Here is a 57,671-nt window from a genome sequence, read left to right as displayed (position 1 = left end):
TGGTAGCGGCCCGGCCGCTGCTGGGCCCGCTCCGCGATCTGGGCGGCGGCCTCGGCGTAGGTGTCGGCGTTGTTCGCCGCCAGCGAGGCCGGCAGGTACCCCCAGGCCCAGCCGTCACGGTAGGCGTAGTCCTTGACCGGGAAGATCGGGCTCTCCTCCAGCGCGTGCGACAGCTCGTGGAGCAGGGTGAGCGCCCGGCTGGTGAGCGAGCGCTGGTTCGGCTCGGCCAGCAGGCCCGGCCGCAACTGCAGCTGCTGCAACTCGACCTTGGCGCCCCGGGAGATGAGGGTGTTCGCCTCCATCAACGGGTCGAGGCCCTCCTCGACCCGTACCAGCTTGAGCGCCAGCAGCTCGGCCAGCCGACCGCCGAGGCGCTGGAAGCGGGCGTGGAAGACCGTGTAGTCCGGCGCCGGGTCCAGCCCGTCCAGCACGTCCGTCGAATCCAGCTCGGTCTTGGTGGCCAGGGCGACGATCCGGTCGATCTCGTGCTTCAGCTGCGCCAGGGTCTGGAACTCGGTGGCGGTGAGAACTCGGCTCAAGGTGGCCCCTCTGCACGTACGGTGACGGTCGGGGGCAGCATGGCGTGCACCGATGCACAGTGGATAAACAACCTGACGGACAGTCAGGCTCCGTATTCGGACCACTGTTTCATTCGAACCGGGCGGCGATGACCCGGGCGCCCGCCCGGGCCATCGCGGCGACGCCCGCGATCCAGGCGGCCTCCAGCTCCCGGAAGCCCGCCCCGACGGTGGCCTCCGATGCCCGACTTTCCGGAGCTGGAGCCGCCGTTGGGCACGATCGCCTGAGTCAAGGCTCCACGGTAGTCAGCTGATCATGGCCTCGAACATTCCGGGCCGGTAGGAGCCGCCGCGCTGGTGGGTGATCACCGCCATCCGGTTGGCCGCGTTGATCAGCGAGACGAGGCAGACCAGGGCCGCGAGTTGGTCGTCGTCGTAGTGGGTGCGGACGGCGGCCCAGGTCCCGTCCGAGACCCCCTGGTGGGCGTCGGCGAGGCGGGTGCCCTCCTCGGCGAAGGCCAGGGCGGCCTGTTCGGCCTCGGTGAAGACGGTGCTCTCGCGCCAGGCGGCGACCAGGTGCAGCCGGGTCGGGTCCTCCCCGGCGGCGGTGGCCTCCTTGGTGTGCAGGTCGATGCACCAGCCGCAGCCGTTGATCTGACTGGCCCGCAGCGAGACCAGCTCCTGGGTGCTCCTCGGCAGCGGCGACTGCGTGATGACCATCCCCGCATTGGCGAACCGCTTGCCGAACTTGAGGCCGAGTTCGTTGCTCATCAGGTCGAACCGGGAGTCCATGGTTCCTTCTTCCGTGGTGTCTCAGAGGGACGACCACAAGACCCCGCCGACCCTGATCCTGTGACACCCGCGCAGCTGTGACCCCGGTCACGACGAAGGGGCGCACCGGAAACCGGTGCGCCCCTTCGCAGAGTCCGTCAGGCCGAAGCCGGCGGGTAGAGCCCCGGGGGGATCTTCGCGGCGGCGCTGCGGTCGAGGAGCCAGAGGGTGCGGGCCTGGCCGCGGGCGCCGGAGGCCGGGGCCTGGAGCTCGCCGGGGCCGGAGAGGGCCAGGGCGACGGCGTCGGCCTTGTCCTCACCCGCGGCCAGCAGCCAGACCTCGCGGGCCGAGCGGATGGCCGGGAGGGTGAGGGAGATCCGGGTCGGCGGGGGCTTGGGGGCGCCACGGACGCCCACCACCGTCAGCTCGGTCTCCCGGACACCCGGGTGCTCGGGGAAGAGCGAGGCCACGTGCGTGTCGGGGCCGACCCCGAGCAGCAGCACGTCGAAGGTGGGCACGCCGGCGCGGTCCCCGGGGAGCGCGGCCTTGGCCAGCTCCTCGGCGTAGCGGGCGGCGGCCGCCTCCACGTCCGAGCCGTCCGGCCCGTCCGAGGCGGGCATGGGGTGCACGCGGGACGGGTCGAGCGGGACGGCGTCGAGCAGCTCGGCCCGGGCCTGGACGGCATTGCGCTCCCCGTCCTCGGCGGGGACGAAGCGCTCGTCGCCCCACCAGAGGTCGAGCTTCGCCCAGTCCACCGCGTCGCGCGCCGGGGAGGCGGCGATCGCGGCGAGCAGGGCGTTGCCGTTGCGCCCGCCCGTGAGCACCACCGAAGCGGTGCCCCGGGCGGCCTGGGCGTCCACGATCCGGGTGATCAGGCGGGCCGCGGCGGCCTGCGCCATCAGCTCCTTGTCCCGGTGGACGACCAGTTGGGGGGTCGCGGCCGTCACGAGCCGCTCCGCTTGCGGGCCGGAGCCTTCTTGGCCGGGGCGGCCTTCTTGGCGACAGCCTTCTTCGCAGCGGGGGCGGCCTTCTTGGCAGCGGCCTTCTTCGCAGCCGGGGCAGCCTTCTCGGCCGCGGCCGCCGGCACTTTGGCCGTCACCCGCGCCGGGGCGGCCACGGCCGCCTCGATCACCGGTGCGGCCTCAGCAGTGGCCTCGGTCTCGGAGGCCGGCTCGCGCAGGCGCTCCACCGGGGTGCGGACGGCGGCCGAGTAGATGTCGTCCGGGTCCAGCCGGCGCAGCTCCTCGGCGATCAGCTCCGAGGTCTCCCGCCGCTTGAGGGCGACCTGACGGTCCGGCGCCCCCGGCATCGCGAGGGTGCCCATCAGGCCGTCCGGGCGGTCCAGGGTGATGGAGCCGCCCTTGGCCCGCAGCGTCACGGAGGTGATGCCGGGGCCGGCCGTGACGACCCGCTCGACCGGGACGCGCAGTCGGGTCGTGAGCCACAGGCCGAGCAGCTCGACGCTGGGGTTGTACGACTCGCCCTCGACCACGGCCGAGGTGATCTTGGCCGGGTGCTGGTCGAGCGCGGCGGCCAGCATCGAGCGCCAGCCGGTGATCCGGGTCCAGGCCAGGTCGGTGTCGCCGGGGGTGTAGCTGGCGGCCCGCTGGGCGAGCTGCCCGACCGGGGACTCCGCCGTGACGGCGTCGGTGATCCGGCGCTGGGCCAGCGCGCCCAGGGGGTCCTGCGCGGGGTGCTGCGGGGCGTTGTCCGGCCACCAGACCACCACGGGGGCGTCGGGCAGCAGCAGCGGCAGGACCACCGACTGCGCGTGCGCGGCGAGCTCGCCGTGCATGCGCAGGATGACGGTCTCGCCGGAGCCCGCGTCGGAGCCGACCAGGATCTCGGCGTCCAGCCGCGTCTCGGCCCGGGCCCGGGGCGAGCGGCCCGCCCGCTTGATGACGGCCAGTATGCGCGAGGGGTGCTCGCGGGAGGCCTCGTTGGCAGCCTTCAGCGCGTCGTACGCGCTGCCCTCGTCGGTGACGATGACGAGGGTGAGCACCATGCCGGCAGCGGTGGAGCCGCTGGCCCGACGGGCGTCCATCAACGCGGCGTTGATCTTGCTGGACGTGGTGTTCATCAGGTCGATCTTCATGGCCGGCGCCAGCTCCTGCCGTCTCGTGCGAGCATCTCGTCCGCCTCGGCGGGCCCCCAGGTCCCGGCGGGGTACTGGGCGGGCTTGCCGTGGGTGTCCCAGTACTTCTCGATCGGGTCGAGGATCTCCCAGGAGAGCTCGACCTCCTGGTGCCGCGGGAAGAGGTTGGCGTCGCCGAGCAGCACGTCCAGGATGAGCCGCTCGTACGCCTCCGGGCTGGACTCGGTGAACGACTCGCCGTAGGCGAAGTCCATCGTGACGTCCCGGACCTCGAAGGAGGTGCCCGGCACCTTGGAGCCGAACCGCACAGTGACGCCCTCGTCCGGCTGCACCCGGATGACCAGGGCGTTCTGCCCCAGCTCCTCGGTGGCGTAGGAGTCGAACGGCAGGTACGGGGCGCGCTGGAAGACCACCGCGATCTCGGTGACCCGGCGGCCCAGGCGCTTGCCGGTGCGCAGGTAGAACGGCACGCCCGCCCAGCGGCGGTTGTTGATCTCCAGCTTGATGGCGGCGAAGGTGTCGGTCTTGGAGTTGGGGTCGATGCCGTCCTCGTCCAGGTACCCGAGCACCTCCTCGCCGCCCTGCCAGCCGGCGCTGTACTGGCCGCGCACGGTGTGCTTGCCGAGGTCCGCCGGGAGCTGCACGGCGCTCAGCACCTTGAGCTTCTCGGCCACCAGCGCCTTGGGGTGGAAGGAGGCCGGCTCCTCGATGGCGGTGAGGGCCATCAGCTGGAGCAGGTGGTTCTGGATGACGTCCCGGGCCGAGCCGATGCCGTCGTAGTAACCCGCGCGGCCGCCGATGCCGATGTCCTCGGCCATGGTGATCTGCACGTGGTCGACGTACGACCGGTTCCAGATCGGCTCGAACATCGTGTTGGCGAAGCGGAGCGCCAGGATGTTCTGGACGGTCTCCTTGCCCAGGTAGTGGTCGATCCGGAAGACCTCGTCCCGGGGGAAGACCTGGTGGACGATCTCGTTCAGCTCCTGGGCGCTCTCCAGGTCGTGGCCGAACGGCTTCTCGATCACCGCACGGCGCCAGGAGCCCTTCGGCGGGTCGGCCAGGCCGTGCTTCTTCAGCTGCTGGACCACGATCGGGAACGACTTCGGCGGCACCGAGAGGTAGAACGCGAAGTTGCCGCTGGTGCCCTGGGCACCGTCCAGCTCGGCGATGGTCGCGGCCAGGCGCTCGAAGGCGTCGTCGTCGTCGAAGGTGCCCTGGACGAAGCGCATGCCCATGGCGAGCTGCTCCCAGACCTCCTCACGGAAGGGGGTGCGGGCGTGCTCCTTGACGGCGTCGTGCACCTCCTTCGCGAAGTCCTCGTCCTCCCACTCGCGGCGCGCGAAGCCGACGAGCGAGAAGCCCGGCGGCAGCAGGCCGCGGTTGGCCAGGTCGTAGATGGCGGGCATCAGCTTCTTGCGCGACAGGTCGCCGGTGACGCCGAAGATCACCAGGCCGGAGGGCCCGGCGATGCGCGGGAGCCTGCGGTCGGCCGGATCGCGCAGCGGGTTGACGGGCGCGAGCGGGGGGTCTCCCTGCTCGACCTCGGGAAAGGCGTTGCTCACGGGGTGGGCTCCGTAGTTCTCGGTGTGAGCGGGTCGGTCACTTCTCGGCGGCGAAGCCGGCCAGCGAGGCGGTGACGGTGTCGAGCAGCTCGGTCCAGGACTGCTCGAACTTCTCGACGCCCTCGTCCTCGAGCAGCTGCACGACGTCGTCGTAGTCGACACCGGCGGCGGCGATGGCGTCCATCACGGCCTTGGCGTCGGCGTAGTTCGGGGTGATGGTGTCACCGGTGATCACGCCGTGGTCGTCCGTGGCGTCCAGGGTGGCCTCGGGCATGGTGTTGACGGTGCCGGGGGCGACCAGCTCGGTGACGTACAGGGTGTCCGGCAGGGCCGGGTCCTTGACGCCGGTCGAGGCCCAGAGCGGGCGCTGCGGCTTGGCACCGGCGGCCTCCAGGGCCTTCCAGCGGTCGCCCGAGAACACCTCCTCGTACGCCTGGTAGGCCAGACGGGCGTTGGCGAGGGCGGCCTTGGACTTGAGCTCCTTGGCCTCGCCGCCGATCTTCTCCAGGCGCTTGTCGATCTCGGTGTCCACGCGGGAGACGAAGAAGGAGGCGACCGACTCGATCTGGGAGAGGTCCAGGCCCGCGGCCTTGGCCTGCTCCAGGCCGGTCAGGTAGGCGTCCATGACCGCGCGGTAGCGCTCCAGGGAGAAGATCAGCGTGACGTTGACGCTGATGCCCTTGGCGAGCACGGCGGAGATGGCGGGCAGACCGGCCTTGGTGGCGGGGATCTTGATGAACACGTTCGGGCGGTCGACCAGCCACCACAGCTGCTTGGCCTCGGCCACGGTGGGCTCGGTCTGGTGGGCCAGCCGCGGGTCGACCTCGATCGAGACCCGGCCGTCGCGGCCGTTGGAGGCGTCGTAGACCGGGCGCAGCACGTCGGCCGCGTCGCGTACGTCCGAGGTCGTGATCATGCGGATCGCCTCGTCGGTGGTGACCTTGCGGACGGCGAGGTCGCGCAGCTGGCCGTCGTAGGAGCTGTGTCCGCCGCCGATCGCCTTCTGGAAGATGGTGGGGTTGGTGGTGACGCCGACCACGTGCTTGCTCTGGACCAGCTCGGCGAGGTTGCCGGAGTTCAGGCGCTCGCGGCTGAGGTCGTCCAGCCAGATGGCCACGCCTTCGTCGCTGAGGCGCTTCAGTGCGTCAGTCATGGTGCTTCATCCCTCTTCATCGGTGGTGCTGTGGGGAGAACGTCTAATGGGCCGCGTACCCGATGTGCGGTCGGGTACGCGGCCCAGCGGTGCCTAGCGGGAGACGGCCTCGACCGTGCGCAGCGAGGCGCGGGCGGCGCCCGCCACGGCCTCGGCGGTCAGGCCGAACTCCTGGAAGAGCACCTTGTAGTCGGCGGAGGCACCGAAGTGCTCCAGGCTGATGATCCGACCGGCGTCGCCGACCAGCTCGCGCCAGCCCTGGGCGATACCGGCCTCGACCGAGACGCGGGCCCGGACGTTCGGCGGCAGCACGCTGTCGCGGTACGCCTGGTCCTGCTCGTTGAACCACTCGATGGACGGCATCGAGACGACCCGGGTCGGGATGCCGTCGGCCTCGAGCGCCTCGCGGGCGGCGACGGCCAGCTGCACCTCGGAGCCGGTGCCGATCAGGATCACCTTGGGGGCGCTGCTGGACGCCTCGGCCAGCACGTAGCCGCCCTTGGCGGTGCCCTCGGCGGAGCCGAAGACCTCGCGGTCCCAGGTGGGCACGTTCTGGCGGGTGAGCGCCAGGCCGACCGGGCCGGGGTGGCTGGTCTGGCGCTCGATGACGGTGCGCCAGGCGACGGCGGTCTCGTTGGCGTCGGCCGGGCGGACCATGGCCAGGCCCGGGATGGCGCGCAGCGAGGCGAGGTGCTCGACCGGCTGGTGGGTCGGGCCGTCCTCGCCGAGGCCGATCGAGTCGTGCGTCCACACGTAGGTGACCGGCAGCTTCATCAGCGCGGCCAGGCGGACGGCCGGGCGCATGTAGTCGGCGAACACCAGGAAGGTGCCGCCGAAGACGCGGGTCCTGCCGTGCAGCGCGATGCCGTTCATGGTCGAGCCCATGGCGTGCTCGCGGATGCCGAAGTGGATGGTCCGCCCGTACGGGCTGGCCGACTTCAGCGGGTTGCCCTCGGGGAGGAAGGAGCTCTCCTCGTCGATGGTGGTGAGGTTGGACTCCGCGAGGTCGGCCGAGCCGCCCCACAGCTCCGGGATCACCGCGCCGATCGCCTTGAGGGTGTCGCCCGAGGCCTTGCGGGTGGCGACCTCCTTGCCGGCCGGGAAGACCGGGATCGCCTTCTCCCAGCCGTCGGGCAGCTCGCCGATCTGGATCCGGTCGAACTCGGCGGCCCGCTCCGGGTTGGCGGCGCGCCAGGCGTGGAAGCCCTGCTCCCACTCGGTGCGGGCGGCCTTGCCGCGCTGGACCACCAGGCGGGCGTGGTCGATCACGGCGTCCGTGACCTCGAAGGTCTTCTCCGGCGAGAAGCCGAGCACCTTCTTGGTCGCGGCGATCTCGGCGTCACCGAGGGCCGAACCGTGCGCCTTGGCGGTGTCCTGGGCGTTCGGCGCCGGCCAGGCGATGATGGTGCGCATCGCGATCATCGACGGGCGGGAGGTCTCCGCCTTGGCCGCGGCCAGCGCGGTGGCCAGCGCGTGCACGTCCACGTCGCCGTCGGCCTTCGGCGTGATCCGCTGGACGTGCCAGCCGTACGCCTCGTACCGGGCCAGGACGTCCTCGGAGAAGGCCGTCTCGGTGTCGCCCTCGATCGAGATGTGGTTGTCGTCGTACAGCGCGACCAGGTTGCCCAGCTTCTGGTGGCCGGCCAGCGAGGAGGCCTCGGCGGAGATGCCCTCCTCCAGGTCGCCGTCGGAGACGATGGCCCAGATGGTGTGGTCGAACGGCGACTCGCCCGCGGCGGCCTCCGGGTCGAACAGGCCGCGCTCGTAGCGGGCGGCCATCGCCATGCCCACCGCGTTGGCGATGCCCTGGCCCAGCGGGCCGGTGGTGGTCTCGACACCGGCGGTGTGGCCGTGCTCCGGGTGACCGGGGGTGCGGCTGCCCGCGACGCGGAAGGCCTTCAGGTCGTCCAGTGACAGACCGTAACCGGACAGGTAGAGCTGGGTGTAAAGAGTAAGCGAGGTGTGCCCCGGCGAGAGCACGAAGCGGTCACGGCCGACCCAGCTCGGGTCGGTCGGGTCGTGGCGCAGGAAGCGCTGGAAGATCACGTAGGCGGCGGGGGCCAGCGACATCGCCGTCCCGGGGTGCCCGTTGCCGACCTTCTGGACTGCGTCCATGGCCAGGACACGCGCGGTGTCCACCGTCCGCTGGTCCAGCTCGGTCCACTCGAATGCGTTCGTCGGCGTGGTGCTCACCCTGTCTCAGGGCTCCTTCCGTAAATGAAGAGTGACCCCGTGATGGACCGGGTCTGCCACGTCGCTGTGGACCAGACTGAGGAGTGGTGCCGGTCACGGAGGGTTGATCCCGCTTCTGCGTGCGAGCCTACCGTCCGTGTGGCCTCCGCCTCGTCCGGCAGGACGCCCAGTCTGCGTCGGAGCCGGATTCGTACCGACTGTGGCAGGTTCCGTGTCCCACCTTGACCCGGTTCGGTGCGGTTCGCGCGTCCGAGGGGTAAGACGGGCGACGTCCCGGTTTGGGTGGGTTCACCCGGCGGTGTGCGGTTCCGCCTCGCCGGGGGACCCCGAGGCCGGTCGGGAGATATGGAGCGTCTAAGGTGGCGTGGTACGCGCAGCGCGAACATTCCGGGACCGAGTGGCCCCGTGGGCGCCTGCGAAGGTTCATCGTGAGTTGGGGTGTTCGTGACCGCCGTCGAATCCCGCCCTGCGGGGGTAGCCGGGGCGACCCCCGCGCACCGGCCGTTCGGGGCCCGTGTCGGGGCATTCGTCGCACTGACCAAGCCTCGGATCATCGAGCTGCTGCTGATCACCACCGTACCGGTGATGTTCCTGGCGCAGCACGGCGTGCCGAACCCGCTGAAGGTTCTGTACGTGGTGATCGGCGGCTACCTCTCGGCCGGCGGCGCCAACGCGCTCAACATGTACATCGACCGCGACATCGACGCGGTGATGTCCCGCACCGAGCGCCGCCCGCTGGTGACCGGCATGGTCTCCCCCCGCGAGGCACTGGTCTTCGGCATCTCGCTCGGCGTGGTCTCCACGGCCTGGCTCTGGACGCTGGTCAACCCGCTCGCCTCGATGCTGGCGCTGACCGCGCTCCTCTTCTACGTCTTCGTCTACACCCTCGGCCTCAAGCGCCGCACCGCGCAGAACATCGTCTGGGGCGGCATCGCCGGCTGCATGCCGGTCTTCGTCGGCTGGGCGGCCGTCACCAACTCGGTGTCCTGGTCGGCGCTGATCCTCTTCCTGGTCATCTTCTTCTGGACGCCGCCGCACTACTGGCCGCTGTCGATGAAGGTCAAGGACGACTACGAGCGGGCCGGGGTGCCGATGCTCCCCGTCCTCAAGGGCAACCTGGCGGTCGCCAAGCAGATCGTCATCTACTCCTGGGTCATGGTCGCCACCTCGCTGCTCCTGTGGCCGCTCGGCCACACCAGCTGGCTCTACCCGACGGCGGCCGTGCTGCTCGGCGGCTTCTGGCTCAAGGAGGCGCACGGCCTGTACGCCCGCGCCAAGGCCGGGGTCGTGGGGGCCAAGCTCAAGGAGATGCGGCTGTTCCACTGGTCCATCACCTACCTGACGCTGCTGTTCGTCGTGGTGGCGATCGACCCGTTCATCTGAGTGCTGACGTGAGAAAGGCCGACCCGTCCAGGTCGGCCTTTACTTTTACCTCGGGGGTAGTTCGCTGGGGCCCACGTGGCCGTCCAGCCAGTCCTTGAGCGGCGTCGAGGCCCGCAGGAAGGCGCTGACCCGGTCGGCGGCGGCCTTGGTGGCCAGCCACTTGGCGGGCTCCCACTCCTGCCAGGCGATCAGGCCCTTGTACCGCAGCAGTTCGATCCTCGGGTGGTCCTTCGGGTAGCCCCGGGGAGCCGTCTTCAGTGCGTCCCGCCCGACCACCTGGGGGCCCGCCTCGGTCACGGCCGCGATGACCCGCTCCAGCTCGGCCCCGCTGATGTCCTCCGCCACCGCCGCCCGGTAGCGGGCCAGCTGGTCGGTGGCGAGCTGGTAGTACCCGAGGCCGCAGGCGAGCCCGTCGGCCGAGAGCTGGACGTACCCGCCGGATTCGAGGTAGCCGCCGATGTGCGTCTTGTACGGCGACTTGTCGGCACTGAACCGCACGTCCCGGTTCGGCCGGAAGATCTTGCCGGGCCCGAACTCGTCCTCCAGCAGATCGAGCAGATCCGCCATCGGCGCGTGCACGGACTCGTCGTACACCGCCTTGTGGGCGGTCCAGTAGGCCTTGGAGTTGTCAGCCTCCAGGCCCGCGTAGAAATCGAGAGCGGCCACCGGCCAGCCATGGAAGGTCACCTCCCGAGCCTAGCCGCCAGGGCCGAGTGTGATGCTGCTGACGCTCGGTGTGGATCTGTGGCCAGGGGTGATACCCGCGAGTAGCATGCCGACCATGACCGCCACCACTGCCGCCGTGGACGCCCGGGCCGAGCGTCGCGCCAAGCGCATTGCCAAGCACATCGACAGCTTCGCCAAGCAGCACGGCGGGGCCGAGGGCGTCGTCGAGTACGTCGGTGCCGCTGCCACCCGGATCGTCATGGTCGGGGCGGACGGGGCCTGGGGTGACCAGGTCGCTCCCTCGTACGCCGTGGGGAAGCGGGCCGCCGAGCTGGCCGGGCTGACGCTGCAGGACAACTTCGAGGGCGAGCTGGGCCTCAAGGTGAAGACCAGCTCCTACGAGTGGAAGCGGATGGCCGGCATCCAGATCTGACGCCGCCGTACGCACGCGAAAGGGGCCCTCATTCGAGGGCCCCTTTCGCGTGTCTCAGGCGGTCTGGAGGGCCTGGGCGGGGAGTTCGGCCGGGGTGGCGGCCGGGCGGGTGCGCAGGGCGAGGGGGATGCGCAGGGCGGCGATCCAGACCAGGGTGGCGCCGAGCATGTGGACGCCGACCAGGATCTCGGGGGCCTGGGTGAAGTACTGGACGAAGCCCAGCAGGCCCTGCGCGAGCAGCACGACGAACAGCTCACGGGCCCGGGCCCTCGCGGCCGGCGGGGCCTTGACGGCGGCGAAGACGAAGATCACCGCGAGCGCCACGCCGAAGGAGAGGAAGGCCAGGTCCGCGTGGGCCTGGGCGAGGCGGTCGTAGTCGAGCGGGATGCGCGGCACCGGCTTGCCGTCCTTGCCGGGCGCACCCGGGTGGTGGCCGGCGCCGGTGACCAGCGTGCCGGCCGCGACCAGCAGCCCGATCACGGTGACCAGCACCCAGCTGAGCTGCGTGATCGGCCGGCTCACCAGGTGCTCCGCCGCGCCGTCACCCTCCTTGGACCGCTCCCACTGGTGCAGCGCGACCCAGACCAGGCCCATCGCGGCGATCAGGTGCAGTGCCACCGTGTACGGGTTGAGGCCGGTCAGCACCGTGATGCCGCCGAGCACCGCGTTGCTCATCACCAGCCAGAACTGCCACCAGCCGAGCTTGGTGAGGCTGCGCCGCCACGGCTGCGCACAGCGGGCGGCGAGCGTCGCCCAGGCGATGGCTGCGCACATCACGTAGGTCAGCATCCGGTTGGTGAACTCGATGACACCGTTGATGCCCATCGCCGGGGTCGGCGTGAGGCTCTCGCCGGTGCAGCGGGGCCAGGTGGTGCAGCCGAGGCCGGAGGCGGTGAGGCGGACGGCGCCGCCGGTGACGACGATGACCACGCTCATCACCAGCGCGGCGAACGCGGCGCGCCGGACGATCGCCGTGGACGGCTGCCAGCGGTCGGCGAGAAGGGAGGAGGGGGTACGCACCCGACCATCCTAGGTCGGCTTACAGCTGATCTTGGGGCGGGGCGGGGTGTGGGGAAGGGACGACTTCGGACGTCAAGAGGGCAGATTCGGTCGACTGCCCGGATAGCGCCGGTGCGGGCGGGTAGAGTCCGAAACTTCGAGGTCAACAGCCGCCCCTGGCAGGGGTGTTCGGGAGGGACGAAGGATGAACGTGCGGCGTGGGATAGCCGGGGTGCTGGTGGGAGTGGCCGCGCCGCTGGCGTTGGCCGGGAGTGCTTCGGCGCACGTTCCGACGTGGAGTGTGACGTGCGGCAAGGTCAGCGTGTCGCTGGCCAACTACAACAAGGACGCCCTGAACACCGTCACGCTGATCGTCGACGGGGAGAAGCTGCTCGACAAGAAGGCCTTCCCGGACAAGTACACGGGGGACTTCGCGGTCAAGGCGCACAGCAAGGACGTGAAGGCCGAGCTGATCGTCACCACCAACGAGGACCCGGACGGCAAGAAGGGCTGGTCGGTCGACCAGACCAAGACCATCGCCCCCTGCGAGAGCCCGTCCCCGCAGCCCAGCTCCCCCAAGCCGAGCACCCCGGCCCCCAGCACCCCGGCCCCCAGCACCCCGGCCCCGAGCAAGCCCGCGACCCACACCCCCACGCCCACCCCCACGCCGACCCCGACCGGCCCGGTGCTGGCCTCGACCGGTGGCGGCGGTGAGACGCCCCTGATCGCCGGGGCGGGCGCGGCGGTCGTGGTGGCCGGTGGCGCACTCCTCTTCGTCGGACGCCGCCGCAGCACCAGGCGTCACTGAGTCAGTTGCACTGTTCGGGGCGCGGGGAACTGCGCTGCCAACCATGCAGGGCCTGCGGCCTACCGCTTCGCGCAGTTCCCCGCGCCCCTGGACAGTGCATCTACTCCCAGCGGAAGAAGCGGGCCGCCAGGCCCAGGCCGACCGCCGCCCAGACCCCGAGAATCCCCAGGTCCGCCCACGGCATCCCGGCGCCGGTCTGGAGCACCGAGCGGAGTCCGTCCGACAGTGCGGAGATCGGGAGCAGCTCGAGGACGGACTGCACGGCCGCCGGGAACTTGCTCAGCGGCACGACCACCCCGCCCGCGAGCAGCAGCAGGATGAAGACCAGGTTGGCCCCCGCCAGGGTGGCCTCCGCCTTCAGGGTGCCCGCCATCAGCAGGCCCAGCCCCGAGAAGGCGGCCGTGCCGAGCACGAGCAGCAGCACCACGGCCACCGGGTTCCCGTGCGGCGACCAGCCCAGCGCCAGCGCGATCACCGACAGCAGTGCGACCTGCAGCGCCTCGGTGACCAGCACGCAGCCGGTCTTGGCCGTGAGCAGTGCCCACCTCGGCAGCGGGCTGGCACCGAGCCGCTTGAGCACGCCGTACCGCCGCTCGAACCCGGTGGCGATCGCCTGCCCGGTGAAGGCGGTGGACATCACGGCCAGCGCCAGCAGCCCGGGCGCGAGGAAGTCGACCCGCTTGCCCGGGCCCTCCACCGAGACCACGTCCACGACGCTGAACAGCACCAGCAGCACGGTCGGGATGATCACGGTGAGCAGCAGCTGCTCACCGTTGCGCAGCAGCATCTTCGTCTCGAAGGCCGTCTGGGCCAGCAGCATCCGGCCGACCGGAGCGGCCCCCGGAGCGGGGGTGTACGAGGTCATGAGCGGAGCTCCCGTCCGGTCAGGTCGAGGAAGACGTCTTCGAGGCTGCGGCGCTGCACGGAGATCCCCGAGGCGAGCACGCCGACGGACGCGCACCAGCCGGTGACGCTGGCGACCAGCTGCGGGTCGACGGTCGCCTCGACGCGGTAGTGCCCCGGCGTGGGCTCGGTGACGGCGGCGCGGTCGGGGAGGACCTTGGTCAGCGAGCCGAGGTCGAGTCCGGCCGGGCCGGTGAAGTGCAGGGCGGACTCGGAGCGGCAGAGCTCCGCCGGGGAGCCGTTGGCGATGACGCGGCCCCGGTCCACGATGGCGACGTGGTCGGCGAGCTGCTCGGCCTCGTCCATGTGGTGGGTGGTGACGACCACGCTGACGCCGTCGCGGCGCAGGTCGCGGACCAGCTCCCAGGTGGCGTGGCGGGCCTGCGGGTCGAGCCCGGCGGTGGGCTCGTCCAGGAAGACCAGTTCGGGGCGGCCGACCACGGCCATCGCCAGGGCGAGGCGCTGCTGCTGGCCGCCGGAGAGACGGCGGTAGGTGGTGCGGCCGCAGGAGCCGAGGCCGAGGCGCTCGACCAGGGCGGGCACGTCCAGCGGGTCGGCGTGCAGCTTGGCAGTGTGTTGCAGCATCTCGACGGCGCGCGCCCCGGCGTACACACCACCTGACTGCAACATGACGCCGACGCGGGGTTTCAACTGCCGCGCGTCCGACACCGGGTCCAGCCCGAGCACCCGGACGGTACCGGCGTCGGCCTTCCGGTAGCCCTCGCAGATCTCGATGGTGGTGGTCTTGCCGGCGCCGTTCGGGCCGAGCACGGCGGTCACCGCGCCGCGCGGAACGGCCAGCTCAAGGCCGTCGACCGCGGTCTTGTCGCCGTACCGCTTCACCAGGCCGGTGATCTCGACCGCAGGTTCTTCAGACATGCCAGCGAGTATAGGAATTCCTCACACACCGACCCCCCGCGCCCCGGATCAGGTAAGGCTTGCCTGCGTGACTGATGACACCCGTGAGGCCTGGGTCACGGCTTGTCGCAACGGAACCAATTACGCAACACTGGTGTTGTGAAAAGAATGCGCGAGCACACCCAGCTGTCGGAGGCCGAGACGGCCCCCGACTGCAGCGTGCCCGCGACCGCCGCCGAGGTACTGCTCGTCGACGGCCACCGCGCCACCCGGGACAGGGTCGCGCGGTCGATTCTCGACCACGGCCCCTCCTCCGCCGCCGACCTGGCGGGGCGGCTGGGGCTGACCAGCGCGGCCGTCCGCCGTCACCTCGACGGACTGCTCGCCGCCGGTCTGGTGGAGGCCCGCGAGCAGCGGGTCTACGGCACCCGGGGCCGCGGCCGACCGGCCAAGGTCTTCGCGCTCACCGAGTCCGGCCGGGACGCCTTCTACCAGGCCTACGACCAGCTCGCGGCCGACGCGCTGCGCTGGATCTCGGAGGCCGTCGGCGGCGGCGAGGCCGGGGAGGAGGCCGTCGCGGCCTTCGCCCGGGCGCGCTTCGCCAAGCAGGCGCAGAAGTACCTGGGCAGCATCGAGCAGGCCGACGGCGGTGAGCGCGCCGAGGCACTGGCCCAGGCGCTGAGTGCCGACGGGTACGCTGCCACGGTGCGACGCGTGCCGTCCGCCGCGGGAGCCAAGGCTCCCGCCGGCGCCCAGCTCTGCCAGCACCACTGCCCGGTCGCGCACATCGCCGAGCAGTTCCCCCAGCTCTGCGAGGCGGAGACCGAGGTCTTCTCCCAGCTGCTGGGCACCCACGTGCAACGGCTGGCCACCATCGCCCACGGCGACGGGGTCTGCACCACCTATGTGCCGGCACCCGGTGCCGCATCGTCCCCCGGCTCGAGCCGGGTGCCCGGTGCCGCGCCGACTGCCGGTACGCCCCACCCAAACAAGAACCTGCGTCCGCGCGGAGGAACCTCGCATGACTGACACCGTTTCGCACCCGGAGCTCGAGGGCCTGGGCACGTACGAGTACGGCTGGTCCGACCCCGACGCCGCCGGTTCGGTGGCCAAGCGCGGGCTGAGCGAGGAGGTCGTCCGCGACATCTCGGCCAAGAAGTCCGAGTCGGAGTGGATGCTCAACCTGCGCCTCAAGGGCCTGAAGCTCTTCGGCAAGAAGCCCATGCCGACCTGGGGCTCCGACCTCTCCGGCATCGACTTCGACAACATCAAGTACTTCGTGCGCTCCACCGAGAAGCAGGCGGAGTCCTGGGAGGACCTGCCCGCCGACATCAAGGCGACGTACGACAAGCTCGGCATCCCGGAGGCGGAGAAGCAGCGCCTGGTCGCCGGTGTCGCCGCGCAGTACGAGTCGGAGGTCGTCTACCACCAGATCCGTGAGGACCTGGAGGAGCAGGGCGTGATCTTCCTCGACACCGACACCGCGCTCAAGGAGCACCCGGAGCTCTTCAAGGAGTACTTCGGCACCGTCATCCCCGCCGGTGACAACAAGTTCGCCGCGCTGAACACCGCCGTCTGGTCCGGCGGATCGTTCATCTACGTGCCGAAGGGTGTGCACGTCGACATCCCGCTGCAGGCCTACTTCCGGATCAACACCGAGAACATGGGCCAGTTCGAGCGGACGCTGATCATCGTCGACGAGGACGCCTACGTCCACTACGTCGAGGGCTGCACCGCCCCGATCTACTCCTCGGACTCGCTGCACAGCGCCGTGGTCGAGATCATCGTCAAGAAGGGCGGCCGCTGCCGCTACACGACCATCCAGAACTGGTCGAACAACGTCTACAACCTGGTCACCAAGCGCGCCGTGGCGTACGAGGGCGCGACCATGGAGTGGGTCGACGGCAACATCGGCTCCAAGGTGACCATGAAGTACCCGGCCGTCTACCTGATGGGCGAGCACGCCAAGGGCGAGACCCTGTCGATCGCCTTCGCGGGCGAGGGCCAGCACCAGGACGCCGGCGCCAAGATGGTGCACATGGCGCCGAACACCTCCTCGAACATCGTCTCCAAGTCGGTGGCCCGTGGCGGTGGCCGCACCTCCTACCGCGGTCTGATCGAGATCGGCGAGGGCTCGAAGGGCGCCAAGTCGAACGTGCTCTGCGACGCGCTGCTGGTCGACACCATCTCGCGCTCGGACACCTACCCGTACGTGGACGTCCGCGAGGACGACGTGTCCATGGGCCACGAGGCGACCGTCTCCAAGGTCTCCGAGGACCAGCTGTTCTACCTGATGAGCCGTGGCATGACCGAGTTCGAGGCGATGGCGATGATCGTCCGCGGCTTCGTCGAGCCGATCGCGCGCGAGCTGCCGATGGAGTACGCGCTGGAGCTGAACCGGCTGATCGAGCTGCAGATGGAGGGCTCCGTCGGCTGACCCGTCGCCGACCGAGACCGTCCGTTTCATCTTTGAGGAAGAGAGCACAACGAACAGCCATGGCTGAAGTTCAGAACACCCCCGGCGCGACCACCGCGGGCTCGATCGAGGTCGGCACCACCGGGGCCGGCGCCCAGCTGGCCGGTCCCGGGACGGGCCGGGCCACCGTGAAGCAGCCGATCGACGCCCGCGTCGCGGTCAAGCCCTCGTACGACGTGAACGACTTCCCGGTGCCGACCGGCCGCGAGGAGGACTGGCGGTTCACCCCGATGCACCGCCTGGCCGGCCTGCACGACGGCACCGCCGCCGAGGCCGCCACGGGCGAGAGCAAGATCGAGCTGAGCCTGCCCGAGGGCGTCACCGCCGAGAACGTCGGCCGCGACGACGCGCGGGTCGGCAAGGCCGGCAAGCCGGTGGACCGGGTGGCCGCGCAGGCGTTCTCCTCCTTCGACGAGGCGCTGGTCGTCACCGTGCCCAAGGAGACGGTGCTCACCGAGCCGGTCAAGATCGACGTGCACGGCGAGGGCGGCGTCCGCTTCGGCCACGTGGTGATCGAGGTCAAGCCGTTCGCGGAGGCCGTCGTGGTGCTCAACCACACCGGCACCGGCGTCCGCGCCGCCAACGTCGACCTGCTCGTCGGTGACGGCGCCAAGCTGACCTTCGTCACGATCCAGGACTGGGAGCGGGACGCGGTGCACGTGGCCCAGCACACCGCCCTGGTCGGCCGGGACGCCTCGCTCAAGTCCGTCGTGGTCACCTTCGGCGGCGACCTGGTGCGCCTGCACCCGCGCGTGAACTACGCCGCCCCCGGCGGCGAGGCCGACCTCTTCGGCCTGTACTTCGCGGACGCCGGCCAGCACCTCGAGCACCGCCTGGTGATCGACCACGACACCCCGCACTGCCGCTCCAACGTGGTCTACAAGGGCGCGCTGCAGGGCCAGGGCGCGCACGCCGTCTGGGTCGGTGACGTGCTGATCCGCGCCGCCGCCGAGGGCACCGACACCTACGAGCACAACCGCAACCTGGTGCTCACCGACGGCGCCCGGGTCGACTCGATCCCGAACCTGGAGATCGAGACCGGCGAGATCGTCGGCGCCGGCCACGCCTCGGCGACCGGCCGCTTCGACGACGAGCAGCTGTTCTACCTGCAGGCCCGTGGCATCCCCGCCGACGAGGCCCGCCGCCTGGTCGTGCGCGGCTTCTTCGCCGAGCTGGTGCAGCAGATCGGTGTCGCCGAGATCCAGGACCACCTGCTCGAGAAGATCGACGCCGAGCTGGAGGGGACGGTCGCATGAGCTACCTGCGCGCCTGCTCGGTCGGTGACCTCGCGGAGGACACCCCGAAGCGCGTCGAGCTGAACGGTGTGCCCGTCGCCCTGGTCCGCACCGAGGGGGAGGTGTTCGCGATCAACGACATCTGCTCGCACGCGAACGTCTCGCTCTCCGAGGGCGAGGTCGAGGACTGCATGATCGAGTGCTGGCTGCACGGCTCCAGCTTCGACCTGCGCTCCGGCAAGCCCTCGGGCCTGCCCGCCACCAAGCCGGTTCCCGTTTACCCCGTCAAGATCGAAGGGGACGATGTGCTCGTCTCCGTCAACCAGGAGTCCTGAGCATGGCCACCCTTGAAATCCGCAACCTGCACGTCTCCGTCGAGGCCGAGGGCGGTGCCCGCGAGATCCTGAAGGGCGTCGACCTGACGATCAAGCAGGGCGAGACGCACGCCATCATGGGCCCCAACGGCTCCGGCAAGTCGACCCTGGCGTACACCCTGGCCGGCCACCCCAAGTACACCGTCACCGGCGGCGAGGTGCTCCTCGACGGCGAGGACGTGCTGGCCATGAGCGTGGACGAGCGCGCCCGCGCCGGTGTCTTCCTGGCCATGCAGTACCCGGTCGAGGTCCCCGGCGTCTCGGTCTCCAACTTCCTCCGTACCGCCGCCACCGCCGTCCGCGGCGAGGCCCCCAAGCTGCGGCTGTGGGTCAAGGAGGTCAAGGAGGCGATGGCCGCCCTGCAGATGGACCCGGCCTTCGCCGAGCGCAACGTCAACGAGGGCTTCTCCGGCGGCGAGAAGAAGCGCCACGAGATCCTCCAGCTCGAGCTGCTCAAGCCGAAGATCGCGATCCTGGACGAGACCGACTCCGGCCTGGACGTCGACGCGCTGCGCCAGGTCTCCGAGGGCATCAACCGCGTCCACGCCACCGGCGAGGTCGGCACCCTGCTGGTCACCCACTACACCCGCATCCTGCGCTACGTGAAGCCGGACTACGTCCACGTCTTCTCGGCCGGCCGGATCGTCGAGTCCGGTGGCGCCGAGCTCGCCGACAAGCTGGAGAACGAGGGCTACGAGGCTTACGTGAAGGGTGGCGCTTCAGAGTGACTGAATCTGTTCATGGTGTGAGCGCCGAAGCGCTGGCCGCCGCCCAGGAGTTCGGCGACTCGATCCGCAAGGACTTCCCGATCCTGCAGCGCGTGCTGCACGACGAGAAGCCGCTGGTCTACCTGGACAACGCCGCTACCTCGCAGAAGCCGCAGGCCGTCCTGGACGCGCTGAACGGCTACTACGAGCGCCACAACGCCAACGTCCACCGTGGCGTGCACGTGCTGGCCGAGGAGGCGACGGCCCTCTACGAGGGTGCCCGGGACAAGGTCGCGGCCTTCGTCAACGCGCCCAGCCGGGACGAGGTGATCTTCACCAAGAACGCCTCGGAGTCGCTCAACCTCGTTGCCAACATGCTCGGTTGGGCCGAGGAGCCGTACCGGGTGGACGCCGAGGCCGAGATCGTCATCACCGAGATGGAGCACCACTCCAACATCGTGCCGTGGCAGCTGCTCGCGCAGCGCACCGGCGCGAAGCTGAAGTGGTTCGGTCTCACCGACGAGGGCCGCCTCGACCTCTCGAACATCGATGAGCTGATCACCGAGAAGACGAAGATCGTCTCCTTCACGCTCGTCTCCAACCTGATGGGCACCGTCAACCCGGTCGAGGCGATCGTCCGCCGCGCCCAGGCCGTCGGCGCCCTGGTGCTGATCGACGCCTCGCAGGCCGCTCCGCACATGGTGCTCGACGTGCAGGCGCTGGAGGCCGACTTCGTCGCCTTCACCGGCCACAAGATGCTCGGCCCGACCGGCATCGGCGTGCTCTGGGGCCGGCAGGAGCTCCTCGAGGACCTCCCGCCGTTCCTCGGCGGCGGCGAGATGATCGAGACCGTCACCATGGGCGCCTCGACCTACGCCCCGGCCCCGCACAAGTTCGAGGCCGGCACCCCGCCGATCGCCCAGGCGGTTGGTCTCGGTGCTGCCATCGACTACCTCTCCAACATCGGTATGGAGCGGATCGCCGAGCACGAGCACACCATCACCGAGTACGCGGTGGCCCGCCTCCAGGAGGTTCCGGGACTTCGGATCATCGGCCCGCGCACGGCCGTTGACCGCGGCGCGGCGATCTCCTTCGTCCTGGGCGACATCCACCCGCACGACGTGGGCCAGGTGCTCGACGAGCAGGGCATCGCGGTCCGGGTCGGCCACCACTGCGCGCGGCCGGTCTGCCTGCGCTACGGCATCCCCGCCACCACGCGGGCCTCGTTCTACCTGTACTCGACGCCTGCGGACGTCGATGCGCTGATCGACGGCCTGCACCACGTCCAGGACTTCTTCGGCTGAGGGTTGGGAGGCGTACGACATGAAGCTCGACTCGATGTACCAGGACATCATCCTGGACCACTACCGCAACCCGCACGGCAAGGGCCTGCGCGACGGTGACGTCGAGGTCCACCACGTCAACCCGACCTGCGGCGACGAGATCACCCTGCGGGTGAAGCTGGACGGGGCCGTGGTGGCCGACGTCAGCTACGACTCGCAGGGCTGCTCGATCAGCCAGGCCAGCGCGTCCGTGCTCAACGACCTGGTGGTCGGCAAGAGCGTGGGCGAGGCCCAGGCCGTCCAGGAGGCGTTCCTGGAGCTCATGCAGAGCAAGGGCACCCTGGAGGGCGACGAGGACGTGCTGGAGGACGCCATCGCGTTCGCCGGCGTCTCCAAGTTCCCCGCCCGGGTCAAGTGCGCCCTGCTGAGCTGGATGGCCTGGAAGGACGCCACCTCCCAGGCGCTCGCCCAGCAGCCCGCCGTCAACGACTGACCCTGTCTTCTGGAGTTAACAGATGAGCGACACCGAGACGCCCGCCGAGGCGACTCCTTCCGCCGAAGGCCCGACGGTCATCGTCGGCACGACGGCCGGCACCGTCTCCGTCGAGGACCTGACCGAGGCCCTGATGGACGTCGTCGACCCCGAGCTGGGCATCGACGTCGTCAACCTGGGCCTGATCTACGGCATCCACATCGACGAGTCCGACGTGGCCACCATCGACATGACCCTCACCTCGGCCGCCTGCCCGCTGACCGACGTCATCGAGGACCAGGCCAAGACCGCCACCGAGGGTCTCGTCCAGGACCTCCGGATCAACTGGGTCTGGATGCCGCCGTGGGGCCCCGACAAGATCACCGACGACGGCCGCGACCAGCTCCGCGCCCTCGGCTTCAACGTCTGAGATCTGAGCCGCTTTCACCGGCCGTACCCCTGCCCTGGGGTGCGGCCGGCGGTGTTTTCTGAGGTCAACTCATAGCGGCGGTAAATGAGTTGTGCGCCCGGGGGAGTGTCGGCAGGATTCCTCCGGCGGCCAGGGGGGCCGCTGGTACGACACCTTGGGGGGAACGATCATGAGCATCATCACCGCCCGCGTACGCGCCGCCGGGCTCGCGCTCGGACTGGCGCTCGGCACCACCGTGCTGGCCGCGACCGGCGCCCACGCCCAGTCCGTCACCTCGGGCTCGCTCAGCTTCAGCGGGGACGACTGGATCGGCGGGGGCCAGTCGTACAACTTCACCACCGACAACAAGGACCAGCTCAACGTCTCCGCCTCCGACGACCACCGGAGCGTCGAGGTCTCCGTCAACGGGGCCCAGGGCGACTGGTGGACCCTCGACCTCGTCGCCCCGACCGGCAGCCAGCTGACGCCCGGGACGTACCAGGCCACCCGCTCCCCGTTCAACGGTGCCGGGGCGGGGCTCAGCCTGTTCGGTGACGGGCGCGGCTGCAACACGCTGACCGGTAACTTCACCGTCACCAATATCGTCTTCGGCCCGCACGGGTACGTGCAGACGCTGGACGCCTCCTTCGAGGAGCACTGCGAGGGCGGCACGGCCGGCACCACCGGCCAGGTGCACATCGCCAACCCGACCCCGCCGCCGGTGCTCACCCTCGGCCTCGGCGTGTCGGTCAACGGCACCGCCAGCACCGTCGACGGCAAGGCCGCCATCAACGGCACCGTGACCTGCAACAAGCCGACCACGGTGGCCGTCAACGGCGCCGTCTCCCAGCTCAACCACAAGACCATCGTCCGCGGCGTCTACTCCGCCACGGTCGACTGCGTCCCCGGCGCCCCGGTCACCTGGACCGTGAAGGCCGACCCCTCCGGAACCGTCCCGTTCCAGCAGGGCGACGCCTCCGTCACCGCCCAGGCGAGCGCCCCCGACGCCGACTACAACACCTACGAGACCGCCTCCGCCACGGTCGTCACCCACCTGACCAAGACCCGCGGCTGATCGTACGGACAAGGCCGCCCAACCCCTCTCCCAGGGGGCTGGGCGGCCGTTTCCTGCCCCGTCCAGCCTGCTGGCACGTCATCAGTCCCGCTCGTCCCAACGGGCAGTCATCGGCCGCACGAGCCGGCTGGGTCGACCCCCTGAAGCCGGACGGCCCCTGCCCGGAGTACCCGGACAGGGGCCGTTCGGCTTCTCGCTGTCTCAGCGCGGCTTGCGCAGGACCGCTGCCGCGAGGGCGAGGCAGGCGGTGGCGTTGAGGGCCACGAAGGTGGAGACGGCGGGGAGGAGGCCGTAGTGCTGGACGGCGGCGCCGACGGCGACGATGGGGAGGGAGGAGCCGAGGTAGACGATGACCCAGAGGGCGGAGAGTTCGCTGCCTCGGCGGGCCGGGTCCATGGCGGCGACGGCGGAGGTGAAGAGGGAGCGGAAGGCCACGCCCTGGCAGGCGCCGCCGAGGACGCTGCCGATGAAGAGGAGGGCCGGGGTCTCGGTGTAGGCGGCGGTGACGACCAGGCCGAGGCCGGTGGCCAGGCCGGCCATGCCGAGGGCGATGACCAGGCGGTCGGCGGTGGGCGGCACGAGCAGCTGGGCGGCCGCCGAGGAGCCGAGCAGGAGGGCGGCCACGATCGCGCCGGTCATGTGCGAGTGGGTGTGCAGGAGGCGGGCGGAGAAGGCCGGGGAGAGGCTGAGGTAGACGCCGAAGACCCCGTAGGAGACGAAGCCGGCCGCGGCGGCCAGCCGGAACTCGCGGCGGCCCTGCCGGGGCAGGGCGAGGCGGCGCGGGCGCAGGTGGGCCGGGGTCGTGATGCGCGGCGGCGCCGTGGCGGGCCGCTCCTGGCCGGGCTTGCGGGGGTGGACCAGCGCCAGCGGGATGCAGAGCGCGAGCAGCGCGACGGCGTGCACCAGGAAGGGCGTGAGCAGCGGGTTGGCACCGCTGGAGAGTGCGGCCCCGGCGATCGGGCCGAGCGCGACGCCGCCGGCCGAGCAGGCCAGGGTGAGCTTGGCGGCCAGCGTCTGGTGGTCGGGGAGGAGGTCGCTGAGGGCGGCCCCGGCGGCGCCGGTGGAGAGGCCGACGGCTATGCCCTGGACGGCGCGCCCGGCGGCCAGCTGCCAGAAGCTGTGGGCGGTGGCGAAGAGGGCGTCCCCGCTGGCGGCCAGCGCCACGGCGGGCAGGATCATCGCCCGGCGGCCCAGGAAGTCCGACCAGTGCCCCACGGCGGCCAGCACGGGTACGAGCGCGAAGACGTAGACCGTGAAGAGGATCGTGGTGTCCAGGGCGGTGAGGCCGAGGCGCTGCTGGAGCAGCGGGTAGATCGGGGTCGCCAGGTTGGCGCCGATCAGCAGGAAGAGGAGGGCGGCGGCCACCAGGCCGACGCGGACGCCGCGCAGCGCGTTCCAGCGGCTGATCGCGGCGAGCTGGAGCTGCGGTCGTGGTGCGAGCTCCAGGGGGAGCAGGGCCTCCGAGAGCCGGCGGGTCCGGAACTGCGCGAGTCCGGAGCCGGCAGGGGAGAGGTCCGCCATGGCAGGGGTCTCCTGTGGCCGGGCACCACCTCGGCGCGCCGGGCCAGGGGTGGTGACCGGGGCGGAGCCCCGGTGGTGCGGGGGTGCATGGGGTGGGCTTCGTCGCCCGGTGGCCGTCGCGGGGTTGTGCGAGGGGCCATCCGAAGGATACGTGGTCGTACGGGCCGGTCCGGACACGAGCAAAGCGCCGAAGGGCGGTGGGCGGGTCGGGCAGTGGTGCACTCGGGCGGATACGCTGAGTAGATGGACCGGTACGGACCGGTCGCCGCAGTGACCACAGCCACCTCGGGAGAGCTCGGAACCATGGCCGGACGACGCCGCAACACCCCTGACAACCCGTCGCCCGCCGGGCCTGAGGAGGGGCTGCTGCCCGCCGACTACGAGCTGGCGGACCTCTACGGCGCTTTCGCCTCGCACGGCGAGAGTGACGAGGATCTCGACGACTCGGCGGTGCTGGTGCCGCCGGTGCAGCTGCTGCCGGAGGAGGAGCTGGTCGCCGCCGCGCTCGCCGTGCCGCTGATCGGCCACGCGCTCAAGCTGGCCCGCTGGACCGCCCCGCACCGGATGGTGGACGAGCTCGGCGACCTGACCGAGCAGGACCAGGAGCCGGCCGCGAGACTGCTCGGCTACGGGGACGGCCAGGAGGTCTCCGAGGAGGACGTGGTCGAGGCGATGCGGGCCTGGTCGCTGGCCTGCGACCTGGACCTGATCGAGATCGGCACCACCGAGGAGGGCGAGCACGTCGCCATCCCCGGCCCGGACCTGGAGCCGGCCGAGCAGGGCGACGCCGACACCGTCCTGGAGCTGTGGCTGACGGCCGCCGGGATCGTCCGGGAGCTGGCCGTCGAGGCGGACTCGCTGGAGCTGGCGGGCGAGGACGGCGGGGAGGACGGCGAGGAGCTGTCGGCGGAGGACGAGGAGGCCCGGCTCGCCGAGGTCGAGGAGCACCGCGAGGAGGCTGCCGAGCTGCTGGACGAGGCGCTGCAGGTGCTCTACGAGCACACGGCCTTCGCCGAGCCCGGCCAGGAGACGGTGCCGCTCGGGGTGCTGGCCGCGCTGCTGGTGGTGCCCGAGGGCGAGGAGCCGGACGAGGAGCTGCTGGGCGACATCACCGACGTCATGGTGGTGCTCGACCCGATGCTGGCCGACCTGGCCGAGCTGGGCGTGGTCGAGCACCGGCCGATCGACCCGGAGCTCTTCGAGGAGGAGGAGAGCGAGGAGCCGGCCACCGAGGAGGAGGGTGACGCGGACCGCTTCGGCCTGGTGCGGCTGACCCCGCTCGGCCAGTACGGCCTGCGGCAGTGGCTCCTGGAGGACGGCTACGACGCGCCGCTGATCGGCGAGCTGGCCCAGGGCGACGCCGAGGCGCTGCTGCGCTCGATCACCGAGACCGCCAACGTGCTGCCGCAGCGGGAGATCGCGGTCTGGCTGGCCGGGCGGGAGCCGGTGGCGGCGGCGCGCGAGCTGCTGGCGGCGGCCAGGGGCACCGACACCTACAGCCCGGTGCGCCGGATGCTCTGCGTGCAGGCGCTGGAGCTGCTCGGCGCCGCCGCCCGCCCGGCCGCGGCCGAGGTGGTCGAGGACGACGAGCTGGGCGGGGCCGTCCGCTCCTGGCTGCGGGCGCAGGGCGAGGAGGTGACGGCCCCCGAGCGGGGGATGGTGCTCTGGACGATGGTCGACACCTTCGCCGCGCAGCTCCTGGTCAGCGAGGGCGAGGCCGGGGTGCTGCAGGAGCTGGTCCGGGGGCTGCCGGTGACGGACAACCCGGCGAGCTTCTTCGGCGAGGTCTGGCGGGTGCCGCACCCGTACACCGCCGATGTGCTGGAGGCGGTCGGGGAGCTGCACCTGGAGCGGAACGTGGCCAAGGAGGCGCGGAAGGCCGCGTTCAAGGCCCGCTCGAAGCAGGGCTGATCAAGGGCAGGGCTGACTCAGGGCAGGTCGAGGCGGCCGTCGGCGGTGAAGGGGAAGAAGGGGTTGTGGGCGAGCTCCCAGAGATGGCCGTCCGGATCCTCGAAGTAGCCCGAGTAACCGCCCCAGTCGGTGGCCACCGGGGGCTTGACCACGGTGGCCCCGGCGGCGACGGCCGTCTCCATCGCCGCGTCGACCGCCCCGGTGGACTCCAGGTTGACCGCCAGCGTGACGCCGCGGAAGGAGGGCTCGCCGGCCTCGGGCACACCGGCGTCGGCGGCCAGCTCCTCGGTGGGGAAGAGACCGAGCGCGGGGCCGCTGGTGGCGAACCAGACGATGCTGTCGTTGGAGGCGGCCGAGCGCTGCCAGCCCAGGGCCTCGTAGAAGGCGGTGCTGGCCCGCAGGTCGGAGACTCCGAGGGTGACGATGCTGAGCCGGGCCGGGAAGGGCTGTTGCGTGGTCATAACGCCCAGCGTAGGCAAGGCTACTGACAATCCGGCGGCGGCGGGGCTGGGTCGCTCATCTGGCAACCGTACGGGGGAAGCTGATGGCCCAGCAGGGGTGCGGCCCGTATCGTGGGGCGGCAACGGTGCAGGTGCCGGGTCCTCCGCCCGGCGGGCTGGGCCGTGGACCGACGGCGAGGCAAGGACGCGGGGGTGCGGCAGAGCATGACCTGGCAGAGCGCGAGCAGGCCTCAGGAGTCTTCCGAGGGGCCTGTCCAGGGGCCTGAGGACTACTACGCCGACCATGAGGAGTACAGCCGTCAGGTGCTCGGGGCGGCGGACTTCCCGGTGTACGCCGTGGACCCGGCGCACGAACCGGCGCACGACGGGGCGGGCGCGCCCCCGGAGGGCGAGCGCGCCGGTGAGGCCTCCGATGCGCTGGCCGAGTACGAGCTGCGCAACGGCAAGCTCGGCTGGGTCGAGATGCGCTCGGGCGACTGGAGCTCGGCCGAGGGCCCGTACGTCACGGTGCGCACCTACCGGCCCGGTCTGGAGCACGTGGTGCCGCTGCCCGACCTGGAGGACGTGGTCGAGGACGAGCGGGACCGCGTCTACGAGCAGTTGGAGATCGACGAGGGCGACGGGCCCGGCCGGGTGCGGGCGCTGCGCGAGTGGATCACCGTGGAGGGCGAGCCCCGGGCGGTGCAGATCCACGAGGACTGCCGCGGCGTGGACGGCGAGGCGGCGGCTCGCGCGGTGTGGGCCGGGCGGCTGCGGCTGGACGGCATCACCGTGACGGTGACGGGCCGTGGGGTCTCGCCCGGCGGGATCGAGCTGCGCAAGGTCGAGGACTTCGAGCGGTACATCCTCGGGCGCACCGACCTGCTGCGCAAGCTCGCCGCCCGGCAGGCCCAGCGGGCCGAGCTGGAGGAGCGCCGGCTCCCGCCGGTGACCGGACTCGAGGCCCACCGGGCCGTGGTCGAGCACGCGGTGAAGGAGGCGGTGGCGCTCCAGGCGCAGGTCCAGGCCCGGCAGACGCCGCGGCTGCCGCGGCGCTCGCGGGGCGAGGCGGGTGCGGTGCGCTGGGAGGCCGCGGTGCGGCAGCAGATGCGGCTCGCCTCGGAGACCCGCGAGGAGGCCGGGGAGTCGCTGACCGCGATGGTCAACCACCTGCGGATGCTGGCGCAGAGCACGGAGTGGGGCGCGGAGGGCCCGGAGGCCCACGCGGCGGTGGAGGAGGTCATCCGGTACACCGCGTTCGCCAGCCAGGTGCCGAGCCTGCCGGCGCAGCGGGCCTGGGACAGGTACTGGGCCGGCGGTGCCCCGCGGGGCACCGCCTCGCCGCTGCACGACGCCTGGCTGACGGCCTGGGAGCAGTGGCGGGCGGAGCGGATCCGCCTCTGACGCTCAGCCGGTGCGCCGGCGGCGGAGGATCAGGGCCACGACGGTGAGTACGGTGGCGAGCAGCAGCACCGGGATGCTCACCACGCCGGCCCCGAGAGCTGCCAGCGATCCCCAGAGGGGGAAGTGCTGGTCGCGGGCGAAGGCCGCGTCGACGGGGAGCGTGCCGGAGCCCGGCTCCTCCTGGTGGAAGCGGGAGTCCAGGGAGTCGTTCCGGTTGTCGCCGAGGAGGAACATCCGGCCCGGGGGCACGGTCACGTCGAAGGGCTTGATTCCCGAGTCGGGCCGGTCCTTGAGGTACGGCTCCTGGAGGGCCACCCCGTTGAGCATCACGGGGCCGCCCGGACGCTGCGAGACGTGGTCGCCGCCGAGCGCGACCACGCGCTTGACCACGGTGTCCGGGCCGCTGGGGAACCACGGGGCGTGCGCCAGCACGACGTCGCCGCGCCGCACCTCGCTGCCGTCGACCATCGTGAAGACGACCGTCTTCCCCACGGGGTAGGTCGGCAGCATGCCGCCGGAGGGGATGGAACTGGTCTGCCAGAAGTGCCCGAACGCGAACGGCACCGCCAGCAGCACCACCCCGGCCAGCGCCGACATCCAGGCCATCCGTCCCGCGAGCCGCTTGATCATGTCCCCGCCCCCGTAGGTCAGTTGTCGCGGACACAGTAGCGGCTCAGGCCTCGCCGCCGAGCCGCAACTGGAGCATCGCGAGCAGGCGCTGCTGGGGCTGGGCGAGGTCGATGCCGGTGAGCTGTTCGGCGCGGCGGACGCGGTAGCGCAGGGTGTTGGGGTGGATGTGCAGGGCGTCGGCGGCGACCCGGACCTCGCCGAGGGCGTCCAGCCAGGCGAGGACGGATTCGGCGAGGCGGGTGCCGTGGCGCCGGTCGTACTCGGTGAGGGCGGTCAGGCGCGGGTCGCGCAGGCCGGTGCGGTCCTGAAGGAGGGCGAGCACCTCGCTGACCAGGACTTCGGCCTGTACGTCGATCAGGGCCGCGACGGTCGGGGCGACGCCGCCGCGCCCCATCGCGTCGAGGATCCGGTCGGCCTGCGCGCGGGAGTCGGGGACGGCGGCGAGCCCGGCCACGGTGGAGCCGATCGCGGCGCGCAGCGGTACGCCGAGGTGCTCGTCGGCCGCCGCCACCACCTCCTCGGCCCAGCCCCGGACGGTGGTCATCGACAGGCCGGTGGGCAGTTCGGGGAGCAGGACGTACACCCGGGAGTCGATCGGGGCGAGCAGCGCGCCGCGGTGCCGGGCGGCGGTGTGCACCGAGATCAGGCCGGTGACCTCGGCCCGGGTGAGCTCGAGGTCGGAGCCCTCGCCGGGGGTGCCCGCGGCGTAGGCGAGCACGGTGGCCGGGCGGCGCAGGTCGAGGCCGAGGTGGGTGGCCAGTGACTGCGGGCCGGTGGAGCCCTCCAGCAGGCCGGTGAGCAGGGTCTGGGTGAGGCGGACGTCGGCGGAGAGCTCGCGGCGGCGGCGCACCAGCTGGCCGGCGGCCACCCGGGCCGCCCCGACCAGGGCCTGCTCGGCGTGCTCGGTGAGCGGCTGGGAGCCCTCCTGCACCCAGATGGTGCCCAGCGGCTGGGCGCCGGCCCGGATGCCGATGGCGATCCGGCGGCGGATGCCCAGCTCGGCGTGGGCCTCGATGGTGATCACCGAGTCCGAGCTGCGCAGGTGCTGGAAGACGCCCCACTCGCGGAGCTTGGAGAGGTACGGCTCGGGGCCCTGCCAGCCGAGGATGGAGAGCCGGCGCAGGTCGTCCACCTCGTCGGTGTCCGAGGAGCGGGAGTAGGCGAGCACCCGGCTGGAGGTGTCCTCGATCGAGACGATGCCGCCGGTGAGCACGGCGACGGTCTGGGCCAGCGAGAAGAGGTCCCCGGCGTTGTGCTCGGGTGTCTCCGGGGCCTCCGGCCCGGCGATGATCGCCCGGGCGAGGGAGTCCAGGTGCTCCCAGCGGGTCTCGCGGCGCACCGACAGGAGGGCCACCCCGGCCTCGGTGGCGGCCTCGCGCAGGGCGTCGGCCTGGCCGGGGGCGTCCAGCTTGACCGCCACGGCGGCGGCCCGGGCCCGGCCGGCCGCGCGCAGCGCGGGCAGCGCGGCCCGGCCGCGGGCGCCGATGGCCAGCACCAGCTCGCCGGGGTTGGCGGTGGCCGGGTCCTCCGGGTCGAGGATGGCCACGTCCCGGACGGGTACGTCGAGCCCGGCGGGGGCGGCCTGCAGCTCGACCAGCGGTTCGCCGAGCGCCATCAGCAACTGGCGCAGCGGCAGCCCGCCGCCGGGGCCCGGCGTGGCGGTCACGGCAACCTCCGAGGCGTGAGCGGTCCGACCTGACGCGCGGGGCGGTTGACCTGACGGGGTCGTCCGGGGGCTTTGGCGCCGTGTCGCAGTCGTTGTCCAGGGTGACAAGGGTGTCCCCTGGACTTTAGCCGCCAGGCCAATCAAGTGCCCTGCCCGGCAGGGCTAGCGTTTGCGGTGGCCGACCTGTGATCCGTGTCGGCCGTACGCCACGACCTCGAAGGAGAGCGCGCGCAATGGATGCTGTGACCCAGGTCCCCGCGCCGGTGAACGAGCCGGTCCACAGCTACGCCCCCGGCAGCCCGGAACGGGCCCGCCTGGAGGCCAAGCTGAAGGAGCTGGGCGGCCAGGAGCCGGTCCAGCTGACCATGACGATCAACGGTGAGCGCCGCATGGGCGCCGGCGCCGAGATCCACGTCGTCCAGCCGCACAACCACGCGGCTCGGCTCGGCACCATGCGCAACGCCACCCAGGGCGACGCGCAGGACGCCATCGACGCTGCCCTGGCCGCTGCCCCGGCCTGGCAGGCGCTCTCCTTCGACTCGCGCGCCGCGATCTTCCTCAAGGCCGCCGACCTGCTGGCCGGCCCCTGGCGCGAGACGCTGGCCGCCGCCACCATGCTCGGCCAGTCCAAGACCGCGCAGCAGGCCGAGATCGACACCCCGTGCGAGCTGGTCGACTTCCTGCGCTTCAACGTGCACTTCGCCCGCCAGATCATGGCCGAGCAGCCGATCTCCTCCGAGGGCGTCTGGAACCGCAGCGACCACCGCGCGCTCGAGGGCTTCGTCTACGCGATCACCCCCTTCAACTTCACCGCCATCGCGGGCAACCTGCCGACCGCCCCGGCCCTGATGGGCAACGTGGTGATCTGGAAGCCGTCCCCGACCCAGCAGTACTCGGCGCACCTGCTGATGCAGCTCTTCGAGGCGGCCGGCCTGCCCAAGGGCGTCATCAACATGGTCACCGGTGACGGCCTGGCCGTCTCCGAGGTCGCCCTGAAGCACCCGGCGCTGGCCGGCATCCACTTCACCGGCTCCACCGCGACCTTCCAGCACCTGTGGCGCACGGTGGGCGAGAACATCGCCAACTACCGCACCTACCCGCGGATCGTCGGCGAGACCGGCGGCAAGGACTTCCTGGTCGCCCACCCGTCGGCCGACAAGGCCGTGCTGAAGACCGCGATGACCCGCGGCGCCTTCGAGTTCCAGGGCCAGAAGTGCTCGGCGCTCTCCCGCGCGTACGTCCCGGCCTCGATCTGGGCCGAGCTCAAGGACGACTTCCGCGACGAGGTCGAGTGGCTGACCATGGGTGACGTCACCGACCTGTCGAACTTCATGAGCGCCGTCATCGACGACCGCTCGTTCGCCAAGAACAAGGCCGCCATCGACCGCGCCAAGGCCGACCCGAAGGTCGAGATCCTGGCCGGCGGCACCTACGACGACTCGGTGGGCTACTTCGTCCGCCCGACCGTCCTGGTCTGCGAGGACCCGTCGGCGGAGTACTTCCGCGACGAGTACTTCGGCCCGATCCTGGCCGTCCACGTGTACGAGGACGACAAGTACGACGAGATGCTGGAGCAGATGGAGGGCGTCTCCTCCTACGCGCTGACCGGCGCCGTCATCGCCCAGGACCGCGAGGCCGTCCAGCACACGATGCTGAAGCTGCGCAACGCGGCGGGCAACTTCTACATCAACGACAAGCCGACCGGCGCCGTCGTCGGCCAGCAGCCCTTCGGCGGTGCCCGGGCCTCCGGCACCAACGACAAGGCCGGTGCCAAGCAGAACCTGGCCCGCTGGACGTCCACCCGCTCCATCAAGGAGACGTTCGTCCCGCCGACGGACTACCGCTACCCGCACATGGGCTGACCAAGCCTCTCCTCCCGGCCGGAGCCCCTACTCCGGCCAGGGCCTGTGCTGTGAACAGGCCCCGGAGGCCGGGCGGGACCACCCTCACCCGCCCGGCCTCCTCCTTCTGCCTCCCTGCTGAACCATCTCCAGGAGTCCCCGATGCTCCGTTCCGCCCTCCTCGCCGCGTCCCGCTCCCCGCAGGTGCGCACCGTGGTCGAGAAGTTCCCGCCGACCCACGCGATAGTCGAGCGCTTCGTCGCCGGTGAGGCGCTGGACAGCGCCGTCACCGCGTGCGACGACCTGGTGGCCACCGGCCGCAAGGTCACCCTCGACCACCTGGGCGAGGACACCAAGGACGCCGACCAGGCCGCCGGCACCGCCGAGGCGTACGAGCACCTGCTCGCCGCCCTCAAGGAGACCGGTCTGGCCGCCAGCGCCGAGGTCTCGGTCAAGCTCTCGGCCGTCGGGCAGTTCCTGCCGGTGGACGGCGAGAAGATCGCCCTGGAGAACGCCCGCCGGATCTGCGAGGCCGCGGCCGACGCCGGCACCACGGTGACCCTCGACATGGAGGACCACACCACCACCGACTCGACCCTCTCCATCGCCCGTGAGCTGCGCGCGGACTTCCCGTGGCTGGGCGTCGTGCTCCAGGCCTACCTGCGCCGCACCGAGGCCGACTGCCGCGAGTTCGCCGGCGCCGGTTCGCGCGTGCGCCTGTGCAAGGGTGCCTACAAGGAGCCCGAGTCGGTCGCCTTCCAGGGCAAGCACGAGGTCGACCTCGCGTACGTCCGCGCCCTCAAGGTGCTGATGGCGGGCGAGGGTTACCCGATGATCGCCTCGCACGACCCGAACATGATCAAGATCGCCGGCCAGCTGGCCGAGTGGAACGGCCGCAAGCGCGACAGCTTCGAGTACCAGATGCTGTTCGGCATCCGCCCCGAGGAGCAGCTGCGCCTGGCCGAGGCCGGCAACACCATGCGCGTCTACCTGCCCTACGGCCAGGAGTGGTACGGCTACTTCATGCGCCGCCTGGCGGAGCGCCCGGCCAACCTGACCTTCTTCCTGCGGGCGATGGCCACCAAGAGCTGAACCGCATTGCGGTGAAGGGCTGTTGTGCACCTCGGTGCGCAACAGCCCTTTCGCGTCGGCCGGCCGCCTCAGGCCGGCCGCCTCAGGACAGGGCCACCGCCCGCTCGGCCAGCACCCAGTCGGCGTCCCCGGCCAGTTGGGCGAGCAGCTCCGAGCGGCGGGCGTGCAGACGGACCAGGGGGGCCAGGGTCCAGCGGCCGGGCCCGGCTTGCTCGACCAGGTGGCGGGCCTCGAGGGCGCGCAGGGCCAGCCGCAGCCGGGCGGGGCTCTCGCCGCTGAGCGCGGTGGCGGTGTCGGTGTCCACCGGGTCCTCGGGGTAGCGGGCGAGCAGACGCAGCAGCCGGGCCTGCCCGGGGTCGAGCCGGCGGCAGCTGTGGTCGAGTGCCGGGCCCACGCCGTGGTCGTCGCCCGGGAGCCAGAGAGCGTCCAACCGGCAGTCCTCCGGGGTGAGTTCCCCGACCAGCTCGGCCACCGGGGTGGCCGGCTCCGCCGCCAGCCGGACGGCCGCGACCCGCAGCGCCAGCGGCAGCCCGGCGCACAGCCGGACCAGCTCCCGGGCCGGCCCCGGCTCGGCCGCCAGCCGCTCCGGGCCGAGCACCAGGCCCAGCGCCGCCAGCGAGTCGCCGAGATCGAGCGGGCCGAGCGGCAGCGGCTGTGCCCCGGCCTCGGCGAGCAGCCCGCCGAGGCGGTCCCGGCTGGTCACCAGCGTCAGTGCGGCGCCCGGAGCCGGGAGCAGCGGGCGGACCTGGCGGTGGCCGAGGGCGTTGTCGAGCACCACCAGCAGCCGCCGGCCCGCCGTCCGGGTGCGGTACAGCGCCGCACGCCCCGCGAGGTCGGGCGGGACCTGCCCGGCCGGTACGCCGAGCGCGGTCAGGAATCCGGCCAGCACCTCGGCCGGGCAGGCGGGCTCCGCCGCGTCGAAGCCGTGCAGGTCGGCGTGGAGCAGGCCGTCGGGGAAGCCGTCTGCCCGCAGCTGAGCCCAGTGCAGCGCCAGCGCGGTCTTGCCGACCCCGGCCGGTCCGGTGACGGCGAGGATGCGCGGGCCAGGTGCGGGTGCGGCCCCGTCGCCCGTGCGCGGGCCCACGGCGGCTAGCCGGTGGAAGTGGTCGAGCGCGGCGAGCTCCGTCGCGCGGCCGGCGAAGCGGGCGCCGCGGTCCGGGCACTGGGCCGGCCGAGCCGCGTCCGCCACCGGCGCGGCGGGTTCGCACGGCTGGTGGGAGGGCGTGGCGGCGGGAGCGGCCGGCCGGCGGGTGGCCGGCGGTCCGGCCGGTGGGGCGGGAGCCAGCGACGGGGCCTGCCGCAGCACGGCCAGTTCGAGCTCCGCCAGCCTGCTGCCCGGCTCCACGCCGTACTCCTGCGCCAGCACGCCGCGCAGCCTGCGGAACACCGCGAGCGCGTCGGTCTGCCGCCCGCACCGGTACAGCGCGAGGGCCAGCCGCTCGGCGATCGACTCCCGGGCCGGGTGCTCGGCGAACAGTGCGGTGAGCCGGGGCACCGACTCGGCATGCCGGCCGGCTGCCAGGTCCAGGTCCGCGAGCAGCTCGTGCGCGGCGAACCGCTCCTCCGCCAGGCAGGTGCGGGCGCCCGCCGCGAACGGCGCCGAGACCCCGGCCAGAGCCTCGCCGCGCCAGAGCGCCAGCCCGTCGCGCAACAGCCGGGCGGCCTGGTCGTGCTGGCGCCCGGCCGCGAGTTCGCGCGCCGTGGCGAGCCGGGCCCGGAACGTGGTGGCGTCGAGCGCCGCCTCGGGCACCGTCAGGCGGTAGCCGCACGCGTCCGAGGAGAGCTGCCGGCCGAAGGCCGACGGCAGCTGGGTACGCAGGGCGGAGACCCCGGAGTGCACCTGGGCCCGGGCGGTGGGCGGCGGCTCGCCGTCCCAGAGCGCCTCGATCAGCTGATCGGTGCCCACCCGTCGGCCGCCGTGCAGCAGCAGGAAGGCCAGCAGGGCCTGCCGGCGTGGCCGGGGGACGGGGATCGGGCTGCCGTCGAGGTGGACCTCCAGCGGGCCCAGGATGCCGTACTGCACGTGCTGCCTCCGTCGGTGCGACGCGGTTTCCCGTCGGACGCGCCCTAGCTTCACGAGGCCGGACAATCAAGATCTAATATGGATCCAACGCGCGGGTCGGCAGCGCGTGCCGGCACTCCGGAAGAGGCTCGCATGCGGTTCACCCTGCTCGGTCCGCTGGCTGTGCGGGACGAGGCCGGTTCGCGTGCGATCGGCACCCGCAAGGTGCAGCTGCTGCTCGCCCTGCTGCTCCTGGAGGCCAACCGGCCGGTCTCCGCCGAGCGGATCAAGCTGACCCTGTGGGGCGAGCGGCCGCCGAGCACCGTCAACGCCTCCCTCTACAACCACGTGGCCCAGCTGCGCCGGGCGCTGGCCGGGCCCGGCCCGGAGCGCGTCGCCCGGCTCCACCAGGGGTACTCCCTGCGGGTCGAGCCCGGCGAGCTGGACGCCGAGGAGTTCGCCGAGCACGTCCAGCAGGCCCGGCAGGCGTACCTGGCCGAGGACTGGGCCAGGACCGTCCGGCGGGCGAGCGCCGCCCTCGCGCTGTGGCGCGGCGAGCCGCTGGCCGAGCTCGCCGGCTCGCTGGACGCCGGCGCCCGGCTCTCGACCTACGCCCAGGCCCGGCTGCAGGCGCTGGAGTGGCGCTTCGACGCCGAGCTCGCGCTGGGCCACCACCACGGCCTGATCCCCGAACTCACCGCGCTGGCCGGGGAACACCCCCTGCACGAACCGTTCCACCGGCAGCTGATGCTCGCGCTGCACCGGACCGGGCGCCAGAGCGATGCCATCGCGGTGCACCAGCAGCTGGTCCGTACCCTGGCCCGCGAACTCGGGGTCACGCCCGGGGCGGACGTACAGGCCGCCCACCGCGAGGTGCTCTCGGGGCCGGCGCCGGCGCCGACGCCCTCGGCGCCCGCGCCGGAGCCCGCGGTCCCCGCGCCGCCGGCGGCACCCGTGGCCTCCGGGCCCGCCCAACTGCCCCGGCCCACCCCCAGCTTCGTCGGCCGTGGCGACGAACTCGCCGTCCTGGCAGCTCACCTGACGGAGCGCCAGGCCGAGCCGCCGGTGGTCGTGCTGAGCGGCATGCCCGGGGTCGGCAAGTCGGCCCTGGCCGCGCGGGTCGGGCGGCAGCTGGCCGCCGAGTTCCCCGACGGCCAGCTCTACCTCAACCTGCGCGGCTCCACGGCGAGCCCCGTCGCGGTCGCCCCGGCGGAGGCGCTCGAGCAACTGCTCGGCGCCCTCGGGGTGGAGGCCCAGCAGGTCCCGTCCGACCTCGACGCGGCGGCCGCCCTGCTGCGCTCCACCCTGGCGGGGCGGCACGTGCTGATCCTGCTCGACGACGCGGGTTCGGCGGCCCAGGTCCGCTCCCTGCTGCCCGGCGCCTTCGGCTGTGCGGTGCTGGTGACCAGCCGCTCCCCGCTGGCCGCGCTGGACTGCACCCTGCGGCTCTCGCTCACCCCGCTCCCGGAGCCGCAGGCGCTCGCGCTGCTCGACAAGGTGGTCGGCGCCGAGCGGGTGGCCGCCGAGGCGGACGCGGCCCGCCGGGTCCTGGAGCTGTGCGGCCGGCTGCCGCTGGCCGTCCGCGTGGTGGCGGCCCGGCTGGTGGCCCGCCCCTCGCTGAGCCTGGCCACCCTGTGCGACCAGCTCGACGACGAGACCGAGCGCCTGGACCACCTCGCCTACGACGACCTGAGCGTGCGGCGCTCGCTCGCCCTGGCCCACCGCGCGCTGACCACCTCCGCCGACCCCGTCGACCGGCTGGCCGCCCTGGCCCTGCGGCGGCTCGGCGCGATCGCGCTGGTCGAGTACGAGGCCGCCGCGGTGGCCCGGCTGCTCGACTGCCCGGCCGGGCGGGCCGAGGCGGCGCTGGCCCGGCTCGCCGGGGTCGCCCTGCTGGAGGAGCTGCGCCCCGGCCGGTACGGCCTGCACGACCTGGTCCGCGACTTCTCCCGGGAGCTGGGCCTGCGCGAGGACGGCGAGCAGGAGCGGGGCCAGGCGCTCGGCCGCGCCCTGCGCTGGTACGCGGACCAGGCGGGCGGCACCAGCGTCACGATCCTGCCCGCCGGGTCGGGCCGCGGCCGGGTGCTGGACGAGGCGGCGGCGGACGCGGCCTTCGCCGACGCGGCGGCCGCCCTGGACTGGTACGACCAGGAGGTGCCCAACCTCGGCGTGCTGATCGAGCAGCACCTGGCCCACCCGCTCGGGCCGGTGCTGGTCCGGGCACTGACGCCGGTGATGCAGTACCGGGGCCACTGGTCCACGCTCGGGAAGATCAACGACCTGGCCCTGGCCGCCGCCCGGGAGACCGGCGACCGGTGGGCGCAGGCCTTCTCGCTGCACGACGGCGCCGGGACGCTCTTCATCGCCGGGGACTTCGAGGCCGCGCTGGCCCGGGTCGAGCAGGCTCTCGAACTCTGGCGTGAACTCGGCGCCCACACCTTCGAGTTGGCCGCGTCCAACAACCGAGGCACGCTCCTCGAGTACCTCGGCCGGTACGAGGAGGCGGCCGCCGTCATCGAAGGCGTGCTCGAACTCGACCAGGGCGCCGACGACTACACCCGCGCCGTCGCGCTGAACAACCTCGGCAACCTCTACGAGCACACCGACCCGCTCAAGGCCATCGAGGCGCACCGGCGCAGCCTGGAGCTCGGCGAGGGGATCAGCGTGCCCGGCTTCCAGTGCGCGGCGCACTCCAACATCGGGTTCGCCTACCTGCGGCTCGGCCGGCCGGCCGAGGCGCTGCCCCACTTCGAGCAGTCGGTGGAGCTGGCCGACGGCGAGGGCAGCGACTGGCTGGCCGAGTACACCGCCCGGCTCGGCTTCGTCCAATCGCTGCGTGAACTCACCGACCACCGGCAGGCCTTGGCGGAGAGCCGCCGCCTCCTCGAACTGACCGAGACCCAGCAGGACACCTACAGCGAGGGCCTCGCCCGCCACCAGTACGGGCTGGCCCTGCGGGCCGCCGGCGAGCCCGCGGCGGCCGCCGTCGAGCAGTGGAGCCAGGCCCTTCGGCTGCTGGAGAGCACGGACAACACGGCCGTGGTGACCGAACTCCGCGACCTGCTGGCCGCCGACGACGCCCAGGGGTGATCAGCCGGCAGGTCCGCAGTCCGACTGCCTCGGTGCAGCGGGTGTCGTGCCCGACGGGCCGGCCCGGAGCGTGTAGCAGCGGGTGAGCGAGCCGGACATCGGTGCGGGCGGGGCCGCGACCGGGACGCGGACCCGGATCCGGAAGTCCGCGGTGCCGCCGGCGCCGGGAGTCACGGCCAGCACCTCGATGCCGACGGTCGCCGCCGCCCGGTCCACCTCGGCCGTCGGGATGCCCCGCGTGTAGTCGAGGGCCGCGACCGAGCGGCCGAAACGTGCCGCCTGGGCGTCGGCGTCGGCGCGAGCGCGCTCGGACTCCCGCGCCGACCGGGAGGTCTCGGTCCCGAGGAGAACGGCGACGGCGGTGGCCGCCACCGCGACCAGCACGGCGCAGCCGGTCAGCCGCCTGCGCCGCCGGCCTCGGGCCTGCCGTCCGACCACCGTCTCGTTCTCCTCGGGACCGTTCATCGTGCCGCTATCCTCGCTGACCGGTCAGGGCGGACACCAGCGCGTCGGCGTAGGCCTGCGTCCCGCCGTTGTTCGGGTGGAAGCTCTCCCGGCTCACGCAGACGGTCGAGGCCAGACACATCGGGTTGGAGTTGTCGATGTCGATGGTCGGATTGTCCCCGCCTCCGTTGGGGCCCGCCACGACCGTGTTGATCCACTCCCCGGACCCGCCCCAGCAGGCGTTGTGCCCGGCGAAGGCCGGGATCACCGGCACGAACCGGGCGTTCACGCCGGCTGCCTGGACCTGGGAGACCCAGGTCTGGTCGTCGTTCTCGAACCGGTGGGCGAGCCGGCTGAGCATGTCGGTCTCGCCGGCGGTGAACTGGGCGATGGCGCCGTTGCACTCGCTGCCCTGGGAGAGGATCTCCGGATACCCGAGCAGCATGATCCGGGCGTTGGGCGCCAGGGTGTGGATGTCGGTGAGGACCTTCTTGACGCTGCTGCCGAGACTGTCGATGTCGGCGGCGATGCTGTCCTCGTACGACTGGCTCACACAACTCGTCAGCGGGTTGGCGCAGTTCTGCATGACGCCCGGGAAGCCCGCGTCGTTCCCGCCGATGGTGAGCGTGACGAGCGTGGTGTTGGCGTCCAGGAAGCCCGACTGCAGCTGGGAGATCTCCCGGAACTGCCCGTCCGCGTAGTGCCAGAACTGCCCGCCGCCCTGCTGCCAGTAGAGCGGCACCCGGCCGCCCACGGCACTCCCCAGTTCGGCGGTCACCGCCCCCGAGCAGGCGACGGAGTGGTAGTCCAGCGTGGTGTCCCTGGCGTCCGCGCGGGCGCCGACCGAGCTGCTGGAGCCGGGCAGGACCGCCTTGCGGGACCAGGAGTTGGCGCTGCGCCGGCAGGCGTCCCAGGCCGGGTTGCCGTAGTTGTTGTCGCTCTCCACGGCGTACGACCCGGCGCCTTCGCCGGAGCTGTACGAGTCGCCGAGGGCGACCACGATGTCGGCCGGCTTGCCGGGCAGCGGGGAGAAGGCCATGGCGTCCCAGGCCACGTCGTCGGTCCCGGTGCCGTCCAGGGTCAGGTTGGAGAGCGAGACCCTGGGCGTGGAGTAGAAGTTGAAGACGCCGAGGTCCACCCAGGCGTTCTGCTGCCGGTAGTGGTTGGTGGGGATGGTGCGCTGCTCGACCGAGAGCGACGGGTCGGTGTTCCCGGTGTAGACGGTGTAGGTCGCCTGCTGGGTCTGCGCGCCGAACGAGGGCAGGTGCACCAGGACCCTGGTCCAGCCGGTCATCGGCGGCGCCGTCCAGGTGCCGGTGACCACCAGCGGGTCGTAGGGCGTCAGCTGGTCGCCGTTGCTCTTCTGCGAGCGGGTGTGGGTGAACCAGTAGTGGCCGCCGAAGCCGCCGCCGATCTGGTGCAGGTCGATCTTCCCGGGGTACACGACCTGGCCGTTCTGCTGGGTCGCGTTGAAGGCGAAGGAGAGATCCCCCTTGCTCGTCCAGGACTTGGGCGCGGGGCAGCTGTTCGGCCCGGTGGTCGAGTCGGGCACGTCGTCGACGATCACCGCGTTGGCCGGCAGGCCGGTGGTGGTGCAGTCCGAGGGGTACGGGTTGGTCGCGCCGGGCCGGGGCTCGACGGCGGTGAAGGTCAGCGCCTCCTGGCCGCAGTAGGTGGCGCAGTCGGTCCAGCTGACCGGCTTGTGCCACCAGCAGCGGAGCGAGAGCTGGGTGCAGGGGGTCGCGCCGGGCGCGTTGCCGGGCTTGCCCTGGATGCTGGGGTCACAGCTGTCGCTGGCGTCGCAGAACAGGGCGGGGGCGGGCTCCGCCTGCTGGGGCGCGTAGCCGCCGTACTTCGCCCGCGCGTAGGCCGGGTGGTACGCCTTGTCGATGTAGCTGTAGCGCAGCAGCGGGGTGGAGGCCCAGCCGAGCACCCGCTCCTCGTAGGACCACTTGTTGGGCGTCTTGGCGTCGTCGGCGGACGCGCTCATGAACATCTTGCGGCCCGGCGGGTAGTTGGGATTGGCCGGATTGTTGATCCAGCCCAGCCCGTACACGTTGGGGTCGTTGTCCTCGCCCGGCAGGTGGTAGCCGGTGTTGTAGGCCCAGAGGGCGAACCACCAGTTCTCGAGGTACTTCGGGTCACCGTTGTTGGCGATCACCCCGGCGCCCCGGGTCTGGTTCCACTTGTCCTCGAGGATGGCCAGGCCGGCCGCGATGTTGGCCGCGTAGTCGACCGTGATGGCCTTCTGCTGGAGCGCGGTGAACTGCGTGTCGGTGCGGCGCATGCCGTCGGTGACCTGGCTGATCCCGTAGCCGCAGTCCGCGTTGGCCCAGGTGATCTGGTCGATCGTGCCGCTGTTGCCGAAGTAGCCGCCCTGCTCGAAGTTGCCCGCGATGGCGTCCGGGGCGTGCGAGCTGGCCTGCCACATGTTGGTCTCCTGGGCGAGGACGCCCAGCAGGACTTGGGCCGGCACCCGGCCGCCGCCGGCGAGCGGGTGCTGGGGGAAGAGCGTCTGCGGGTTGTAGGAGGCCAGACCGTCGTTGGTCCAGTTGGCGGGCCGGGTCGGCAGCAGGTTCTGCACGGCGAGGTCGGCCGCCCACTCGACCTGGCCCGGGGTGGGCTGGTAGGTCTGCGTCGTGGGGTCGTTCCGCGAGACGGCGCAGGTACGGTCCGGGTCCGTCGGGGTGGCGGAGGGATCCTGGCTGTCCGCGGCCAGTGCCCGGGCGCCCGCCGGACTCTTGGACGTCCGGCCGGTGGCCGGGGAGGCGTCGGTGCCGGTGGAGTTGACGGCGTGCGGCTGGACGCGGAAGGTGAACTCCTTCCCGGTGCCGGTGGACTTTCCGGTGATCCGGACCGGCAGCGCGGTGTTGGGGACCTGCTCACCCGCGGCGGCTCCGGCGGCCTCCATGCCGCTGGTGGCGCTGCTGATCACCAGATCGCCCCGGGTGGACACCTCGGACTCGGGCGCGGCGTCCACCGCGCGCCAGCCGTCCGGGAGGTGCCGGCCCTTGACCTGCGCGGTGGCCTTCGGGCCGGTCAGCAGGATCGAGCCGGCGGCCGTCCGGGCGAGGCCGACCTCGCCGAGGCCCACGGAGAGCACCTTGGCGTCCTTCCCACCGGTCACCCGGTGGATGTCGGCCTGCTTGCCGTGGGGCACCGAGAAGGCGAGCCCCCCGGTGGCATCCGGCCGGAGCTGGTACGGGGTGCCGTCGGCCGCCTCGCCGTGCACCAGCGGTGTGGCCTTGCCCGCGGGGTCGACGAGGACGACGTCCTTGCCCAGCGCGGCGGCGATCCCGTCCCCGTACCGGACCGCCGAGGTGAGCTGGCCGGGCACCCCGACGGTCGACCGGATCCGCCCGGCGCTGGCGTCGACCGTGAGCAGCTCGGTGCGGAGCGCGCCGTCGGCGGCGGGTGCGAAGCGGGAGAGGACGACGTCCTCCCCGGTGCCGCAGCCCGGCGAGTGGTAGGCCAGCGAGACGCGCGCCGGGAGTTTGGTGACCTTGCTGTTCGTCAGGTCGACGACCGCCGCGAAGGCACCCGCGTCGAACAGCGCCTCCTTGTTCACGAACTGGCGCGGCGCGTACACCACGACGGCCTTGGTGCCGGAGGCGGTCAGGCAGGACTGGCCGATCCACTGGTCCGCGTCGAAGCCGGGCTCGGCCAGGGTCGCGGCGGTCGTCCACTGGTAGCCGGTGGAGGCCGTGGAGGCGAGCACGTGCAGGCCGGTGGCGTCCCCGTCGAGGGTGACGGCGCGGTCGGCGGAGTCGCGCCAGCCGTGCGGCAGGACGGCGTCCGGCTGGGGCAGCTTGGAGCCACCGGCCGGGCCAGCCTGCTGGTCCTGGGTCTGCCGCGGCGACGGGCCGGCCTGGGGGGACCGGGCGTTGGCGGCGGGCAGGGCGAGCATGCTCGGCACGAGTGCGAGCACGGCCGCGACGACTGTCCGTCGTGGTCTGAATCTCATGATCCCCCCTTGGACGAGGTGTCGGGTGAACTGTGCGGAGGAACGCCGTGGCCCCGGGCCGGAAGACCCGGGGCCACGGCGCCGAGCCGGAGGCGGCTCAGGAGGGCTGACGGTAGATCTGGAGGTCGGTCTCCTCGGTCTGGGCGCTGAGCAGGGTGACGAGGGAGTTCTCCACCAGGCTCGCCGGACCGGAGGGCGCCGCCTGCCCGCTCCTGGCAGCCGCCAACTGCTCGGAGATCCAGGACTTCTGCCGGGCGGTGGCCTTGCCGTCGAGCACGGTGTCGAGGCACTGCGCCAAGGTCTCGGCGACCTTCTCCGACACCGACTTCCGGGCCACGCACACTGCGTTCCGCAGGCTGCCGTCCGTGTCGGACTGCAGCAGGACGGAGAACGAGTACCCGTCCGGAAGCTCCTTCAGCGCCTCCCAACTGGTGTGCGGCGGGAGGGATCCGGAGCGGTCGGCGCCGAGGTCCGACCGGTGGAACTCCAGGCCCCACCGGGACGCGAGCCGCTGGCTGACGGTGTCGGCCTTGAGCGCGGTCAAGGCCGGGGTCCGCCAGGCCGGCGGTGTCGTCGCCGTCGCGCGGCCGCTCGCGGGAGCGGCGGCCGAGGCGGTGCCCGACGGCCTGCCCGAAGCCGTGCCCGGCGAGGAGCCGGCCGACCGGGCGGACGAGGAGCCGGCCGACGGTGAGGCCGAGGTGTGCCCGTCCGACGAGCAGCCCGAGAGCAGCAGCCCCGCCGTCACGGCCGCCGCAGCGGCCCCGACGGCCGTCCGGCGGCTCACGGGACGAACGCGATCGCGTCGAAGGCGATGTCGGGCCCGCTGAACCCGCCGTTCGGGATCAGGTTGGTCACCTGTACCCGGGCCCCCGAGCACAGCAGCACGGACGCCGCGCCGAGCTGGAACCAGCCCTGCCCGCTGCTGGACTTGGACTGGTCGAGGTTGGTCACCGACGGGATCAGACCCTGGCCCATCGTGCCGCAGCCGTCGTAGATGTAGTACGGGACGTTGGTGGCCTGGGCGCCGTGGCTGGGCAGATGGACGAAGATCTTGTAGGCCGGACCGGTCAGGTCGGGCTCCCAGGTCGCCACCACCTTGTGCGAGATGTTCATCGGGACCGGCAGCCCGGAGCGCTGCGGCTGGAAGTTGTCCTGCGTGATGGTCGCCGAGTCGTAGGAGTGGGTGAAGAACATCCGCCCGCCGAAGCCGGCGCCGAACTGGTGCAGGTCCACGTTGGCCAGGTAGGCGGAGTGGTCGAAGTTGTCACCGGTGCGCAGCGTGAACTTGCCGCCGGCGGCGCTGCCGGAGCAGCCGTAGGTGTTCTTGTTGGGGTCCGAGACCGGGTACACCACGACGGTGCCGGCGCCCCAGCTCGACGGCTTGGCACAGTCGGGAGCCGGGTAGCGGGCCGCCATGGCCGGCTCGGGGTCCGCGCCGGTGTAGGCGAGCCGCTGGACGCTGCCGTTCACCGACAGCGGGGCGCTGATCCAGTTCACGGCCGGGCCGTGCCAGTAGCAGGTCGCGTTCATGGCCGGGCAGCCGGGCCCAGGGGTGCAGTTGTTGCCCGAGCCGCAGAACAGACCGTAGTTGGTGGACAGGTTCAGCCCGCCCACCACGGAGTAGGTCGGCTGCAGGTAGGCGAACTGCCCGTTGACGTCGTTCTCCGGGCGCTCGGCGAAGCCGAGCACCTTCTCCTGGTACGGCCAGTTGCCCGGCTTGGCGGCATCGGCGTACGAGGCCCGCAGGAACGGCTGCCGGTTGGCGGGGTACCGCGGGTTGGCCGGGTTGTTCAGGAAGCCGAGCCCGTAGCCGGCCGGGTCCTCACCGAGCGGGTGGTAGCCGGTGTTGTAGGCCCACAGCGCGGTGTACCAGTTCTCGATGTAGTGCGGGTCGCCGCCGTTGGGCAGCAGGCCGGCGCTGCTGATCTGGTTCCACTTGGCCTCCAGGATCTGGAGGCCGGCCGCGATGTTGGCCGCGTAGTCGGTGGCGATCGCGGTCTTCTGCGCGGCGGTGTAGGTGGTGGTGTCAGCGGCGGTCATGCCGGTGGTCACCTGGCCGATGCCGTAACCGCAGTCCGCCTTGGGGTAGTTGATCGCCACCGGGGTGGTGTGCCCGGCGGTGGCGTCGGCGGTGGAGCGCAGCAGGTTGCCGTTGCCGTAGTAGTCGGCGACCAGCGGGTTGCCGGAGTCACCGGCCACCGCGTGCCAGGTGGCCTGGGCGAGGTTGGTCTCCTGGGCCAGCAGACCGAGCATCACCTGCGCGGGGACCACGCCCCGGCCGTAGCCGTTGACGCCCAGGTCGGGGAACATGCCCTGAGGCGTGTACGCGGGCTGGCCGGTGGCCAGGTAGTTGGCGGGGCGCGAGACGGTGAGCGAGTTCGTCACCGCCCGGTCGACGGCCCACTGCACCATGGCCGGAGTCGGCTGGAGCGCCTGGTTGTTGGGGTCGTTGCGGCTGATCGCGCATTTCGGCACGGACCAGTTCGACTCGGTCCCGCTGGTGGGGTCGACCAGGCCGCCCGTGACGTCGCCCCAGCTGCTGGAGTCACCGGTGGTCAGCGCGACGGCGGAGTTCTTGGCGGCGGCGGGCGCCGACCGCAGGCCGGAGGTGGGCGCGGTCGTCGAGGCGCTGCCGAAGGACAGCGTGGGCACCTTGTCCGCCGTGGTGACGGAGCCGGTGTGGGCCGCGCCGTTATGGGTCGTCCGGACGCTGGCCCTGACCTGCCGTGCGGCGGCGTCCGGGGTGGGGCCGTGGCCGGCCAGCCTGGTCACCCAGGCCGGTTCGACCGTGTCGGCGAGCAGGTGACCCTGCCGGGAGAGCGCGGTGACCGGCTTCGGGGCGGACAGGGCACGCGGCGCGCCCGCCACCGACCTGTCCAGCCCTGCCACGTCGCCGACCAACGCGTTCTGGCCGCCGTCGAGTTGGAAGAGCTGCAGGCGGTCGAGGGCGGCTTCGCCGACCTTGGCCAGCCCGTGCGGCGTCCAGTGCTCGGCCACCGCCCGCCTGTCCTTGGCGGAGACCAGGTCGAGACCGTTGTCGGCGGAGGCCGCCAGGGCGAACACGGCGCCCGCGGGCTTGGCCACCTTGGCCAGCTGCCCGTCGGCGCCGATCCGCACCACCGTCGAGTCGGCGATGCCGTAGTCGCCGTCCCGGGCGGGGGTGAGGTTGGTGATCTGCCGGTCCGAGCGGACCGTGCCGGTGATCAGGGCCGAGGCGGCGTCGACCGCCATCACCTCGGTGGACTTGCCTTCCGGCCCGGTGTACCGCGCCAGCAGGACCTTGTCCTGCGCGCCGCAGCCCGGGGAGAAGTAGGCGAGCGAGACGCCCGAGGTGATCTCGCGCGCACTGCCGGTCGAGAGATCGACCACCGCGGCGAAGCCGCCCGCGTCGGCGCCTTCCGCGTGGTTGGCCACCGCCGTGGGCGCGTACACGGCGACCGCGTACCGCCCGGAGCCGGTCACGCACAGGTTGCCGGTCCACGTCGCGCCGGCGTCCACAGGCGCCGTCAGGGTGGCGAGCGTCTGCCAGGAGAACGCCTTGTCCTCGTGCGCGGTGTAGACGTGGAAGCCGGTCTCGTCCCCCGCGCCGGTGACCAGCACGTCCTTGGACTTGTGCCAGCCGGAGCCGAGGTTGGCGTCGGGGCTGGGGACGGCGGTGTCCGCTCCGGCCGCTCGCGCGGAGGGTGTCTCGCCGGCCGCCGCGGCGGCGACCTGCGGAAGGCCGAGCGAGACCAGGGCCGCCGTCACGGCGACCGAGGTCCAGGCCCGGCGCTGGGCCCGGCCGCGCCTGCGCCGGGTGGGGCTGCTCATCAGAACCACTCTCCGCAGATCGAGCCGAGCAGGTCGTCGCCACCGGTCGGGCCGGGGACCATGAACTTGTCGCGGTCGTCGACCCCGAACTGGTCGCAGACCCGGACCGAGCGGTGCCAGTCCTTCATGATCGTCTTGTCCGTGTAGGGGTAGTGGGCGACGAACTGGTAGGTGGTGGAGTACTTGAGCTCCCGGCCGCCCTCCGGAAGGACGGTCCAGAGTGTCATGGAGAAGTTGTTGGAGCCCTGCTTGATCGAGGCCTCCGCCCAGGTCGACTGGCAGGCCCGCGAGCGGTAGAGCGCGATGTGGGCGTACTGGCCGTCGAACTCCTGGAGGAGGTCCTGGTCGTCCGTGCACCCCGCCGCGTCGGGCGACTTGCCGTCGCAGGTGTTCGCCACGCAGGTCGGGGCGGCGTGGGCCGTGGCCATCGGTATCACCGCCGTGAGCAGTGAGGCGAACGCCGCGCAGGCCGCGAGGCGTGTTCTCAAACGCACTTTCGTATCCCTTCGACTGACTCTGTGTCATCTTCCGGCGAGATGCCCGGAAGCGTGCAGGGCCGAGGGGGAGGTGCGGGAACGGCGGGCGGACGGCTGAGCCGTCGATCTTGAAGAGGACTCGCGTGAGCATCACCCCTCGATGCCAACGCTCAGCCGCTGCTGGGCTTCTGCCGAGCCCGACCCACTTCCCCCCAGGGTGAGCCGGGGCGACAGTATCGGAAGAATCGGAGGCTTCGCCACCGGTATTTTTCCACCGGGCTTTCTCAGTATGGATGCGGACCAAACGATCCATCAGGAGGCAAAACGGACGTGCCCGATGAAGTTGTGCGGTGCCTGATGCAGTCAAGCCCGGCGGCACTTGACACCCTCCGGGCCGGCGTGGTGAGAATCGCACAAGCGGCCGACGGGGGTGCTGCTCACCCGCCGGCCCAATGCCTCTGGATCGCTCAGCAGTTCGCGTACCGTGTTGACCAGGAGGAATCCTGTTCCGCGGAGAGCAGCGTTTTCAGTACCCCCTCAGGGGTGCACGAATCTTTCATCATGCGGAGGACCCGCCGTGCCTGTCCGTCGTTCCCCTCGCTCCTTGCGCCCCGTCCTCGCCGCCGCGGTCCTGGCCGGGGCGGCCGTCCTCGGGGTGCTCCCGCTGGCGCCCGCCGCCGCTGCCGCCACGCCGACGTGTACGCAGTCCTGCTACCTGGACGCCCGGACGGGCGCCCACCCCGACTTCGACCGCCTGGTCTTCGACCTGGCCGGCCCGACGCTGCCGACCGCCCAGGGGGCCGTCTCCGCGACCGGCGAATACGTCGCCGGAAGCGGTGACGCCAAATTCGTCCAGATTCCGGGTTCGTCGTACCTGATGCTGCACAGCAGTTTCTCGCACACCACCTACGACGACGGTACGAAGTCGTACACGACGCCGACCGTGCAGCCCGTCTCGCTGCCTTCGATCAAGGGTGTCCAGCTGATCGGCGACTCCGAGGGGTACACCGACTTCGGAATATCCCTGGGCAGCTATTCCCGGTACCAGATTTCCAATCTCACCAGCCCCAACCGGCTGATCGTGGACGTCTACCACTGACCGGGCAGTACTTTCGATTTCGTGCCGATCATGGCACTCGAACAACATTTCACCGGATCTTCGGCCGGCGATTCTTCCTCAGAGGGGTGGATATGAAGAGTGTGATCAAGCGAGGTTCGCTGCGCGTGGCCGCTGTCGGTGCGGTGGCGGCCGTCGCGCTGTCCTTCGCCGGCCCGGCCACGGCCGAGGGTGACCCGACCGGTTGGGCAGGCTCGAACGGCGACGACACGGTCTTCGGCCCGGACCGCTGCGCCGGCAGCACCGACTGGTTCCGGTTCCGGTTCTACTACCACACCGGTTTCGGCGGCGCCTGGGTCAACATCGGCCATCCCGTCTCCGACCTGACAGCGGTCCCCGTTTTCAACGGCGCCAGGGACGTCTACTACCCGGTCAAGTTCTGCGACGGGACCGGTGACGGTGCCGGGCAGTCGGCCGCGAACAACGCTGCTTCGGCCTACAACTGGTTCGAGCACTACGCCGCCACGGTGTACTACAGCAAGAACTTCACCGGTGGCTGGGACCGCGTTTTCCCGCACAGCGGCTACGACCTGACCGCCACTCGCAACAACAACCGCTCCATCAACTTCGAGTCCTACAACTGAGCGGTCTCCCGCACAGCGGCGGGACCCTGAACGCCACCAGCCACAACAACCGTTCCATCAACTTCGATTCCTACTGAGCAGGTAATCCGGTGAAGTACAGCAGCGGAAGGTCCGGCGGGACGGTGTTCGCACTCCTCGCCTCGGTGCTCGCGCTCGCGGGCTGTTCGACCGGGCGGGGCGCGGACACGCCCGTGCCCACGGTCGCGGCCGCCGCGGCGGCCGGTGTCGACCCGTCGGCCTGGACGCTTCCGCTGCTGGCCTTCGAACCCACCGCGGAGCAGGACAGGGTGATCAGCCAGGCCGAGCTCAAACTGGTGGCGGCCTGCGTGCGCGGCTACGGCGTCGCGTGGCAGACCGAACCGGACCTGCCGCCGCACGGTCCGAAGAACATGCTGGACCGGCGGTACGGCATCCACGACCTGCGCCTTGCCGAGCAGCGTGGCTACCAGCTCGACGCCGGTGAGGAGAGCCGCTACAACGCGGCACTCCAGGCCCAGTCGAAGCTGCCGCCGACCCCGCCCGACACGGAGGTGCTGCTCGGCGGCACCGACATCCCGCCCGAGGTGCTGGCCAAGGCCGGCCCCTCGGCGCGGGCGGGTGTGGTGGGCGGGAAGCAGATCCCGCAGGGGGGCTGCTACGGCCAGGCCCGGCAGGTGCTCGGCAGCGCCACCCACGGCATCTCGCAGCTCGTCCAGGACCTCAACCACCAGTCGTACCCGGCGTCCATGCAGGACCCAAAGGTCCTTGCGGTGTTCGCCGGTTGGTCGGTCTGTATGAGCAAGCAGGGCTTCAGCTACAAGGCCCCGCTGGAGGCGAACGACGACCCGCGCTTCGGGCCCGACCCGAAGGGCGGGGTCTCGCGGCTGCAGATCGCCACGGCCACCGCCGACATCACCTGCCGCAACTCGCAGCATGTGGCGGAGGTCTGGCACCACGCCGAGGTCGAGCTGCAGCAGAAGTACATCGAGCAGCACCGAGCTGCTCTGGAGGCGGACCGCCGCACCCTCGACGCCGTCGTCAAGAAGGCGGCCGAGGTGCTCGCCCGGCCCTGAGCCCGGGACGCAGGAGCTGCGGGCCGGGCCTTCCGCATCATCATCAGCCCGATCCACAGTTCCTGAAAGGTCAGCTGCATCTCCATGCAACTAGCAGAATTCAACAGAAGGTTGTGCCGCTGGCACACCTTGGGGGTCCCAGGAGTGCTGGCGCTCTCCTTCGCCCTCGCACTGGGTACCAACACACCCGCGCTCGCCTCCGCCAAGCCCTCGCCCCCCAAGGCGGGGGCGGCGCCGTCGACGAAGCCGCTCGGTCCGGCCGAGGACGTGTTGTTGAACGGCTGGGGCGATTCCAGCGGCTATCACCTGGCGGTGGCCAGGGGTGGCTCGGGTTACAACTGGCACGAGGTCGCGCTGCTGCGGCCGGCGGGTATCTCGGACGATTCCTGGACGGGATATCAATGCACCTCGGGCGACGGGAAGTTCGCGGCGGTGACGGTGCTGCCGTCGGGTGCGGTGAACCAGGCCGAGGCGCGGGACCACGGTGCGTTCGCGTACTCGGTGGACCTCGGGACCGGTGCGGTGAAGCCGGTGGCGGCCGGTGTGGCGTTGAAGTACCACTCGCCGGGGTGCGGGGCCGGTGACGTCGCGGTCTTCACCTCCAATCCGGGGGTCGAGCAGCAGAGCACCGAGATCCTCACGGTCGACCTGGCCGCCGGGACGGTCCGGCGGACCGCCACGGTGGATGCGCAGGTGACGTCGGTGGTGCCGACGGCCGACGGCCCGGTGGGCGTGGTCGGCGCGAACCTGGTGAGGATTCCGGACTTCGGGGCGCCGAAGAAGATCGCGCAGGTCGAGGGCGCGGCGTTCGACCTGCGGCCGTTGGCGGACGGATCGATCGGCCTGGTGACGGTCCGTCAGGGTGACGACCGGGCCAAGGTGTTCAAGGAGCACGGCGGAAAGCTGACCGAGGTCGGCTCCGGCCCGCGCACCGGCGTGCAGCTGCTGCCCGGCCGGGCGGGCAAGGCCGTGGTGGTCGGCACGGACAGGCTGGACGCGAAGTCGGGCCTGGTGCCGGCGGGCAGCAAGAAGCTGCCGCTGGGTGCGAGCGCGGTGTCGCTGGACGGCGGCGCGGTGCTCGGCTACGACGCGCGGACCGAGGCCTCGGCGCCGCTGGTGGTCGCGGCCCAGGGGGACGCGCTGCTGGAGCGGCCGAAGGCCGGCAACAGCGCGGGTGCTTCGACGGTGCTGCCCGGCACCACCGCGGGCGCCGCCCCGGGCGCCGCGGGGAAGCAGGGCCGGGCGGTGTCCGAGAGCCTGCTCCAGGCCCCCGCGGTGGCCGCGCCGGCGACCGCGAACACCACGACGCCCAAGTGCGCGGTGCCGCGGCTGGCGGAGAACCGGCAGGTGATGCAGCCCTCCGCGAAGCAGGTGGAGTGGGCCGTCCAGATGGCCGAGCAGGGCCTGCTGACGGGTGCGCAGTACACCCGCCCGGCGAACTACGCCAACCTGGGCCTCGCGGCGTACGCACCCAACGGCGACTTCGCACGGATCACGCTGAAGCACCCGGCGGGTGACACCTGGGACTCGGTGCCGCGTTCGGTCTACCAGGCGATCGTGTCGCAGGAGTCGAACTTCAGCCAGGCCTCCTGGCACGCCGTCCCGGGCATCCCGGGCGGCTCGCTGATCGGTGACTACTACGGCGCCGGCGGCACGGTCACGCAGCTGGACTACTCGAAGGCGGACTGCGGTTACGGCCTCGGCCAGGTCACGGCGGGCATGTCGGTGGGCGACCACATCTTCTCGGTGAACGGCCAGACGAAGATCGCGGTCGACTACCAGGAGAACATCGCGGCCGGCCTGCAGAACCTCGAGTCCACCTGGAACAAGCTCTACGACATGGGCATCCTGGTGAACGGCGGCAACCCGCGCTACCTGGAGAACTGGTACCTGGCGACCTGGGCCTACAACTCGGGGATCCAGCCGGACGCGGGCCACGGCAACACCACCAACTGCACGCCGTCCCCGACCTGCGCCGGCCCGGACGGCACCTGGGGCCTCGGGTGGGGCAACAACCCGGTCAACCCGGACTACCCGCCGAACCGGGCCCCGTACCTGCAGACCACGTACGACGACGCCCGGCACCCGGGCAGCTGGCCGTACGAGGAGCGGATCATGGGCTGGATGGGCAGCCCGATCCTGCGCTACAACGGCACCGCGTTCACCCAGTCCTTCGCCAAGCCGACCTACCACGGCGGCAAGTCCTGGCTGCAGGTGCCGCCGGTGTCGCAGTTCTGCACGAGCGACAGCAAGTGCGACCCGAACTACGTCAACCAGGCCAACCCGAACATCAGTTACTGCACGCTGGCCGACCGCGAGTGCTGGTGGCACACCCCCACCACGTGGATCCCGGACTGCACCACCACCTGCGCCACCAGCGACTACACCTGGGCCTCGGGATCGACCGAGCCCTCGCAGAGCAACCCGCACCCGCCGACCTGCAACGTGGACGGCGCGAAGGTGCCCACCACCTCCAACGGCGCACCGGTGATCGTGGACGAGTCGCAGAGCTACCCGCCGCTGAACCTGGTGGGCTGCTCGTCACCGAACTGGTCGCAGGGCGGCACGTTCTCGTACTCGTACGGCACCAACGCGGCGGGCGCGACGCTGGGTGCGATCGACACCCACCAGCTGGGTGTCGGCTTCGGCGGGCACATCCTGTTCACCCACAGCGTGGACGGCTCCGACCCGTCGCAGGTGAACACCGGCACCTGGACGCCGAACCTGCCCAAGCTGCAGTACTACAAGATCAAGCTGCACATCCCCGCCACCGGCGCCTCGGCGACCAACGTGGTCTACACGATCAACCCCGGTGGCGGCGTCTCACCCTGGAAGATCCGGGTGAACCAGAACTGGGGCTCCGAACAGTGGGTCACCATCGGCACCTTCGCCATGCAGAACGGCGGCAACGTCCAGCTCAGCAACAAGAGCGACAGCCCCGCCACCGGCGGCGTCGACTACGCCAACTACGACGTCGCCTACGACGCCATCGCCTTCGTCCCGATGGGCGGCACCCCCGGCCAGCCGATCGGCGGACCACCCGGCATCCAGGACGCCCCCAAGGGCAGCAACCCCGCCTTCATCCAGTGCGGCTGCGCCCGGCGCACCGCCGGTGACCCGGTCGACACCAGCACGGGGTACTTCGGCGACGAGTTCACCGACCTCAGCACCCCCGGCCGCGGCATGCCGCTCAACCTCACCCGCAGCTACGCCTCCGCACAGGCCGACCCGAGCGGCCCCAACGGCTCGCTGGCCGTGAACGGACCGTTCGGCTGGGGCTGGACCTACTCCTACAATCTGTCCGCCGTCACGGACGCCACCACCGGGAACGTGACGGTCAAGCAGGAGGACGGTTCGCAGGTCACGTTCGTCAACTCGAGCGGCAGCTACGCGCCGAGCGCACCGCGCTACGACGCCACGCTGACCAAGTCGGGCTCCAGCTACACCTTCACCCGCAAGTCGAAGGAGATCTTCACCTTCGACAGCGCGACGGGTCACCTGACCGCTGAGACGGACCTGGCGGGCAGCAAGGCGAACCCGCCGTACTGGACGACCATAGGCTACGACGGCAGCGGCAACCTGCACACCGTCACCGATCCGGCCGGCCGTGTCTACACGCTGACCTGGTCGGGCGGTCACATCACCGCGCTGTCCGACTCCGCCGGGCGCCAGGTCACCTACGGCTACGACGCCAACGGCAACCTGACCGACGTCTACGGTATCGGCACCACCCGCACCCCGTCGCTCAAGGACGACGACCACGCCCAGTACGGGTACACCGGCGCGCACCTGCTCAACTCCATGCGCACCCCGGCCCAGTTCGGCAGCACGGCCACGCCCGCGCCGGTGACCTCGATGGTCTACGACACGGCGGAGCGGGTGCTGTCCCAGACCGACCAGCTGGGCCACACCACCCAGTTCACCTACGGTCCGGACACCGCCAACAACCTGGTGGCAGGTCAGACCCTGGTCACCGACCCGGCGGGCCACAAGGTCCTGCACAGCTACCAGAACGGCCTGCTGGTCTCCGAGACCAAGGGCTACGGCACCGCCGACGCGGGGACGTGGAGCTACTCCTACGACCCGGCCAGCCTCGGCGTCAGCGGGATCACCGACCCCAACGGCGGGGTCCAGACCTTCGCCTACGACGACCACGGCAACCAGATCTCGGCCAGTGACCAGCGCGGCTTCACCACCGTCAAGGCCTACGACGCCAATGACAACCTGATCTCCGCCACGGACCCGGCGGGCCTTCAGACCACCTTCACCTACGACCCCGTGACGGGCCAGCCCACCGGCGCCGCCCGCACCCCGACGGACGGGACCACCCCCGCGCGCACCGTCGCCACCTACTACGACGACCCGGCCCACCCGGCCGACGCCAGCCGGACGGTGGACGCCCGGGGCAACACCACCACGATGAGCTACGACGCGGCGGGTGACCTGGTCAGCATCACCGACCCGCTCGGCAACGTGACCAAGAACGGCTACGACACCGGTCGCGGCCTGCTCACCTCCACCGTCAGCCCGCTCGGCACCGCCGCCGGTGTCGCGCCCGGCTGCGCCCCGCCGGCCAAGGGCTGCACCACCTACCAGTACGACGCCTACGGCGACCGCACGCTGACCACCGACCCGATGGGCCACACGGTCGCGGCTGCCTTCGACGCGGACGGCGACCGGCTCTCCGACACCGACGCCAACGGCCATACCACCAGCTACGGTTACGACCCGGCGGACCGCCGGACCACGGTGACCAGGGCCGACGGCACCGTGCAGACCACCGTCCTGAACGGCGACGGCAGCAGGGCGAAGTCGGTGGACGCGTCCGGCGCCACCCTGGTGTACGGCTACGACGGCCAGGGGCGGGAGACCACCCGCACCGACGCCGCCGGCCGCACCAGCACCTCCGGGTACGACGCCGCGGGCAACCGGAAGACCCTGACCGACCCGTCGGGCCGGACCACCACGTTCGGGTACGACGCCGCCGGTCACCAGACCTCGGTCACCTTCTCGGACGGCAGCACTCCGGCGGTGACGCAGGGGTACGACGCGGCCAGCCGCGGGGTCTCGATGGCGGACGGCACCGGCACCAGCAAGCGGACGTACGACGCCTTCGGCGAACTGCTCTCGCAGACCAACGGCGCCGGCGCGACCACCACCTACACCTACGACCCCAACGGCAACATCCTGACGATCGGCTACCCCGGCGCCGCCGGGCAGACCGTCACCCGGACGTTCGACAAGAACGACCACCTCGCCAGCGTGATGGACTGGAACAGCCGGACCACCGTGCTGGGGTACGACGCCAACGGGAAGTGGACCACCACCACCTACCCGAACGGCACCACCGCCACCACCGCGTACGACGACGGTGCCCACGCGGTATCCGACACGCTCGCCAACAGCTCTGCCACGCTGGCCGCGCTCGGCTACAGCCGGGACAACGCCGGCCAGTTGGCCGGGGAGACCCCGACCGGGCTGTCGGGCAGCGCGCAGACCTTCCAGTACACCGCGCTCGACCAGCTGAAGTCGGCTACCGGAACGGGTGGTTACGGGTACGACAGTGCCGATCACCCGACCCAGCTGGGTGGCACCACGCAGGCGTTCGACGCCACCGGCCAGCTCTGCTGGAGCGCCGCCGGGGCGGCGGCCGCGAACTGCGCGAGCGCGCCGTCCGGGGCCGTGAGCTACAGCTACGACACCCAGGGCGCGCGCACCAGGAGCAGCAACGGCACCGCCGTCACCACCTACGGGTACGACCAGGGCGGCCGCCTCACCTCCTGGGACAACGGGACCAGCCGGAGCACCTACGCGTATGACGGAACGGGTCTGCGCACCTCGGTGACGGCCGGCGGCGTCACCACCAGGTTCACCTGGGACGGTTCGGCCACACCGAACCTGCTCTCCGACGGCACCACCAGCTACCTGTACGGTCCGGGCGACCTGCCGCTGGAGCAGATCTCGGCCAACGGGTCGCAGTGGTTCTTCCACGACCAGCTGGGCTCGACGAGGGCGCTGACGGACACCGGCGGCGCCGTCGTCGGGGACTACTTCTACACCCCGTACGGCGCCGTGGCGGCGCACAACGGGACGGTCACCACCGCCCTGCGGTTCAACGGCCAGTACGCCGATGCCGGCACCGGGTTGATCTACCTCCGGGCCCGCTATCTGGACCCGGCCACGGGGCAGTTCCTGACCGTGGACCCGATGCTCACCCAGACGCTCAGCGCCTACGGCTACGCGTCCGGGAACCCGTACAACACGACGGACCCGACCGGTCTGTGGCCCGGCAGCGGGCTGTGGCACTCGGCGCAGAACTTCATCCACGAGCACAAGGACGCCATCAACCAGGTGGCGGCCTTCGCGGGGGCGATCGGTGTGGGACTGACCATCGTCTCGGCGGTCTTCCCCGTCACGGCCCCGTTCCTGCTGCCGCTCGCCGCGGTCTCGTTCGGAGTGTCGGCCCTGGCGACCGGAGCGCTCGCGGTGGACGCGTGTGCCGACCCGCACGCAAGCTACCTGGACTGCGGGGCCAACGTAGCCTACACGGCGTCGGCCGTGGTCGGTGCCGGAGCAGCGGTCAAGGGGGCGGTCACGGCCGTCCGTGCGGTCGGGGCGGTGAAGTTGGACTCGACGATCTCCGCCTGGACGAAGATCTGCGGGAAGTAGTATCTGAGCACCATGTCCCAGCCGTGCCGGACCGTCACCGCACGCCCTCGACCGGGTGGGCGGTGGCGGTCCGGACGTCCGTCTCCTCCACCGGGAAGGCACATGACTTCACTCCGCCCCAACCACCGAGTCCTGCTGCCCGCCGGACTGATCTGGACGGTGCCGACCGTCCTCAAGGCGCTGTCTGCCGACGATCCGGTGAGCCGCGCCGGCTGGTGGGTCGGCGCGGCGCTCGGCGTCGCCGTGGCGGCGGCCTGCCTGGTGCCGTTGCTCAGTGTCGGCGCCGACGGGCTGCGCCGCTGGCGCCGTGGCCGCCGGGTGACCGAGCCGCTGCGGGAGGTTGCCCGGGTGAGTGCCGACGACCGCCACGGCACCCCCCACCTCGTGGTGGAACTGCGCGGCGGCGGGTCCACCGCGCTGCCCCTGCGGAACACCTCGGGAGCCAGCCGCCGGGCCTTCCTCGCCGCCCTGCACGAGCACCTGGCGCCCGGCCTGGTCACGCCGGCGGCGGAGGCGGCCCTCGGAGCCTAGGGCCAATGCCGGTGACTTTGTGGTCTGTGCCTCGTTGGGTGTGGTGTGGCGAGGGTGGGGCAGGTCAAGTCGCCTGCAGGTCAGCGGTTGTCGGACCGGATCGCGATCGGGGTGCTGACTCAGGCGTTTCCGCCGGGTCTTGTTGATGAGGTGATCGCGGAAACCGGGCGGGGCGAGAAACGCAGCCGGCTGTTGCCGGCGCGGGTGGTCGTGTACTTCGTCCTGGCGATGTGCCTGTTCTTCGGGCAGGGCTACGAGGAGGTCGCCCGGCTGCTGGGCGAGGGACTCGGGGACGGGCGACGGTCGTGGCGGGTGCCCACGACCGCCGCGATCGGCCGGGCCCGCCGACGACTGGGCCCCGAGCCGCTGAAGGCGCTGTTCGCGCGGGTCTGCCGTCCGGTGGCGGTGCCCGGGACGATGGGGGCCTGGTACCGGGGCCGGCGTGTGGTGGCGGTGGACGGCACCACGCTGGACCTGGCGGACACCGAGGCCAACGACGCGTTCTTCGGCCGCCCGGGCACAGGCCGCGGGCCGGGCGCGTTCCCGCAGGCCAGGGTGGTGGGGCTGGCCGAGTGCGGCACGCATGCGGTGTTCGGCGCCGAGGTGGGACCGCTGTCGCTCAGCGAGCAGACGCTCTCCCGGCGGCTGTTCGCCCGCCTGGAAGCAGGGATGCTGCTGCTGGCGGACCGGGGCTTCTACGGCTTCGAGCTGTGGCAACAGGCGAAGGCCACCGGAGCGGACCTGCTGTGGCGGGTACGCAAGAGCGCGAACCTGCCCGTCATGCGTGTGCTCGGCGACGGCTCCTACCTCAGCACGGTCCACGCCGAGCCCGACCGCCGCAGCCGCCGCAACCCGGTGACAGTACGGGTCGTCGAGTACACCCTGGCCCGCACCGGCGACGCCATCGTCTACCGGCTGGTCACCACCCTCCTCGACCCCGAGGAGGCACCCGCAGCCGAACTGGCCTCGCTCTACGCCCAGCGCTGGGAGATCGAGACCACGCTGGACGAGATCAAGACCCACCAGCGCGGCCCCAAGCTCGTCCTGCGCTCGA

General features: G+C 71.7%; 43 protein-coding genes and 2 pseudogenes (2 of these 45 only partly in view). 23 read left to right on the top strand and 22 right to left on the bottom strand.

Features of this window, described 5'->3' with window-relative positions; translation table 11 throughout:
• From ABT095_RS07065 to tkt, 8 genes and pseudogenes are all read right to left on the bottom strand, one after another.
• Positions 1-539: the 5' end (the start) of a M35 family metalloendopeptidase gene (locus ABT095_RS07065; RefSeq protein WP_350528261.1), read on the bottom strand. The gene continues 970 nt to the left of window position 1, outside the view; the window shows 539 of its 1,509 coding nt (coding positions 1-539); its start codon is at positions 537-539; its stop codon lies beyond the left edge, outside the window.
• A 127-nt stretch (positions 540-666) separates the two neighbouring features.
• Positions 667-799, bottom strand: a pseudogene (locus ABT095_RS07060) (chloramphenicol phosphotransferase); the annotation flags it as partial.
• 25 nt (positions 800-824) lie between these two features.
• A complete protein-coding gene (locus tag ABT095_RS07055) occupies positions 825-1,310 on the bottom strand; it encodes a carboxymuconolactone decarboxylase family protein (RefSeq protein ID WP_350528260.1) in 486 nt (161 codons plus the stop codon).
• Between the two features lie 137 nt (positions 1,311-1,447).
• Complete coding sequence (pgl, locus tag ABT095_RS07050; protein ID WP_350528259.1) at positions 1,448-2,236, bottom strand: 6-phosphogluconolactonase; 789 nt, start codon at positions 2,234-2,236, stop codon at positions 1,448-1,450.
• On the bottom strand, positions 2,233-3,384 hold the full coding sequence (gene opcA / locus ABT095_RS07045; protein WP_350528258.1) for a glucose-6-phosphate dehydrogenase assembly protein OpcA: 1,152 nt from the start codon (positions 3,382-3,384) through the stop codon (positions 2,233-2,235). Before opcA ends, pgl begins: the two co-directional genes overlap by 4 nt.
• Complete coding sequence (gene zwf / locus ABT095_RS07040; protein ID WP_350528257.1) at positions 3,381-4,946, bottom strand: glucose-6-phosphate dehydrogenase; 1,566 nt, start codon at positions 4,944-4,946, stop codon at positions 3,381-3,383. The genes opcA and zwf overlap by 4 nt, the downstream gene beginning before the upstream one ends.
• Positions 4,947-4,983: 37 nt before the next feature.
• Positions 4,984-6,099 (bottom strand): transaldolase, encoded by a 1,116-nt coding sequence (tal, locus tag ABT095_RS07035; RefSeq protein WP_350528256.1) that lies wholly within the window; start codon positions 6,097-6,099, stop codon positions 4,984-4,986.
• Positions 6,100-6,192: 93 nt separating this feature from the next.
• Positions 6,193-8,292 carry a transketolase gene (tkt, locus tag ABT095_RS07030; protein WP_350528255.1) on the bottom strand — a complete coding sequence of 700 codons (2,100 nt, stop codon included), beginning with the start codon at positions 8,290-8,292 and terminating at the stop codon, positions 6,193-6,195.
• Between the two features lie 444 nt (positions 8,293-8,736).
• On the opposite strand from tkt, the gene ABT095_RS07025 reads away from it, so the two are divergent.
• The gene (locus tag ABT095_RS07025) at positions 8,737-9,675 is read left to right on the top strand and encodes a heme o synthase (RefSeq protein WP_350528254.1); all 939 of its coding nucleotides are present in this window, start codon (positions 8,737-8,739) and stop codon (positions 9,673-9,675) included.
• A 45-nt stretch (positions 9,676-9,720) separates the two neighbouring features.
• On the opposite strand, the gene ABT095_RS07020 is transcribed toward ABT095_RS07025, so the two are convergent.
• The gene (locus tag ABT095_RS07020; RefSeq protein WP_350528253.1) at positions 9,721-10,362 is read right to left on the bottom strand and encodes a DUF2461 domain-containing protein; all 642 of its coding nucleotides are present in this window, start codon (positions 10,360-10,362) and stop codon (positions 9,721-9,723) included.
• An 85-nt stretch (positions 10,363-10,447) separates the two neighbouring features.
• Here ABT095_RS07020 and ABT095_RS07015 point away from each other — a divergent pair, with 85 nt between their 5' ends.
• Complete coding sequence (locus ABT095_RS07015; RefSeq protein ID WP_502884829.1) at positions 10,448-10,774, top strand: hypothetical protein; 327 nt, start codon at positions 10,448-10,450, stop codon at positions 10,772-10,774.
• A gap of 54 nt (positions 10,775-10,828) precedes the next feature.
• Here ABT095_RS07015 and ABT095_RS07010 read toward each other — a convergent pair whose 3' ends face one another.
• Positions 10,829-11,794: a COX15/CtaA family protein gene (locus ABT095_RS07010; protein WP_350528251.1), complete on the bottom strand. Its 966-nt coding sequence runs from the start codon at positions 11,792-11,794 to the stop codon at positions 10,829-10,831.
• 184 nt (positions 11,795-11,978) lie between these two features.
• Between ABT095_RS07010 and ABT095_RS07005 the strand changes: the two genes are divergently transcribed.
• Entirely contained in the window at positions 11,979-12,581 is a 603-nt protein-coding gene (locus ABT095_RS07005; protein ID WP_350528250.1) for an LAETG motif-containing sortase-dependent surface protein, read from the top strand.
• Between the two features lie 100 nt (positions 12,582-12,681).
• On the opposite strand, the gene ABT095_RS07000 is transcribed toward ABT095_RS07005, so the two are convergent.
• Together ABT095_RS07000 and ABT095_RS06995 are read right to left on the bottom strand one after the other, a co-directional pair.
• Positions 12,682-13,446 carry an ABC transporter permease gene (locus ABT095_RS07000; RefSeq protein ID WP_350528249.1) on the bottom strand — a complete coding sequence of 255 codons (765 nt, stop codon included), beginning with the start codon at positions 13,444-13,446 and terminating at the stop codon, positions 12,682-12,684.
• On the bottom strand, positions 13,443-14,363 hold the full coding sequence (locus ABT095_RS06995) for an ABC transporter ATP-binding protein (RefSeq protein WP_350528248.1): 921 nt from the start codon (positions 14,361-14,363) through the stop codon (positions 13,443-13,445). Before ABT095_RS06995 ends, ABT095_RS07000 begins: the two co-directional genes overlap by 4 nt.
• A gap of 147 nt (positions 14,364-14,510) precedes the next feature.
• Between ABT095_RS06995 and ABT095_RS06990 the strand changes: the two genes are divergently transcribed.
• From ABT095_RS06990 to ABT095_RS06950, 9 genes are all read left to right on the top strand, one after another.
• A complete protein-coding gene (locus tag ABT095_RS06990) occupies positions 14,511-15,371 on the top strand; it encodes a helix-turn-helix transcriptional regulator (protein ID WP_350528283.1) in 861 nt (286 codons plus the stop codon).
• Complete coding sequence (gene sufB, locus ABT095_RS06985; protein ID WP_350528247.1) at positions 15,364-16,779, top strand: Fe-S cluster assembly protein SufB; 1,416 nt, start codon at positions 15,364-15,366, stop codon at positions 16,777-16,779. Before ABT095_RS06990 ends, sufB begins: the two co-directional genes overlap by 8 nt.
• Positions 16,780-16,838: 59 nt before the next feature.
• A complete protein-coding gene (gene sufD, locus ABT095_RS06980) occupies positions 16,839-18,074 on the top strand; it encodes a Fe-S cluster assembly protein SufD (protein WP_350528246.1) in 1,236 nt (411 codons plus the stop codon).
• Complete coding sequence (locus tag ABT095_RS06975; RefSeq protein ID WP_350528245.1) at positions 18,071-18,388, top strand: bifunctional 3-phenylpropionate/cinnamic acid dioxygenase ferredoxin subunit; 318 nt, start codon at positions 18,071-18,073, stop codon at positions 18,386-18,388. The genes sufD and ABT095_RS06975 overlap by 4 nt, the downstream gene beginning before the upstream one ends.
• Before the next feature lie 2 nt (positions 18,389-18,390).
• On the top strand, positions 18,391-19,155 hold the full coding sequence (gene sufC / locus ABT095_RS06970) for a Fe-S cluster assembly ATPase SufC (RefSeq protein WP_350528244.1): 765 nt from the start codon (positions 18,391-18,393) through the stop codon (positions 19,153-19,155).
• 32 nt (positions 19,156-19,187) lie between these two features.
• Positions 19,188-20,438, top strand: coding sequence for a cysteine desulfurase (locus tag ABT095_RS06965; protein ID WP_350528282.1), 1,251 nt, complete (start codon positions 19,188-19,190; stop codon positions 20,436-20,438).
• Positions 20,439-20,457: 19 nt separating this feature from the next.
• The gene (gene sufU / locus ABT095_RS06960) at positions 20,458-20,910 is read left to right on the top strand and encodes a Fe-S cluster assembly sulfur transfer protein SufU (RefSeq protein ID WP_350528243.1); all 453 of its coding nucleotides are present in this window, start codon (positions 20,458-20,460) and stop codon (positions 20,908-20,910) included.
• 22 nt (positions 20,911-20,932) lie between these two features.
• Complete coding sequence (locus ABT095_RS06955; RefSeq protein ID WP_350528242.1) at positions 20,933-21,319, top strand: metal-sulfur cluster assembly factor; 387 nt, start codon at positions 20,933-20,935, stop codon at positions 21,317-21,319.
• A gap of 169 nt (positions 21,320-21,488) precedes the next feature.
• Positions 21,489-22,373, top strand: a complete 885-nt coding sequence (locus tag ABT095_RS06950; protein WP_350528241.1) for an SH3 domain-containing protein — start codon at positions 21,489-21,491, stop codon at positions 22,371-22,373.
• 201 nt (positions 22,374-22,574) lie between these two features.
• Here ABT095_RS06950 and ABT095_RS06945 read toward each other — a convergent pair whose 3' ends face one another.
• Positions 22,575-23,894 (bottom strand): MFS transporter, encoded by a 1,320-nt coding sequence (locus ABT095_RS06945; RefSeq protein ID WP_350528240.1) that lies wholly within the window; start codon positions 23,892-23,894, stop codon positions 22,575-22,577.
• Positions 23,895-24,137: 243 nt separating this feature from the next.
• On the opposite strand from ABT095_RS06945, the gene ABT095_RS06940 reads away from it, so the two are divergent.
• Complete coding sequence (locus tag ABT095_RS06940) at positions 24,138-25,805, top strand: hypothetical protein (RefSeq protein ID WP_350528239.1); 1,668 nt, start codon at positions 24,138-24,140, stop codon at positions 25,803-25,805.
• A 17-nt stretch (positions 25,806-25,822) separates the two neighbouring features.
• On the opposite strand, the gene ABT095_RS06935 is transcribed toward ABT095_RS06940, so the two are convergent.
• Entirely contained in the window at positions 25,823-26,266 is a 444-nt protein-coding gene (locus ABT095_RS06935) for a VOC family protein (RefSeq protein ID WP_350528238.1), read from the bottom strand.
• 204 nt (positions 26,267-26,470) lie between these two features.
• Here ABT095_RS06935 and ABT095_RS06930 point away from each other — a divergent pair, with 204 nt between their 5' ends.
• The gene (locus tag ABT095_RS06930) at positions 26,471-27,649 is read left to right on the top strand and encodes a hypothetical protein (RefSeq protein ID WP_350528237.1); all 1,179 of its coding nucleotides are present in this window, start codon (positions 26,471-26,473) and stop codon (positions 27,647-27,649) included.
• A 3-nt stretch (positions 27,650-27,652) separates the two neighbouring features.
• Here the strand turns inward: ABT095_RS06930 and lepB are convergent, their stop codons facing one another.
• Entirely contained in the window at positions 27,653-28,279 is a 627-nt protein-coding gene (gene lepB, locus ABT095_RS06925; RefSeq protein WP_350528236.1) for a signal peptidase I, read from the bottom strand.
• A gap of 43 nt (positions 28,280-28,322) precedes the next feature.
• On the bottom strand, positions 28,323-29,945 hold the full coding sequence (locus tag ABT095_RS06920) for a PucR family transcriptional regulator (RefSeq protein ID WP_350528235.1): 1,623 nt from the start codon (positions 29,943-29,945) through the stop codon (positions 28,323-28,325).
• Positions 29,946-30,178: 233 nt separating this feature from the next.
• Here ABT095_RS06920 and pruA point away from each other — a divergent pair, with 233 nt between their 5' ends.
• Both pruA and ABT095_RS06910 read left to right on the top strand, forming a co-directional pair.
• The gene (gene pruA / locus ABT095_RS06915; protein ID WP_350528234.1) at positions 30,179-31,807 is read left to right on the top strand and encodes an L-glutamate gamma-semialdehyde dehydrogenase; all 1,629 of its coding nucleotides are present in this window, start codon (positions 30,179-30,181) and stop codon (positions 31,805-31,807) included.
• Positions 31,808-31,948: 141 nt separating this feature from the next.
• Positions 31,949-32,878, top strand: a complete 930-nt coding sequence (locus ABT095_RS06910; protein WP_350528233.1) for a proline dehydrogenase family protein — start codon at positions 31,949-31,951, stop codon at positions 32,876-32,878.
• Between the two features lie 82 nt (positions 32,879-32,960).
• Here the strand turns inward: ABT095_RS06910 and ABT095_RS06905 are convergent, their stop codons facing one another.
• Complete coding sequence (locus tag ABT095_RS06905) at positions 32,961-34,901, bottom strand: AfsR/SARP family transcriptional regulator (RefSeq protein WP_350528232.1); 1,941 nt, start codon at positions 34,899-34,901, stop codon at positions 32,961-32,963.
• Positions 34,902-35,033: 132 nt separating this feature from the next.
• Between ABT095_RS06905 and ABT095_RS06900 the strand changes: the two genes are divergently transcribed.
• Positions 35,034-37,970 carry an AfsR/SARP family transcriptional regulator gene (locus ABT095_RS06900; protein WP_350528231.1) on the top strand — a complete coding sequence of 979 codons (2,937 nt, stop codon included), beginning with the start codon at positions 35,034-35,036 and terminating at the stop codon, positions 37,968-37,970.
• Here the strand turns inward: ABT095_RS06900 and ABT095_RS06895 are convergent, their stop codons facing one another.
• The 5 genes from ABT095_RS06895 to ABT095_RS06875 form a co-directional block, all read right to left on the bottom strand.
• Entirely contained in the window at positions 37,971-38,435 is a 465-nt protein-coding gene (locus ABT095_RS06895) for a hypothetical protein (protein WP_350528230.1), read from the bottom strand.
• Between the two features lie 7 nt (positions 38,436-38,442).
• Positions 38,443-42,378 (bottom strand): SGNH/GDSL hydrolase family protein, encoded by a 3,936-nt coding sequence (locus ABT095_RS06890; RefSeq protein ID WP_350528229.1) that lies wholly within the window; start codon positions 42,376-42,378, stop codon positions 38,443-38,445.
• Between the two features lie 97 nt (positions 42,379-42,475).
• Positions 42,476-43,162 carry a hypothetical protein gene (locus tag ABT095_RS06885; protein ID WP_350528228.1) on the bottom strand — a complete coding sequence of 229 codons (687 nt, stop codon included), beginning with the start codon at positions 43,160-43,162 and terminating at the stop codon, positions 42,476-42,478.
• A complete protein-coding gene (locus tag ABT095_RS06880) occupies positions 43,159-46,188 on the bottom strand; it encodes a hypothetical protein (protein WP_350528227.1) in 3,030 nt (1,009 codons plus the stop codon). The genes ABT095_RS06885 and ABT095_RS06880 overlap by 4 nt, the downstream gene beginning before the upstream one ends.
• Positions 46,188-46,676, bottom strand: coding sequence for a hypothetical protein (locus tag ABT095_RS06875; RefSeq protein ID WP_350528226.1), 489 nt, complete (start codon positions 46,674-46,676; stop codon positions 46,188-46,190). Before ABT095_RS06875 ends, ABT095_RS06880 begins: the two co-directional genes overlap by 1 nt.
• Before the next feature lie 592 nt (positions 46,677-47,268).
• Here ABT095_RS06875 and ABT095_RS06870 point away from each other — a divergent pair.
• The 6 genes and pseudogenes from ABT095_RS06870 to ABT095_RS06845 all read left to right on the top strand — a co-directional run.
• Complete coding sequence (locus tag ABT095_RS06870) at positions 47,269-47,763, top strand: AMIN-like domain-containing (lipo)protein (protein ID WP_350528225.1); 495 nt, start codon at positions 47,269-47,271, stop codon at positions 47,761-47,763.
• A gap of 92 nt (positions 47,764-47,855) precedes the next feature.
• Positions 47,856-48,365 (top strand): hypothetical protein, encoded by a 510-nt coding sequence (locus ABT095_RS06865; protein WP_350528224.1) that lies wholly within the window; start codon positions 47,856-47,858, stop codon positions 48,363-48,365.
• Positions 48,366-48,454: 89 nt separating this feature from the next.
• Positions 48,455-49,417, top strand: a complete 963-nt coding sequence (locus ABT095_RS06860) for a hypothetical protein (protein ID WP_350528223.1) — start codon at positions 48,455-48,457, stop codon at positions 49,415-49,417.
• A 129-nt stretch (positions 49,418-49,546) separates the two neighbouring features.
• Positions 49,547-56,086, top strand: a complete 6,540-nt coding sequence (locus tag ABT095_RS06855) for an RHS repeat-associated core domain-containing protein (protein WP_350528222.1) — start codon at positions 49,547-49,549, stop codon at positions 56,084-56,086.
• A 102-nt stretch (positions 56,087-56,188) separates the two neighbouring features.
• Positions 56,189-56,617, top strand: a complete 429-nt coding sequence (locus tag ABT095_RS06850) for a hypothetical protein (protein ID WP_350528221.1) — start codon at positions 56,189-56,191, stop codon at positions 56,615-56,617.
• A gap of 45 nt (positions 56,618-56,662) precedes the next feature.
• Positions 56,663-57,671 (top strand): annotated as a pseudogene (locus ABT095_RS06845) (IS4 family transposase) (it continues 215 nt past the right edge of the window).

Source organism: Kitasatospora sp. NPDC002227, from assembly GCF_040296285.1.
In the GTDB taxonomy this organism is placed as follows: Bacteria; Actinomycetota; Actinomycetes; order Streptomycetales; family Streptomycetaceae; genus Kitasatospora.
This window is presented reverse-complemented; position numbering and strand designations above follow the sequence as displayed.

Coding starts and splice junctions, on each gene's coding strand:
- ABT095_RS06995 (WP_350528248.1), bottom strand. CDS start 14,363: ATGTCTGAAGAACCTGCGGTCGAGATCACCGGCCTGGTGAAGCGGTAC.
- ABT095_RS06950 (WP_350528241.1), top strand. CDS start 21,489: ATGAGCATCATCACCGCCCGCGTACGCGCCGCCGGGCTCGCGCTCGGA.
- tal (WP_350528256.1), bottom strand. CDS start 6,099: ATGACTGACGCACTGAAGCGCCTCAGCGACGAAGGCGTGGCCATCTGG.
- ABT095_RS06910 (WP_350528233.1), top strand. CDS start 31,949: ATGCTCCGTTCCGCCCTCCTCGCCGCGTCCCGCTCCCCGCAGGTGCGC.
- ABT095_RS06940 (WP_350528239.1), top strand. CDS start 24,138: ATGGACCGGTACGGACCGGTCGCCGCAGTGACCACAGCCACCTCGGGA.
- ABT095_RS06945 (WP_350528240.1), bottom strand. CDS start 23,894: ATGGCGGACCTCTCCCCTGCCGGCTCCGGACTCGCGCAGTTCCGGACC.
- ABT095_RS07000 (WP_350528249.1), bottom strand. CDS start 13,446: ATGACCTCGTACACCCCCGCTCCGGGGGCCGCTCCGGTCGGCCGGATG.
- ABT095_RS06880 (WP_350528227.1), bottom strand. CDS start 46,188: ATGAGCAGCCCCACCCGGCGCAGGCGCGGCCGGGCCCAGCGCCGGGCC.
- sufD (WP_350528246.1), top strand. CDS start 16,839: ATGGCTGAAGTTCAGAACACCCCCGGCGCGACCACCGCGGGCTCGATC.
- ABT095_RS06955 (WP_350528242.1), top strand. CDS start 20,933: ATGAGCGACACCGAGACGCCCGCCGAGGCGACTCCTTCCGCCGAAGGC.
- ABT095_RS06935 (WP_350528238.1), bottom strand. CDS start 26,266: ATGACCACGCAACAGCCCTTCCCGGCCCGGCTCAGCATCGTCACCCTC.
- opcA (WP_350528258.1), bottom strand. CDS start 3,384: ATGAAGATCGACCTGATGAACACCACGTCCAGCAAGATCAACGCCGCG.
- ABT095_RS06890 (WP_350528229.1), bottom strand. CDS start 42,378: ATGAGATTCAGACCACGACGGACAGTCGTCGCGGCCGTGCTCGCACTC.
- ABT095_RS06865 (WP_350528224.1), top strand. CDS start 47,856: ATGAAGAGTGTGATCAAGCGAGGTTCGCTGCGCGTGGCCGCTGTCGGT.
- ABT095_RS06895 (WP_350528230.1), bottom strand. CDS start 38,435: ATGAACGGTCCCGAGGAGAACGAGACGGTGGTCGGACGGCAGGCCCGA.
- sufU (WP_350528243.1), top strand. CDS start 20,458: ATGAAGCTCGACTCGATGTACCAGGACATCATCCTGGACCACTACCGC.
- ABT095_RS07005 (WP_350528250.1), top strand. CDS start 11,979: ATGAACGTGCGGCGTGGGATAGCCGGGGTGCTGGTGGGAGTGGCCGCG.
- sufC (WP_350528244.1), top strand. CDS start 18,391: ATGGCCACCCTTGAAATCCGCAACCTGCACGTCTCCGTCGAGGCCGAG.
- lepB (WP_350528236.1), bottom strand. CDS start 28,279: ATGATCAAGCGGCTCGCGGGACGGATGGCCTGGATGTCGGCGCTGGCC.
- ABT095_RS06850 (WP_350528221.1), top strand. CDS start 56,189: ATGACTTCACTCCGCCCCAACCACCGAGTCCTGCTGCCCGCCGGACTG.
- pruA (WP_350528234.1), top strand. CDS start 30,179: ATGGATGCTGTGACCCAGGTCCCCGCGCCGGTGAACGAGCCGGTCCAC.
- ABT095_RS06975 (WP_350528245.1), top strand. CDS start 18,071: ATGAGCTACCTGCGCGCCTGCTCGGTCGGTGACCTCGCGGAGGACACC.
- ABT095_RS07015 (WP_502884829.1), top strand. CDS start 10,448: ATGCCGACCATGACCGCCACCACTGCCGCCGTGGACGCCCGGGCCGAG.
- ABT095_RS06990 (WP_350528283.1), top strand. CDS start 14,511: ATGCGCGAGCACACCCAGCTGTCGGAGGCCGAGACGGCCCCCGACTGC.
- ABT095_RS06930 (WP_350528237.1), top strand. CDS start 26,471: ATGACCTGGCAGAGCGCGAGCAGGCCTCAGGAGTCTTCCGAGGGGCCT.
- ABT095_RS07055 (WP_350528260.1), bottom strand. CDS start 1,310: ATGGACTCCCGGTTCGACCTGATGAGCAACGAACTCGGCCTCAAGTTC.
- ABT095_RS06900 (WP_350528231.1), top strand. CDS start 35,034: ATGCGGTTCACCCTGCTCGGTCCGCTGGCTGTGCGGGACGAGGCCGGT.
- sufB (WP_350528247.1), top strand. CDS start 15,364: ATGACTGACACCGTTTCGCACCCGGAGCTCGAGGGCCTGGGCACGTAC.